Genomic DNA, 57184 nt, shown 5'->3' on the forward strand with positions numbered 1-57184 from the left:
GGCCGGAGCAGGCATGTTCCCCCCGCACCGCCCGCTTCGCCGCCGTGGAGACCCTCCCGGTGGGCCGGGCCGAGGGCCGCGTGGCCGCCGCCCAGGTGGCCCCCTATCCCCCCGGCGTGCCCGTCATCGCCCCGGGAGAGCGCGTGACGAAAAAAACTATCGCATATTTGAAACAAATAGGTTATAATATGGAGAAAGGCATGGAAGTTGTCTGCCTTTCAACGTGTGTTGTGTCATTCTCACATCGTGTATCACTCTGAGGAGGGATTTTACAATGAAACTGATTCTTGCGATCATCAACCACGACGACGCCAACGCGGTGACCCAATCCCTCACCAAGAACGGCTTCTCTTCCACCAAGCTGGCCACCACCGGCGGCTTCCTGATGGCCGGTAACGTGACCATCCTGGTGGGCGTGGACGAGGAGAAGGTCCAGACCGTCATCGACATCATCAAAGAGCAGTCCCACTCCCGCAAGCAGATGATCCCCACCACCACTGAGATGAGCTACGGCTACTATCCCTCCATGCCCGTGGAGGTCATCGTGGGCGGCGCCACCATCTTCGTGGTGGACATCGAGCGCTTCGAGCGCGTGTGATGGACCTGCGTGCCCTGGCGGGGAACGCCCCGCTGAAGCGGCAGCTGGACCAGGAGGTCCAGCGCCGCGGCCTGGGCCATGCCTACATCCTGGCCGGGCCTCCCGGCGTGGGCAAGCACACCCTAGCCCGGGTGCTGTCCGCCGCCCTGGTCTGCTCCGCCCGGGCGGGCGACCTGCCCTGCGGCCGCTGCTCCGGCTGCCGGAAGGTCTTTGGCGGCATCCACCCCGACGTGGTGCGGGTGTGGGACGGAGAGCGGGACATCAACGTGGCCCAGATCCGCGCCCTCCGCGCCGACGCGTACATCCGGCCCAACGAGGCCGGGCGCAAGGTCTACCTCCTGGAGGAGGCCCAGAACCTGAACGACAGCGCCCAGAACGCGCTGCTCAAGCTGCTGGAGGAGGGGCCGCCCTACGCCGCCTTCCTCTTCCTGACCGATAACGCCGCGGCGCTCCTGCCCACGGTGCGCTCCCGCTGCGAGGTGCTCACCCTCTCCCCCGTCACACCGGCGGAGGCGGAGGCGTACCTGCTGGAGCGCTACCCCGACCAGGACGGCGCCCGGGTGCGCCAGGCCGCTCGCCGCTGCGAGGGGCTGCTGGGCCGCGCCGTGGCCGAGCTGGAGGGCACCTCCGGTGGGGAGGACCCCCGCCGCAACACCGCCCTCTCCCTGCTGGACGCGGTGGCCCGGCGGGACGAGCTGGCCCTCTTTGAGGCCTGCGTGGCCCTGGAAAACGATAAAAAAACCTGGGATCGGGACGCGCTGGCCGCCCTGATGGACGAGTGCGCCCTGCTGTGCCGGGACGCGCTGGTGTGCGCCTCCGGCGTGGACGACGACTCCGACCCCCAGCGCCGGGAGGAGGCCCACCGTCTGGCCGCCGCCCTCTCCCCCGCCGCCCTTTTGCAGGCCATGGACCTCTTCCGCCGCCTGCGGGAGGCCTGCGGCTTCTATATCGGCGGCGGGCATCTGGCCGGTTGGCTCTGCGCCGCGCTGGCCGACCTCTCCGCCCCCGGGCCGGGAGGGAACCCCAAAACCCACAAGACAAGATGAGGTAATCCCCTATGACCGAGATCATCGGCGTTCGCTTCAAGAGCGGAGGCAAAGAATACTACTTCGACCCCCAGGGTACCGCCGTCCAGGTGGGCCAGGGGGTCATCATTGAGACCTCCCGGGGCGTGGAGTACGGCGAATGTGTCCAGGCCAATACCATGGTGGAGGACGACGCGGTGGTGCAGCCCCTGCGCCCCCTGGTGCGCATCGCCACCGAGAAGGACCTGGAGACTGTCCGCCGCAACCACGAGAAGGAGGCCCGGGCTTTCCGCATCTGCCAGGAGAAGATCCTGGAGCACGGCCTGGACATGAAGCTGGTGGAGGTGGAGTACAACTTCGACGGCAACAAGATCCTCTTCTTCTTCACCTCCGACGGCCGGGTGGACTTCCGCGCCCTGGTGAAGGATCTGGCCGGCGTGTTCCACACCCGTATCGAGCTGCGGCAGATCGGCGTCCGGGACGAGGCCAAGATGCTGGGCGGCCTGGGCATCTGCGGTATGCCCTTCTGCTGCTCCCGCTTCATGGACGAGTTCCAGCCCGTGTCCATCAAGATGGCCAAGACCCAGAACCTGTCCCTTAACCCCACCAAGATCTCCGGCACCTGCGGGCGGCTGATGTGCTGCCTCAAGTACGAGCAGGAGGCCTATGAGGACGCGGTGAAGCGCATGCCCAAGAACGACTCCTTCGTGGAGACCCCCGACGGCGTGGGCAACATCTCCCAGGTGAACCTCCTGCGGGAGATGGTCACCGTGCGCCTGGACGACCAGCCGGAGACCCCCAAGTGCTACCAGAACTGCGAGATCCGCGTGGTGCGCAACGGCAAGGGCAAGCGCCCCGAGGACTATACGCCCCCTCCCCCGGAGGAGCTGGCCAAGCTGCGCCGGGAGGTGGCCCCTGTGGAGACCGAGGAGGACCGGCTCTCCGCCGCCCTGGCCAACCTGACCCTGGCCGAGGAGGGCCACTCCGCCCCGAGCGAGGGTGAGGGGGAGCGCCGCTCCCGCCGCCGCCGCTCCCGGAGCCGGAAGAGCTCCGGTGAGGGAGGCGCACCTGCGGCCCCCGCCGGCGGCGACAATGCCGCCGAGGCCCAGCCCAAGGCTCCCGCCCCCCGCAAGAGCGAGAGGGCCAAGGACCGGCCGCCCCGGCCGCCCAAGCCCCGCCCGGAGAAGGCCCCCCAGGCCGCTCCGGCCAAGGAGGGCGCCCCCGCGCCTCAGCCCCAGGGCCAGCAAGCCCAGAGCGGCGAGGGGGAGGGCGAGAAGCGGCCCCGCCGCCGCTATCGCCGCTACCGCGGCAAGCCCAAGGGGGAGGGCGGAGCCCCCGCCGCCCCCAAATCGGAGTAAACGAAACGTCCCGCCGGAATTCCGGCGGGACGTTTTTTGAACAAGGAGGTATTTACATGTCTGAATGGGATAAGATGGTGTCCGGCCAGCTCTACAACGCCGAGCTGGAGGACCTGCCGGAGCGGCGGGCGCACTGTAAGCGGCTGTGCCACGCCCTCAACCAGCTCCCCCCCGACCAGAAAGAGGCACGCACCGCCCTCCTGCGCCAGATTTTAGGCAAGACCGGAGAGCGCTTCCATATCGAGCCCACCTTCTGGTGCGACTACGGGACCAACATCACCGTGGGCGAGGATTTCTATGCCAATCACAACCTGGTCATCCTGGACTGCGCCCCGGTGACCTTTGGCGACCACGTGTTCATCGCCCCCAACTGCGGCTTCTACGCCGCCGGACACCCTTTGGACGCCCCCACCCGCAATGCCGCCCTGGAGTACGCCAAGCCCATCACCGTGGGTAATGATGTGTGGTTCGGCGGCAACGTGGTGGTGCTGCCCGGCGTGACCATCGGCAATAATGTGGTCATCGGCGCGGGCAGCGTGGTGGTCCACGACATCCCCGACGGTGTGGTGGCGGTGGGCAACCCCTGCCGCCCCATCAAGAAGGTGGACGGCTGACCGCTACTCCCGCTCCCACTTCATCCGCTGGAGGTAGCGGCGCTTCTTCCGGGTGTACCACACGCAGTTAAAGACATTGCCCAGGATGATGATGTTGCCGCACAGGTAGAGCCACACCAGCAGAATGATGACCGAGGCCAGGGACCCGTACACTAGGGAGTACCGGGAGGACATGCCGATGAACCAGGAGAAGAGGGCCGAGGCCCCCACCAGAGCCGCCGAGGCCAGCAGGGCCCCGCTGAACACCGGCGGGCGGGGCTTGCCCCGGGGGGCGGCCATGCGGTAGACCAGCAGGATGAAGAGGAGCACCAGGCTGAACAGGGTAAAAAAGCGCATCCACTGCCAGTTCAGCAAAAGCTCCAGCACCGCCATCCAGCGGAACCGGGACGCCACGGTCATCAGCCACTCGCCGGTGAGGACCACCACCATGGAGAGGTAGATGGTCAGCAGCAGCAAAACGGAGAAAATGACGCTGGCCAGGATCTGCCGCACGCCCCGGTAGCTCTTCCGGTCATAGATGTCCTCCATGATGTTCATCAGCGCCCGGAAGGCCGCCGACGCGGAGTACACCGTCATGCCCAGGCCGCCGATGAGCAGGGCTCTGGACTGATTGTGGCCGATGTAGTTCAGGTAGTCGGTGAGGATGCCCAGGCTCTCCCGGGGGAACACCGGAGACACCGCGTCCACCAGGGTGTTGGGGTCCAGGTCCAGCTGACCGATGAAGTAGTTGACGCAGATGAGGAGGGGGAAGAAGCTGAGGATGAGGAAATAGGCCAGCTCGGCGGCGGAGCGGGACACCCGCTTTTCGAAGTAGATCTCCACCAGGTCGGCCACGAACCGCACCGGCGGCCAGAGTAGGAACCGCTTCATCTTCTCTCTCCCTTCTCCCTTTGATTGTTCTATTATCCCCCATTTTGGGGACGAAGGCAATCAAAAAAGAGGGACAGCTCCCGCTGTCTCTCCCGAATCATCCCGGCAAAGTTCCGCCGATACGTAAAAAACCGCCTGCAATGCAGGCGGTTCTTCTCTTTGACCATATCCTAAAAATCAGGCCAGCTTGTTCAGCTTCACGGTCATAGCGCTCTTCTTGCGAGCAGCATTGTTGCGATGCAGCAGACCATGACCCACAGCCTTATCGACAGCCTTGACGGCCACCTTGTAAGCGCGATCGGCCTCGCTGCGGTTGCCTTCGACCACCGCGGCCTCAAACTTCTTGATGTCGGTCTTCAGCGCGGACTTCGCAATCTTGTTCTGCATGGCCTTGTTCTTGTTGACCAGGACACGCTTCTTAGCAGACTTAATATTCGGCAAACCAAACACCTCCTCCGATGACGATTTGCACGGTCACCCATGCATTTTTATATTTTAGCAGTGAAGTGGGAAAAATGCAACTGTTATTTTTGATTTTGTGGAATTTTTTCTCCGCCCCTCCCTGCTGCGGCAGGTTTTCGGGCGCGGAGAGGATGGGAGGCCGTCTATGAAACTGATGCGCAGGACCGATCTGGCCGACGAGGCCCACGCCCTCTGGAAGGAATCCGCCGGTGCGGAGACCGCTCTGCCGGGGGTAAAAGCCCGGGAGGAGGAGAAAAACGGCTGTCCGGTGACCCGGGTGGACATTCTGGACGAGGCGGGGGCCCGTGCCCTCGGCAAGCCGGTGGGGCACTATGTCACGTTAGACCTCACCGACCTCAAAAACCGGGCGGATGGTGCCTTTTCCCGCTCGGTAGAGGCGGTGGCCGGGGAGCTCTCCGCCCTCTTGAAGGACCTCCCTCCTGACGCGCCGGTGCTGGTGGTGGGGCTGGGCAATCGGGCCATCACCCCCGACGCGGTGGGCCCAACAACCACCGACCACACCCTGGTCACCCGCCATCTGGTGGAGCAGGTGCCGGAGCACTTCGGGCACCTCCGCCCGGTGGCGGCGCTGGCGGCGGGGGTGCTGGGCACCACCGGCATGGAGAGCGGGGAGCTGGCCCAGGCGGTGGCCGGGCGGCTGAATCCCGCCGCCATCATCGCCGTGGATGCCCTGGCCTCCCGCAGTCTGAGCCGGGTGTGTACCACCGTCCAGCTCTCCGACACCGGCATCGTCCCCGGCTCCGGCGTGGGCAATCACCGAAAAGCCCTGGACCGGCATACTCTGGGGGTGCCGGTCATCGCCGTGGGGGTGCCCACCGTGGTGGACGGGGCCACCCTGGCCCTGGACCTGCTGGGCGGGGACGGCGAGACCCCCGACCCCGCCGTCCTCCGCGGCGCGGGAGCCGACGTGGTGGTCACCCCCCGGGACATCGACCAGCGAGTGGCGGACCTCTCCAAGGTGGTGGGCTACGCCATCGACCTGGCCCTCCAGCCCTCCCTCACCCTGGAGGACGCGGAGATGCTGTTAAGCTGAAACCCTTGTCGCATCCTGCCGCTTTTGGGAAAAATAGAAAGGGTTCGTCTTTTTGCCTTGACGGGCGGGGGAAAAGGTGATAGAATACGGTACAAATCAGCCAAAGGTATTGACCGGGAGGAGTACGCATGGTCCCGGCCTGAGAGAGAAGCCGTCTGGTGCGAGGCTTCCGAAGGGCCGTGCGGAAGGCGCCCGCGAGCCGTGGGGAGGCAATGCCCCACCGGTCCCCGCCGTTACCGGGTTTGAGAGCGGAGCGCCCCGGCGCTTCGAATTCAGGTGGAAACACGGACTTTGTTCGCCCTGAGCCATTGCGGCTCAGGGCGTTTTTTCATCTGTGGATTCCACCCCCCTGCCCCGTAAAAAATCAAGCGAAGGAGTTTGATCAGAATGAAAAACACCGACAAGACCATGGAACAGATCGTTGCCCTGTGCAAAGGCCGCGGCTTCATCTTCGCTGGCAGTGAGATCTACGGCGGCCTGGCCAACACCTGGGATTACGGCCCTCTGGGCGTGGAGCTGAAGAACAACGTCAAGAAGGCCTGGTGGAAGAAGTTCGTCCAGGAGAACAAGTACAATGTGGGCCTGGACGCCGCCATCCTGATGAATCCCCAGGTGTGGGTGGCCTCCGGCCACGTGGGCGGCTTCTCCGATCCTCTGATGGACTGTAAGGAGTGTAAGGAGCGCTTCCGCGCCGACAAGGTCATCGAGGACTGGTGCAAGGAGAACAACTTCGACCTGGGCCACAGCGTGGACGCCATGAGCCAGGCCGAGATGAAGGCCTTCGTGGAAGAGCACCAGATCGCCTGCCCCTCCTGCGGCGCCCACAACTGGACCGACATCCGTCAGTTCAACCTGATGTTCAAGACCTTCCAGGGCGTCACCGAGGACGCCAAAAACACCGTGTATCTGCGTCCCGAGACTGCCCAGGGCATTTTCGTCAACTTCCAGAACGTGCAGCGGACCACCCGTCGGAAGCTGCCCTTCGGCGTGTGCCAGGTGGGTAAGTCCTTCCGCAACGAGATCACCCCGGGCAACTTCACCTTCCGTACCCGCGAGTTCGAGCAGATGGAGCTGGAGTTCTTCTGCCAGCCCGGCACCGAGCTGGATTGGTTCGCCTACTGGAAGGACTTCTGCAAGCAGTGGCTGCTGGGCCTGGGCATGAAGGAGGAGAACCTCCGCCTGCGCGACCACGACCCCGAGGAGCTCTCCCACTACTCCAACGCCACCACCGACTTCGAGTTTGTGTTCCCCTTCGGCTGGGGCGAGCTGTGGGGCGTGGCTTCCCGGACCAATTTCGACCTGAATGCCCACCAGACCACCTCCGGCAAGGACATGACCTACTTTGACCAGGAGAAGAACGAGCACTATATCCCCTTCGTCATCGAGCCCTCCCTGGGCGCCGACCGCGTGACCCTGGCCTTCCTGGTGGACGCCTACGACGAGGAGGTCGTGGACGCCGAGAAGAACGATGTCCGCACCGTGCTGCGCCTGCACCCCGCTCTGGCTCCCTTCAAGTGCGCCGTGCTGCCCCTGTCCAAGAAGCTCTCCGAGCCCGCCCAGAAGCTGGTGGAGGAGCTCTCCAAGGACTTCATGGTGGACTACGACGAGGCCGGCTCCATCGGCAAGCGCTACCGCCGCCAGGACGAGATCGGCACCCCCTACTGCATCACCGTGGACTTCCAGACCGTGGGCAGCGACACCGAGGAGGCCGACCACTGCGTCACCATCCGCGACCGCGACACCATGGAGCAGGTCCGCATCCCCATCGACCAGGTCAAGGCCTATATTGCCGAGCATATCGCTTACTAAGACTTTTTGTGCTCGCCGCACAGGCCGCCTGCTCGGCGGGAGCACCGCTTTCTTTGCAAAGAAAGCGGTAGGAAAGAAAGCCCAGAGGGGGGATACCCCCCTCTGGACTCCCCCAAAACGCTCCCCGGCTTTCATTCTTCTGCGGCGGTATTTCCAAAGTGCGGCGTGGCCAATTCCGGGCTTTCCGCCTATCCGGAAAGCGTTGTACCCTGGCATAAGACAGGTGGCCGAAGGCCGCCCACTTGGAGGGGAGTGGAGAGGGGAACGAGAAGTTCCCCTCTCCGCCTTTTCTTTCCCCCATTTCTTTTCGCGAAAAGAAATGGGGCGCTGTCCGCGCAGGACGCCCGCCCGGCGAGGGCATACCCCTTCGGCAGCCTTCAGGCTGCCTTTTTTACTTTGTCACCCTTTTGTGGTGACCTTTTTGCCCCTTTCATGGTATCATCTAAACAGAACCAGAGGAAAGGTGGGATCTCTGTGAAGCGAGGCTGGATTACCGTTCTGCTGTTCGTTGTGCTGGTGGCGCTCATGCTGATTTACCAAGTGGTGACCCACACCTTTGACCCCTTTCAGACCGTGGTAGCCATACTCTGCCTGCTCATTCTGGCGGAGGAACAATACCGCGCCAGTAAGAAAAAAAAGAACAAAGTGGCCGATATTGTCTCACTGGTCGCGGCCTGCCTGCTCGTCCTGCTCTGGGTGGTCTCCCGGTTTTCCTGATTGTCCCGGCCTGCTTCGTCCGAGATTCCTCAACAAACCACCCCCACCGGGAAAGGAGGTACCCATGAAACGCGCTGTCTCTTGCCTGCTCACCCTGTCCGCCCTGCTGCCGGCTCTGCTCCAGCCGGCCAGCGCCAACTCCGCCCCCACCCGCTGGGACGGCTCCCCCGGCTCGGAGGTACTGGCGGTGGAGGAAAACTGCCCCATCTCCGTCACCCACGAGGACCTGTCCTTCCGCATCACCGAGAATATCCACTACTCCCTGCACGCCCGTGTGGAGGCCATTTACCAGATGGAGAACCCCACAGCGGAGGCTCAGCCGGTCCAGATGGCCTTCTCCCTGGAGGAATCCATCCACGACTTCGACCCCGACGCCGTGTCTGTCACCGCGGACGGCAAACAGATCCCCTTCCAGCTGGTGTGGGACGGCGTCTCCCCCGACTATGTCCCCGAAACCTTTGACCCCAACCAGACCGGTACCCTCTACACCTTCACTCTGGCCGAGCCGCCGGAGGATGCCGACAACGACCTGACGCTGCTCTCTCCCACCGGGTTCCTGTGGGTGACCTATGACGGCATCCGTTCCTATTCCGGCGAGGTGGACGGCACCTCCACCCTGGGCACCAGCACCGGGGCCACCGTGTGGGTGTATGCCCTGGACGGAAACCTGGACTACACCGTCACCGGTGAGTACACCGTGGAGACGGAAGAACTGCCCTTTGCCCAGCACTTCCGCGCCTATCTGGATAAGCGCTATGAGGGCCGCTATACCGACCATCTGGACGCTCTCACGGCCTACAAATACCACCAGCTGGAGAAGGAATGGGCCAATCTCCCGGTGGTCATGGCCGACTGGCCGGAGAACTATGACTACTCCGACATCCCCCTCCAGTTCCTCTACACGGTGGCCTTCCCCGCCCATGAGACGGTGGAGGTAGCGGTGGCCTACAACACCCGCAGTGACGGCGTCCGGGAGGGCACGGCCGACTGGCAGCACACCTTCACCTATCTCCTCTCCCCCGCCCAGCACTGGGCCTCCTTCGGCACCCTGGACCTCACCGTAGACGCCGCGGAGAGCGGCTATCCCTATGTGATTTCCTCCTCCCTTCCTCTGGAGGAACAACCCGACGGCTCCTACGCCGCCCACAGCGAGGGGCTCCCGGCGGAGGACCTGTCCTTCACCCTCTACTCCGCGCCGGAGCTCTCCCTCTCTGACCGCATTACCTCCGCTCTGGGCATCACCACCTACACCCTGGCCTTCTTCCAGTTCCTGGCCGTTCCGGTACTGGTGATCGCCGCCGTGGTGGTGGTGCTGGTGCTCCGGCACCGTCGAAAGAAGGCGAACCGATGAAGTTGGAACCGCCCCACATCCCGGCCCAGACCTGGGAACAGGAGCCTCAGGCACTGGAGCGGCTTCTGGACCGGGAAGAAGTCCTCAGCGGCTGCTGGGAGGGGTGCGACCTTTCGGGGCTGGACGCCCGGGGGGCCACCCTCTCCGGGCTGTGGCTCAAGGGCTGCACCCTGCTGGAGTGCGACTTCACCGGCGCGGACCTCACCGATGTGCGTTTCACCGGCTGTGATCTGTCAGGCTCCCGCTGGGAGGAGTGCGGCTGGTACCGCTGTGCCCTGGAGGATTGCCGGGCCCTGGGGGCCCAGTTCGCCCGTTCCTCCCTCCGCGCGGTGTCCTTCACCGGCTGCCGTCTGGCCGGGTCCGGCTTCGCCGCCCTGCGGGCCCGGCAAACCCTTTGGAAGGGGTGCGACCTGAGCCGCTGTACCCTCACCGCCGGGCAGCTCAAGGACGTGGCCTTTTCCGACTGCGATCTCACCGCCGCCCAGCTCTTCCGCACCCCGCTGAACGGGATCGACCTCACCTCCTGCCGTCTGGACGGGCTGGTCCTCTCGGACGGCGCCCCCGAGCTGCGGGGGGCCATCGTGGACCGCTGGCAGGCCGCGGAGCTCGCCCGCTTTTTAGGGCTGGTGCTCCGGGGTTGATGGAAAAAGAGCCCCCGCCGGGACGAGGTTCGTCCCGGCGGGGGCTTTTTGTGTTACGGGTTCACGGGGAGGGTGAGGTCCCCGATGGTGATGCTCGCCACCTCATCCAGCGAGAGGATGGCTTCGAAAATGTCGCTTCTCTGGCACACGATCACCTGGTCCTGGGGGCGTACCGAGCCGCCGGCGTTGGAGAGATCCACCGTGCTGCCGTCCTTCATGGTGAGGGAAATGGGCACAGTTTGGAAATGGTCGTTGCTCCAGACCTCGTCGCTGGCTCTGGTGTCGGGGACGGTATACTCCACCAGGAAGGACAGCGGGGAGAGCTCCACCCGGTCCAGCGTGGCCTCCACACCGTCCAAATTGACGGTCTGGCCCGCCGGGAGCTGGATGCTGGAATCTTCAAAGGCGAACTGGAACTTGAAGCTCCACTTGCCGGACACCAGGGTCTGCTTGTTGGAGTAGTCGCCGTCCGGGAACACACACAGACCCTGCAGCGTGACCTTGGCGGTGCCGGGCTGGAGGGGGCCGTCAGCGGTGCGCAGCTCCACATACTGCACGGCGTTGTCGGCGGGGTCGGCGTCGTAGAAGTAGGAGGTGCCGTGCATTCCGCCCATGTGGCCCACATCCGAGTCGGCCTCCTCAAAGGTCATGGGGAGATAGCCCAGCTCATTGGGGGCGATGCCCTCGGCCAGAGGCTCCCCGTCCGTGCGGGCGATGGTGTAGACGATGGCGTAGCTGTACGTGTCGCCCAGGATGGCATCAGCGGTGATGGTGATGCCGTCCACGGTGTCGGAGGCCCCCACGGGGTAGCCGATGCGGTCGATGATCTCAGTCTGGGCGGGGGCGCCGCCGAACACCCCGGCAAAGGCCTCGCCCGCGCTCTTCAGAACGCCGGTGGCCGCCGCGCCCACCCCCAGGGCCAGCACCAGCGCCGCCGCGGCCCCCACCGCCACCATACGGCGCAGGGGAAGGACCTTGTGCTTCGGCTTGGGGGATTCCATGGCCGCCATCAGGCCGTCCACCATGGAGTTCTTCTCTTCCCGGGTAAAACGCAGGTCATTCATGGACTCACGGTAGGATTTCAACATACAAATCCCTCACTTTCCAGCAGTGTACGCAGTTGGGCACGGCCCCGGCTCAGCCGGGTGGACACGGTGGCGGGACGCTCGCCCAGTAGTTCGGCGATCTCCCGGGCGTTGTAGCCCTCGTAGTAGTAGAGATAGAGGACGGTGCGGTACTTGGGCGGCAGCAGCTCCATCGCCGCCAGTAGGCTCCCCTCCTCGGCCTGGGGGGCGGGCACCTGTCCCGCCGCGTCCAGGTCCACGGTGGTCCTGTGCCAGTGACTTTTCAGCACGTCCTTGCAGGTGTTGATGGCCGAGCGGATGAGAAAGGCCCGCTCGTGCTCCGGGGAGTCAAACTGCCGGGGCTTCTCCAGCAGCTTCAGAAAGACCGTCTGGCAGATGTCCTTGGCGTCCTCGGTGCTTTTCAGATAGGTATAACTCAGGCGGAGGATGAGGTCGGAATAGGTGTTGACCAGCCGCTCAGCCTCCGCGCGGCTCCATGTGGCTCCCGTGTTGCTCACTTCCTTTGCTCTGGTTTCAAAGCGCTTTCACCTGCAATACGATTGGGGCGGGGGATTTTTCTTCACGTTCAGAAAAAAAGAGCAGACCAGGTCGGTCTGCTCTTTTTTTACAGGGAGCGGAAGGCCAGGCCCTCCTGCTCCGCGAAGGTCTGTGCGTAAGACCCCGCCGGGGCGCGGAGGGTGACCTGCTCACACTTCAGGAAGGCCGACGGGGCGATGCGCTCCACGCTCCCGGGGAGGGTCACCTCCCGCAGGCCGGTACAGCCGGAAAAGGCAAAACTCCGCAGCTCGGTGAGCCCCTCCGGGAGCTCCACCGAGCGCAGGTCGGTGCAGCCCTCCAAGGCGTACTCCCGGATGACCTTCAGTCCCGCCGGGAAGCGCACCTCCATCAGGCCGGTGCAGCCGTGAAAGACCTCCTCGCCCAGCTCGGTGAGCCCATCCGGCAGGCGCAGGGCGCTCAACCCGGTACAGCCGAAAAAGGCCCAGTCCCCCAGCTCGGTGAGCCCCGCCGGCAGGGAGGCCGCCAGCAGGCCGGTACAGCCCCGAAAGGCGTGGGCCCCCACCCGCTCCAGCCCCGCGGGAAAATCCGCCACCGTCAGGGCCGCGCAGTTTTCAAAAGCCCGCTTGCCGATGTCCCGCAGGAGCGCCGGAAGGTGGAACCGCCGGAGGGACACGCAGCCCGAAAAGGTCTCCTCCCGGATCTCCCGCAGCCCTTCCGGCAGGGTAACTTCCCGCAGGGCGGCGCAGCCCAGGAAGGCAAAGGCGCCCAGCTGCTCCAGTCCCTCCGGCAGGGCGATGCGGGTAAGGCTGGTGCAGTTGGCCAAGGCCCCGCTGCCCAGCTCCCGCAGGCTCTCCGGCAGGGTCACGCCGGTCAGCCCGGTACAGGCGGCAAAGGCGGAGTCCCCCACCTGGGTCACGCCCTGGGGCAGGGATACCTGGGTCAGGCCCATGCAGCCATAGAACGCTCCACGGCCGATCTTCCGCAGGCTGTTGGGAAAGACCACGCCGGTCAGGTCGGTGCGCTCGGCAAAGGCCATCTCCTCCACCTCCAGCACCCCTTCCGGGATGACCAGCACGTGGTCCTCCTCCGGCTCCGGTGTGGTGAGACAGGGCCGGTTCTCCTTCTCTTCTTCCGCTTCAAAGGGGATCCCATGTTTTTCCGCCCACCGCTGGGCACAGGAGCCCGCCGGGGCGTGGATGGTCAGAGCCGTGTCGCCCTCAACCGCCTCTTCTGTGGCCTCTGATTCCTCCGGATGTTGCACCCGAATCAATCTGCCGCAGCTTCCAAAGGCATCCCGTCCGATTTTCTCCACGCTTGCCGGGATGTGGACCTCGGTCAGGCGAAAGCAGCACTGGAAGGCATCCGGACCGATCTCCCTCAGGCCGTGCGGAAACTCCAAATGAGTCAGCTCTGTACAGCAGACAAAGGCTTTTTCTCCAATTTTCCGCAGGCTTTGCGGAAAATCGACCTGAGTCAGAAAGCCTTGCAGGGCAAAGGCCATCGGTTCCAGCTCCGTCACCCCCTCCGGGATGACCACCCGTCCGTCGGGGTCGGGGCGGAGTTCGCCCAGCTTCAAGTTTTTTTTCTCTTTCCCATCCATCTTATCACGCTCCCATTCCCGAGATCTCACCGTAAAGAAACAGGCGGCCCGCTGGGGGCCGCCCTATTTTCTGCCGTGGTACGTTTTTGGAGGGTCCAGAGGGGTATCCCCCCTCTGGACTTTCGCTCCTGATGTTGCCGGACTTACCGGAACTTCTTACTCTCCGCCACGGCCAGCTCGTCGCAGCGGTTGTTATACGGGTTGTCGGCGTGGCCCTTGACCCAGTGGAGGTGGACCGTGTGATACTCGCACAGGTCCAGCAGCACCTCCCACAGATCCGGGTTGAGGGCGGGCTTTTTGTCGGACTTGATCCAGCCCCGGGCCCGCCAGCCCTTGGCCCAGCCCTTCTGGAGGGCGTCAATGACATACTTGGAGTCGGAGTACAGCTCCACCACACAGGGCTCCTTGAGCGCCTTCAGCGCGGTGATGACCCCGGTGAGCTCCATGCGGTTGTTGGTGGTGTGGGCCTCGCCGCCGGAGAGCTCCTTTTTGTGGGGCCCGTACTGGAGGATGGCCCCCCAGCCGCCGGGGCCGGGGTTGCCCGAGCAGGCCCCGTCGGTGTAGATGGTGACCTCTTTCATCGGCCCTTACTCACCCTGCTCCGGGGCGGCCTCGTTGGCCTCAGCGGCGCTCTCGCCCTCCACAGCGGGAGTCTCGGCGGCGTTCTCCACGGCCTCCTCTTCCTCCTCGTGGTCGGTGCGGGCGATGGAGATGACCTTCACGCCCTCGCTCAGGTTCATGACCTTCACGCCCTGGGCGGTGCGGGAGTAGATGTTGATGCCGGCGGCGTGGGTGCGGATGATGATACCGTCGTCGGAGATGATGAGGATGTCGTCGTCGTCGTTGACCACCTTCACGCCGGCCACGGGGCCGGTCTTGTCGGTGACCTGGTAGCCCTTCAGGCCATAGCCGCCCCGGTTCTGGGGGCCGTCGGCGCGGATATACTCGTCCATGTCGGTGCGCTTGCCGTAGCCGTTCTCGGTGATCATGAGCACCTGGTGCTCCCGCTTGGCCCGGGCGGCGCCCACCACGTAGTCGCCGTCCCGCAGCTTGATGCCCCGCACGCCGTAGGCGTCGCGGCCCATGCAGCGCACGTCGGTCTCCTTGAAGCAGATGGCCATGCCCTCGTGGGTGACGATGAGGATGGCCTGCTCGCCGTCGGTCTCCCGGACGGCGATGAGCTCGTCGCCCTCGTCCAGGGTGATGCAGCGGATACCGGCCTTGCGGGCGGTGTTGATGGAGGAGAGCTGGATACGCTTCACGGTACCGTTGCGGGTGACCATGACCAGGTAGCGGTCCTCAGGGAACTCCCGCAGGTGGATCATGGCGGTGACCTTCTCGTCGCTCTCCACGGGCAGGACGTTGACGATATTGGTGCCCTTGGCGGTACGCCCGGCCTCGGGGATCTGATAGCCCTTCTTCCGGTGGACCCGGCCCTTGTTGGTGAAGAAGAGGATGAAGTCATGGGTGGACGCGGTGAACACCGTCTCCACGTAGTCCTCCTCCTTGGTGGCCATGGCGGTGATGCCCTTGCCGCCCCGGCGCTGGGCCCGGTAGGTGGAGGCGGGCAGGCGCTTGATATAGCCGCCGGCGGTGAGGGTAAAGACGCACTCCTCCTCCTCGATGAGGTCCTCGATGTCCAGGTCGTCCTCCACAAAGCCGATCTCGGTCTTGCGGTCGTCGCCGTACTTGTCCCGGATCTCGGTGAGCTCGTCCTTGAGGACGCCCCGGAGCATGGCCTCGTTGGAGAGGAGCTCGTTGTAGTACTCGATCTTCTTCATGAGCTCGGCGTACTCGTTTTCCAGCTTCTCCTTCTCCAGGCCCTGGAGGCGCTTGAGCTGCATGTCCAGGATGGCCTGGGACTGGACCTCGTCCAGACCGAAGCGCTCCATCAGCTTCTCCTTGGCGTCGTCGTACCGGGAGCGGATGATGCGGATGACCTCGTCGATGTTATCCTGGGCGATCAGCAGGCCCTTCAGCAGATGGGCGCGCTCCTCGGCCTTCTTGCGGTCGAAGATGGTCCGGCGGGTCAGGACCTCCTCCTGGAAGGCGATATACTCGTCCAGGATCTGCCGCAGGGAGAGGATCTTGGGCTGCTTCTGGTTGTTGACCAGCGCCAGCATGACGATGCCGAAGGTGGTCTGCATCTGGGTCTGGGCAAAGAGCCGGTTCAGCACCACCTGGGGGTTGGCGTCCTTCTTCAGCTCGATGACGATGCGCATGCCCTTCTTACCGTCGGACTCGTCCCGCAGGCCGGAGATGCCCTCCAGGCGCTTGTCGTGGACCTGCTCGGCGATGTTCTCCACCAGGCGGGACTTGTTGACCTGGTAGGGCAGCTCCGTCACGATGATGCGGGTGCGGTTGTTGCCGAACTCCTCAAACTCGGTGCGGGCGCGGACCCGGATGTGGCCCTTGCCGGTGGCGTAGGCGGCCCGGATGCCGGAGCGGCCCATGATGATGCCCTTGGTGGGGAAATCGGGGCCCTTGATGTGCTCCATCAGGTCGTCCAGGTCGGCCTCGGGGTTGTCCAGCACGCAGATGGTGGCGTCAATGACCTCCCGCAGGTTGTGGGGCGGGATGTTGGTGGTCATGCCCACGGCGATGCCGGAGGAGCCGTTGACCAGGAGGTTGGGGAACCGGGAGGGGAGCACCCGGGGCTCCTGCATGGACTCGTCGAAGTTGGGGTCCCAGTCCACGGTGTTCTTCTCGATGTCCCGCAGCATCTCGTTGGCGATCTTGGCCATGCGGGCCTCGGTGTAACGGTAGGCGGCCGGGGGATCGCCGTCCACCGAGCCGAAGTTGCCGTGGCCGTCCACCAGCGGGTAGCGCATGGAGAAGTCCTGGGCCAGGCGGACCAGGGCGTCGTAGACGGACTGGTCGCCGTGGGGGTGGTACTTACCCAGCACGTCGCCCACGCAGGTGGCCGACTTCTTGAAGGGCTTGTCGCTGGTGAGGCCGCTCTCGTACATGGAGTAGAGGATGCGGCGGTGGACCGGCTTTAAACCGTCCCGCACGTCGGGCAGGGCGCGGCCCACGATGACCGACATGGCGTACTCGATGTACGCGTCCTGCATCTCATGCTCCAGATTGATCTCCACGATCTTCTGATCGGGAAAGGAAATGTCCTGCACTTCCTTCTCATTCTTTGCCATTTCCATTCCCTCCTTAGTAGTCCAGATTCATGGCCCGGCCGGCGTTCTGCTCGATATACTCCCGACGGGGCTCCACCTTCTCGCCCATGAGGAGGGTGAAGATCTCGTCGGCCTTCACCGCGTCGGCCATGGTGATGCGCTTGAGGGTGCGGGTACGGGGGTCCATGGTGGTCTCCCACAGCTCGTGGGGGTCCATCTCGCCCAGGCCCTTGAAGCGGGAGATGTCCACCTTGGCGTTGGGGTTGTCGCCCCGCAGCTCGGCGGAGATGGCGTCGCGCTCCTTCTCGTCAAAGGCCAGGCGCACCTGCTTGCCCCGGGTAAGCTTAAAGAGAGGCGGCACGGCGGCGTAGACATACCCCTTCTCGATGAGGGGCCGCATGAAGCGGAAGAAGAAGGTCAGCAGCAGGGTGCGGATATGGGCGCCGTCCACATCGGCATCGGCCATGATAATCACTTTATGGTAGCGCAGCTTCTCCAGGTCGAAGTCGTCCCCGATGCCGGCGCCCAGGGCGGTGATGACAGGGGTGAGCTTGTCGTTGCCGTAGACCTTGTCGGCCCGGGCCTTCTCCACGTTGAGCATCTTGCCCCACAGGGGGAGGATGGCCTGGAAGCGGGAGTCACGGCCCTGCTTGGCAGAGCCGCCGGCGGAATCGCCCTCGACGATGTAAATTTCGGTGAGGGCGGCGTCCCGCTCGTAGCAGTCGGCCAGCTTTCCGGGGAGGGTGGCGCCATCCAGGGCGTTTTTCCGGCGGATGTTCTCGCGGGCGCGGCGGGCGGCCTCCCGGGCGCGGGAGGCGGTCATGGCCTTCTCCACGATGGCGCGGCCCACGGCGGGGTTTTCCTCCAGGAACTCCTCCAGCTTGTCGGAGACCATGGCGTTGACCATGGTGCGGATCTCGGCGTTGCCCAGCTTGGCCTTGGTCTGGCCCTCGAACTGGGCCTCGGTCAGCTTCACCGAAATGACGCAGGTCAGGCCCTCCCGGCAGTCCTCGCCGGAGACCTTGTCGTCGTTCTTCAGAAGGCCGATCTTCTTGCCGTAGGCGTTGAGGGTATTCGTGAGGGCCCGGCGGAAGCCCTCCTCGTGCATGCCGCCCTCGGGGGTGTGCACGTTGTTGGCGAAGGAGACCATGACCTCCTGGTAGCCGTCGTTGTACTGCATGGCCACCTCGGCCATGGAGTCCTCCCGGCTGCCGGACATGTAGATGACCCCGTCGTGGAGGGGGGTCTTGTTCTTGTTGATAAACTCCACGAACTCCCGGATGCCGCCCTCGTAGCACATGTCGTGCTCCTGCTCCTGGCCGGGGCGCAGGTCCACAGTGCGGATGCGAAGGCCGGCGTTCAGGAAGGCCTCCTCCCGCATGCGGGTGTGGAGGGTGTCGTAGTTGAACTCCAGGGTGTCGAACATCTCGGGGTCGGGTTTGAAGGTGACGGTGGTGCCGGTGCAGGGGGTCTCGCCGATGATGGTCATTTCCTGGGTGATGTGGCCCCGGGCGAACTTCATCTCATAGATCTTGCCGTTCTTGTGGACCTGGACCTCCAGCCACTCGGAGAGGGCGTTCACGACGCTGGCGCCCACGCCGTGGAGGCCGCCGGAGACCTTGTAGCCGCCGCCGCCGAACTTACCGCCGGCGTGCAGGATGGTATACACCACCTCCAGGGCGGGCCGTCCGGTCTGGGGCTGGATGTCCACGGGGATACCACGGCCGTTGTCGGTGACGGTGATGGTGTTGCCCGGGTTGATGGTGACGGTGATGTCGGTACAATAGCCCGCCAGCGCCTCGTCGATGGCGTTGTCCACGATCTCATAGACCAGGTGGTGCAGGCCCGATTCGCTGGTGGAGCCGATATACATGCCGGGGCGCTTGCGCACCGCCTCCAGGCCCTCCAGGACCTGGATCTCCGAGCCGGTGTACTCGTGTTCCACCTGCGTGGATCTCAGTTCATTCTCTTCATGCAAGTCAGACATAACTACCTCCGCATGTTCCGATTCGCGCTGCGTCTGGCGCCTGGGTGCGGGTCCTTGTCCGTTCCCACGCGCCACACGCAGCCGCGTGTGTTCCTCTATTCAAACTGGTTGTTCTCCGCCCGGCGCAGCAGGGTGGCCGGGGAGAGCTGGGACAGATACACCATGGTCCCCAGCTCCGACTGGCAGAGCACGAAGGACTTGGGCACGTCCATGGACACGTCCACCAGCTCCCCCTCCCGCTCGGCCCGCTCCAGAAAGGCCCGGGTGCGGTGGGAGGAGGTGGTGTTGTCCAGATCAAAGATGCCGATGACGTCCCGGAAGGGCACCACCACCGACTGGCCTAAGTGCAGATACATGGCATTCCTCCTACTTCTCCCGAAAGACCCGGGGCGCCCAGCGCCGCCGGAAGAGCCAGCCCCCCAGGGCAAGGCCCAGCAGCACGCACGCCCCCGGCACGCCGGGAATGAAGAGCAGCTGCGTCAGGGGGGACACCGTCTCGCTCTGCCAGAGCCGCAGGCGGTTCCAGACCACGCCCGCGCAGAGGGCGAGGGTCAGCACGGCGGGCAGGGCCCGCAGCAGCCGCAGGAGCTTCCAGTGGGGCCCGGTCCGGCGCATGGTGAGGCGGCAGACCAGATATTGCAGCGCCGCCCCCAGCCCCACGGGGATGAGCGCCAGAAACAACAGGATCATCGTGATTCCACCAGCTTTCCGGCCCGGATATGGAAGGTGCTCCCCTCCCCCAGACCGTCCAGCCCGTCCTCCTGGCAGCAGGTGATGAACACCTGGCCGCCGTTGATGCGCCGCAGCACAAAGTCCCGCCGGCGCTTGTCCAGCTCGGAGAGCACGTCGTCCAGCAGCAGCACCGGCCACTCCCCCAGATCGTCATAGTGGAGCTCCCGCTCGGCCAGTTTCAGAGACAGGGCCGCCGTGCGGGTCTGGCCCTGGGAGGCGAACTGCTTGGCCCCCCGACCGTCGATGGTGACGATGAGGTCGTCCTTGTGGGGCCCCGAGAGGCACTGGCGGCTCTCCAGCTCGGCCCGGCGGTGGGCCTCCTGGTGCTCCAGCAGGAGGGGATAGAGCTCCTGGCTGGGCTTCCGGGGGTCTGAGATGTTGCTCACGGTCTGGTAAGAAAGCCCCATCTCCTCCCGCCCGCCGGAGAAGTCGGCGTGGATGGCCGCGGCCCGCCGGGCCAGCTTCTCAATATAGAAGGCCCGGTAGTGGATGAGGATGGCCCCGCAGCGGGCCATCCGGTCGTTGAAGTCGGGCAGCAGCTCCAGCAGGGAGGGCTTGTCCTCCCAGTCCCGTAAAATGCGCCGCTTGTGCTCGTAGAGCCGGTGGTACTCCTGGAGGGCGGCTGCGTACCGGGGTTTTAATTGGCACAGGGAGTCGTCCAGAAAGCGCCGCCGCTCCCCGCTCCCCGCCCGGATGAGCATCAGATCTTCCGGGCAGAAGAGGACGGTGCGCAGGATCTGGTTCAGCTCCCCGGCGGTTTTCAGGCGCACCCCGTTGGAGGTGAGCCGCCGCCGCTGGCCCCGGAAAAGCTGGGCCTCCACCTGGAACTCCCGCCCCCGGCTCTCCAGCCCGGCCCGGACGGTGGCCCGGTCCCGGTCAAAGGCGATGAGCTCCCGGTCCATCCGGGCCCGGTGGCTCCGGGCGCCGGCCAGGTAGCCCACCGCCTCCAGCAGATTGGTCTTGCCCTGGGCGTTCTCCCCGTACAGCACGTTCACCCCGGGGGCGAAGGCGGCCCGGAGGGTCTCGTAATTGCGAAACCCCTCCAGCTCCAGCCAGTCGACCCTCATACCACCGTCAGACCCTGGCCGCCCAGCTCCACGGTGTCGCCAGGGCGGAGCTTCTTGCCCCGCATGGTGCAGACCTCGCCGTTGACCTTCACCAGGCTGTCCTGGATGAGGTTCTTGGCCTCGCCGCCGGTGGACACCGCCCCGGCGAACTTCAGAAATGCCTCCAGCTTGATGAACTCGGTGCTGATCTTGATCTCCTTGTTTTGCATGTGCAAGCTCCTTTTCCGCCGCGGGCGATGCATACTTATGCATGCCCGCGGCCTTCCACTCACTCGCCGGCCTTCAGGCGGACCGGGAGGACCATATACAGAAAGTTTTCATCCCCCTCGGCGGGCAGGATGACGCAGGGGGACACGCTGGTGGTCAGCTCCAGCCGCACCCGCTCGGCGGGGGCGGCCTTCAGCGCCTCCATCAGATAGCGGTTGTTGAAGCCGATCTCCAGGCCGTTGCCGCTGCCCTCCACCGGGCACTGGTCATAAGCGTCGCCAATGGCGGTTTTCGTGCTGATTTTCAGCAAATTATCCTCAAAAACGCAGTGAAGCGGGCTTTTCAGTTTGTCGCTGATGATGAGGGACACACGCTCGATGGAGGACAGGAGCGCGTGGGTATCTCCCAGAACCTGTATGGAATTGTTGCGGGGAATGGCCTGGCGGTAGGCGAGGAACTCGCCCTCCAGCCGCCGGGAGATGAGGATGGTGTCGCCCACCTTGAACATGACATGCCGGGCGCCCTGGGTCACCGAAGCAGTGTCCTCCGTGGGCGCACAGATCTTCTCCACTTCCGAGAGGGCGGCGCCGGGGACCACGAAGGAGAAGGTCTCGCTGCCCTCCTGCTGCTCGATGGCCTCCCGCCGCAGGGCCAGGCGGTAGCCGTCCACCGCTACCATAGTGAGGTCCTGACTGGTGACTTCAAAGAGGGAGCCGGTGTGGATGGGACGGCTCTCATTGTCGCTGACGGCGAAAATGGTCTGAGAAATCATGGATTTCAGCTTATTTTGCTGAATCGTGAAGGAATTCTGGTATTCCACGGTGGGAAGTTCTGGAAATTCCTCGGGGTCGGTGCCCAGGATGTTGAACTCGCTCATGCCGCACTTGATGTTGACCATGTAGTGTTCGGCGGTGAAGATGACGATGTCGTCGGGCAGCTTGCGGATGATTTCGCCGAACAGCCGCGCGCCCAACACTAAGGTACCGGTGGACTGGATGTCGGCGGGGATGGTGGTGCGGATGCCGGTTTCCAGATTGTAGCCGGTGAGCCGCAGCTGGTCGCCGGCTTCCAGCAGGATGCCTTCCAGAGCTGGAATGGAGCTCTTTACAGACACTGCGCGAGAGGTGGTGGAAATGGCGGCTTGCAGTAGGGCTTTTTCGCAGGAGAATTTGATCATAGTATAGCCTCCGTGATGATGCTCCAGGCCTCCGACGGGAGAAGAGGAGAGGATAAAAGTTCGTAGCAGTAGCCGTAGGGGAAAAAAATGTGGAAAAGTGGACAAACCCGTTGGTGCGACTGGATTTGCCCGTCCACAGCCCTTGTGGACTTTTTTCGTGGTTTTCCACGGGGGTTCCGGCGGCTGCGGCAAAAAGGGCAGTTTTCCACCGCCGCTTTTCCACTTTCCCACAAAATCCCGTGGAAATGTGGAAGTGCGCGCCGCGGGGCCAAAATTTGCTTCCACCGCCGGGGCGGTTTTGGTGGAAGGAGGGGCTTAGTTGTCGTAGCGGGCGTTGATGTTGGCGTTCAGGTCCTTGATGATCTCCGAGATTTCGGGGTTGGTCTTCATCAGTTTTTCCACACGGTCGATGGAGTGCATGACGGTGGTATGGTCCCGGTTGTCGAATTCCTTGCCGATCTCCTTCAGGGACAGATTGGTCATGCGGCGGATCTGGTACATGGCGATCTGCCGGGCCAGGGCGGTGTCCTTGGTGCGGCCCTGCCCTCGGAGGGCGTCGTTGTCGATGTTATAGAATTTGCACACCTCTTCGATGATGACGTCCGGGGAGGGCAAAAATTCCGCCTTGTCCTTGCACATGTCCTGGACGGCGCGGATGACGGTGTCCACATCCACGCTCTCCCCCATCAGCTCCTGGAAGGCCAGGATCTTATTGACCGTGCCCTCGATCTGGCGCACGTTGGAGGTGATGTTGTCCGCGATGTACTGGAGCACCGGCTCCGGCAGGTTCATGCCCCGGCGGATGGCCTTGTTTTTGATGATGGCCACCCGGGTCTCGTAGTCGGGGGGCTGGATGTCCACGGGGAGGCCCCACTCGAACCGGGTGCGCAGCCGGTCGTCCAGCCGCAGCATCTCCTTCGGCGGGCGGTCGGCGGTGAACACGATCTGGCGGCCCGCCTCGTAGAGGGTGTTGAAGGTGTGGAACATTTCCTCCTGGGTGGACTCCCGCCCGGCGATGAACTGCACGTCGTCCATGAGGAACACGTCGGCGGAGCGATATTTTTCCCGGAATTCCTCGTTCCGGCCCTCCCGGATGGCCTGAATGAGCTCATTGGTAAAGGTGTCGCCCTTCAGGTAGATGACCCGGTAGTCCGGATGGTTGAAGTGGATGCGGTGGGCGATGGCGTAGAGGAGGTGGGTCTTGCCCAGGCCCGACTCGCCGTAGATGAACAGGGGGTTATAGGAGTGGGCGGGGTTTTCGGCCACGGCCAGGGCGGCGGCGTGGGCAAATTTATTGGAGGAGCCCACCACGAAGCGCTCGAAGGTGTACTCCTCGGTGCCCGGCAGGAAGGAGCCGTCCACCACGGGGCGGGCGGGGGCGGAGAACTGCTGCAGCTCCCCTTCTCCCAGCACCAGCACGTCGAACTCGGCGGAAAACAGCTCATAAAGTGCCTTCTGGATGGCGGGCACATAGCGGGAGACGATGATGTCCCGCTTGAAATTGGAGGGGGTGTGGAGGACGAAGCGGTTGGCGTCCAGCGAGACGGCCTCGGCGTCGTCGAACCAGGTATTGATGGTGGTGGCGGTCATGTCCGCCTCCATGAGGGAGAGTACTTTGGCCCAGACGTCGGCTGGTAGGTTCATGTGTGAGACCACCCCTTGAGAACGGGAGCGCGAGGCCCAGCGGGCATACGCTCCCAGAATAGATGTTGACATAGTATTATACCAAAGAAACGCGGCCGAAGCAACGAGTTTTCCACCGGACACATTATAAAAAAGAATTGCTTTGTGTGCCGGTGGCGGATATCCACAAGATATGGGGCCGGATGTGGAAAACTTCCCGTCGGGATGGCGAAAAAAAGAGCAAAAATGTGGTTGACAGAGCTTTTCACCATAGGATATAATACAGATTGCACCATGCTCAGTTGGGTGTAAAGCGATTTTCCTTTTTTGACGACCGCGGCCGGTCCACCGGCCGTTGTGGCGGGCAGGTGAAAACCTGTCAGAATCTGTACAGGAGGTGTACCGGAAATGGTTCGTACCTATCAGCCCAAGAAGCGCCAGCGCTCCAAAGTGCATGGCTTCCGCAAGCGTATGGCGACCGCCAATGGCCGCAAGGTGCTGGCTCGCCGCCGTGCCAAGGGCCGCGCCCGTCTCTCTCACTAAGAGCGGACGGCCCCCCATTCCGGGAGACAAGGGCATAGCGTCATAAAGAAGGGGCGGGGGAGTTCATCCCACCGCCCCTGCGAAGCATACGGCAAACTGGAAGGGCACAGCGAGGAAGTGGCACCGTGAAGCATACCGTCTCCATCAAACAAAACCACGTGTTCCGCCGGCTTTACAGCAAGGGAAAGTCGGCGGTTTCGCCCTGTGTGGCGGTCTATTGCCGGAAAAACGGCCTGGACCACAACCGCCTGGGCCTGACGGTGGGAACCAAGCTGGGCAAGGCGGTGATCCGCAACCGGACCCGCCGGCGCATCCGGGAGGCCTACCGCCTCCACGAAGGGGCGCTGCGTTTGGGCTATGACATCGTTGTGGTGGCCCGGGTGCGGGCCTCTTTTGTGCGCTACGGCGAGCTGGAGCGCAATCTTCTGAAATGCCTGTCCAAGCTGGGTCTGCTGGAGGAACAGGGATGAAGGGGCTGCTGCTGTGGCTCATCCGCTTTTACCGGCGGTATATCTCCCCCGCGTTCCCTCCCTGCTGCCGTTTCATCCCCACCTGCTCGGCCTATGCGCTGGAGGCGGTGGAGAAGTACGGAGCCCTGAAAGGCGGCTGGCTGGCCCTGCGCCGCATCCTGAAATGTCACCCCTTCCACCGCCAGAAGAGCATTGAATATGACCCTGTGCCCTGAAGTGTTTCCCGTGAAACGTGCGTAAGTTCACACGAAACACTTTGGAGGCAAGTCAATGGATTTTTACAAACTCATACTGACCCCTTTTATCTGGATCCTCAACGCCTTTTATAACCTGACGGGCAGCTACGGCCTGGCCCTCATCCTGTTCGCCATCGTGGTCAAGGCCATCCTCTTCCCCTTCCAGCTCAAGGGCAAGAAGGGCATGATCCAGATGAACATGGTCTCGGGCAAGATGCAGCAGCTCCAGAAGCAGTACGGCAAGGACAAGGAGCGCTACAACCAGGAAGTGCAGAAGCTCTACGAGCGGGAGAAGATCAACCCCATGAGCGGCTGCCTCTGGTCCTTCCTGCCCCTGCTCATCCTGATCCCCCTGTACTCCATCATCCGCGAGCCCCTCTACTATCTGATGAACGTGAGCCGGGACGCCCTCCCCGCCATCGCCGACGCGGTGAACTGGGGACAGGCCGCCTTTGACGCCGGCTTCATCAAGGAGGCGGGCGCCGCCTTCGTGGATAACGGCTACAATCAGCTGTACCTGGCCTCCTTTATCAACAACGACAACCTGGCCGCCGTCCAGGCCGTGGCCGGCGAAGGGGCCAAGATGTTCGCCATCAACTTCGATTTCCTGGGCATCTTCGACCTCTCCCGCATCCCCCAGGCGGCCTTCTGGACCGTCGAGGGCGGCTTCGCCCTGTTCCTGCTGCCGGTGATCTCCGCCGGTTCCAGCGTGATCTTCTCCCTGATCTCTCAGAAGACCAACGCGGTGAACCAGAAGGCCTCTGAGAACACCAACGCCACCATGCGCAGCATGCTCATCATCACCCCCCTGATCTCCCTGTGGATCGGCTTCACCATGCCTGCCGCTCTGTGTCTCTACTGGATCATCCAGAACGTCCTTTCCATGGGCACCGAGTTCATCAGCGGCAAGATGCTGAAGAAGGACTATGAGGAGGCCGCCGCCCGGGCTGCCGAGCGGGAGCTGCAGGAGAAGGAAGAGGAAAAGGAGCGCAAGCGCCAGCTGGCCGAGGAGCGCGCCCGCAAGGCCGAAGAGCTGAAGAACGCCAAGGGCAAGAAGAAGAAGGAGCTGCTCAGCGCCATGGAGAAGGACTCCAAGGGCGACTCCGCGGTGATCGCGGTCAGCGGTGTGGGCATGCGGTCCTACGCCCGCGGCCGCGCCTATGACCCCAACCGCTTCAGCCCCGACGGCCCCACCCCCTACCACGATCCCGACCGGGATTGGGACAACGCCAAGAAGGCCGAGGAGCAGCCCAAGGAGAAGGAGGGCCTCTTCGGCAAGAAGAAAGAATCCACCGCGGACAGTGCCCCGGTGGAAAACCAGGATACTGTGAAGCCGGAGGGCAAGGTCCAGCCGGTTTCCACCGAGACGGAGCCCACTGTGGAAACTTCCGCGCCTGAGGCTGCCGCTCCGGAAGAGAGCGAGAAGGAGTGATCAGTCATGCTGAAATGGATCGAGACCACCGGAAAGAATGAGGAGGCCGCCATCGAGGCCGCGCTGATCCAGCTGGGCCTGGACCGGGACGACGTGTCGGTGGAGATCCTGGAGCGGGCCAAGTCCGGCTTCCTGGGCATCGGCAGCTGCCCCGCCAAGGTGAAGGTGACCTACGAGGTCCCCGACGAGCCCGAGGCGGAGGTTGTTCCCGCCGCCGCCCCCGCCGCCGATGACGCGGTGGTCGGCCGGATCAACGAATTCCTCACCGGCCTGCTGGAGCACATGGGCGCCGCCGCTACCCCCCGCATCACCGTGGACGAGCGGGGCAGCTACCAGGTGGAGCTGGTGGGCGAGCACCTGGGCGCCCTCATCGGCCGCCGGGGCGAGACTCTGGACGCCATCCAGCAGCTCACCGTGTACGCGGTGAACCGGGGCCTGACCAAGCGGGTGCGCATCCACGTGGACGCCGAGCACTACCGCGCCAAGCGGGAGGAGTCCCTGGTGCGCCTGGCCAACAAGGTGGCCGGCAAGGTGGTCAAGTACCGCCGCAACGTCACCCTGGAGCCCATGAACGCCTACGAGCGCCATGTGATCCACACCGCGCTGCAGGAGTACCCCGATGTGACCACCTACTCCATCGGCACCGAGCCCAACCGCCGCACCGTGGTGGCTTACAGCCGCGGCGAGCACCGCTAAACACAGGTTTGTGTACCAAGAGCGGGACCCATACGGGTCCCGCTCTTTTTTTCCACCTTCCGGGCCGGTTTCGGTGGAAAAAGGGCTTGCAATACTCGAACATCTGTTGTATACTAATACTCGAACAAAAGTTCTTTTTCAAATCCGGGAACAAAAAGGCCCTCCGGAGCGTCCTTTCTAGTAGAAGCAACTGCACCGCGCGCCGGGAGAGCAGGGAGGGAGCCGTATGGAGACAAGGTATGTGACGCTGAAAGCACGGTATCGCTGTGTGCCCCGGGCCGAGGAGCAGGCCAGCGGCGGCGGTGTGCTCTATGAGACGCGGTTGGAGCACCGGGCCGAAGTCCCCAAGACCCCGGCCGGCGGTGGAAAAGTGCTGGACCTGGAGGAGTACCGCCGCCGGCTGGAAAAGCAGCAGGCGGTGGAGGAAGAGCCCGAGGAGGAGCTCTCCCCTGCCCCCGCACCGGTCACCCGGCGGGAGCGCCTGATGCTGCTGCTGGACGGGGTGGCCACGGCGGCCCTCATCGCGGTGGCGGGCGGTCTGCTGCTGGCGGTGTGGAGCTGGATGTAAAAGGAACGAGAGCGCGGGCCTCCCGGATGCTGCCGGGAGGCCCGTTTTTGACGTCCGGGGCGCTTACGCGCCCCGGTATTTTTTGCGGGTGGCCAGACCGCCCCGGATATGCCGCTCCGCCTTGTTTTCATCCAGCACCGCCTTGACCTGTAAGTAGAGGGGCCGGTTGAACCCGGGCAGCCGCTCGCTGAGGTCCTTGTGTACGGTAGATTTGGAGATCCCGAAGATCTGGGCGGCGGCGCGGACGGTGGTCCGCTCTTCGATGAGGTACAGGGCCACCTGAGTGGCCCGCTCTTCGATGTTTCCCTTCACATGGCAACAACTCCCCTGACCTTTGCAGATACACAAGCATGTATATGAGGAAAGGCGCCGGGGTATGAGAGACGAAAACGCCGCCGCGGCATAGCCGCGGCGGCGTTTGGATCGGTATCTTACATGGACAGGATCTCGTTGGCGAAGTCGGACTGGGGCTTCAGCTCGCTCTCGATGTAGCTCTCCAGGAAAGCCTTCATGCTGTTGCGGCTGTACCGGTTGCCGTGGATGATCTGATCCAGGCGGCGGACGGTCTTGTTGACCTCGTCGTTGATGAGGATATAGTCGTACTGGCCGGCGCAGAGGATGTCCTCCTGGGCGCACTCCAGATAGTCCTTGATCTGCTCATCGGTCAGCTTGGTGGAGGCGCGGACGCGCTTCTCCAGCTCCTCCCAGGAGGGGGGCACGATGAAGATGAGGGTGGCGTCGGGGCAGAGGGCGCGGACCTTCATGGCGCCCATGACGTCCACGTTCAGGATGACGTTGTGGCCCTCCTTGCGGTTGTTCTCCACCGCCTGCTTGGGGGTGCCGTGACCGATGTTCTTGGAGTAGACGAACTCCAACAGGGCGTTGGAGCGGACCAGCTGATCGAACTCCTTCAGGGAGATGAAGAAGTAGTCCTTCCCCTCCTCCTCGCCGGGGCGGGGCTCACGGGTGGTGACGGAGATGGACTCGCGGGCGTTGGGGTGCTCCTGGAGATACTGGCGAATAACGGTATTCTTACCCACACCATTGGGACCAGAGATCACGATAAGCTGTCCATATTCGGCGATTCGGTCAAAATAGCTCTTTTCCATACTCATAGATCCGGCCTCCTTGTTTCTTCGCGCCCACATCGGGGGACTGGTTTTGAAAGTGGTCGGGGCCATCCGCGGGGGATCGCCCCGGGTATCTTGCGCAGGTGCCCGGAGGGGTCCCCCAACGCCGTCAGACAGGGCTTGGACGGCCTTCGGACGGGGATTCCAGGCGGGGCAGTCCAGAGGTGGACCACCGTTTAAGTTATTGTACCGTGCTCAAAGTCAGATGTCAAGTAGCTAGAGACAGATTATTAAACTGACAGGTTTTCGGTGAAATAATCCGGTTTTGACAGGTTCGGCGTCATGCCCTTCCAGCTTCTGGATGAGGTGTGGTGGAAAAGAAGCCCTTGCGCCGCAGGCTTTTCCACATTGTCCACCGAGTTATCCACATCGAATGTGGACAAGTCCGGTGGAAAAACCACCTAGCTTAGTTAACATAAAATTTTTATGAGCCAAAAGAAACGGCAGAATGTCCAAAAAGCGCCCCCCTTCCCCATTTGGTGCGGCCTTGTCCCGGGAAAGCGGGCATGATACAATAGACACATTCACAGGGGCCGCCCGGGCGCGGCGGAAAGATGAGGTGTGTGCCATGCGAGATACCATAGCGGCGGTGGCCACCGGCGGCGTGCGCTGCGCGGTGGGAATCCTGCGTCTGTCGGGGCCGGAGGCCATCCGTGCGGCGGGGGCGGTGTTCCGGCCCATGGGCGGAACGCCCCTGGCCGAGTGTGAGGACCGCCGCCTGGTGCTGGGCTGGCTGCTGGACCGGGAGGGCCGGCCGGTGGACCAGGTGCTGGCCACCGTGTCCCGCGCCCCCCACAGCTACACCGGCGAGGACACGGCGGAACTGCAGTGCCACGGCTCCCCGGCGGTGCTGGCCCTGGGGCTGGAGTCCCTCTTTGCCCAGGGCGTGCGGCAGGCCGGACCGGGAGAATTCACCCGCCGGGCCTTCCTCAAGGGCAAGCTGGACCTGATGCAGGCCGAGGCCGTGGCCGACCTCATCGACGCCGAAACCCAGGCGGCCGCCCGCTGTGCTGGAGGCCAGCTGGCCGGCGCCCTGAGCCGGAAGGTGGGGGCGGTGTACGACGCGCTGGTGGATGTGAGCGCCCACTTTCATGCGGTGCTGGACTACCCCGATGAGGACATCGACCCCTTCAGCGCCCGCACCCTGGACGAGGCCCTCTCCGGCGCGGAGCGGGACCTCTGCTCCCTGCTGGAGAGCTACCAGCGGGGCAAGCTCCTGGTGGAGGGCATCCCCTGCGCCATCGTGGGGCGGCCCAACGCGGGCAAGTCCTCTCTTCTGAACGCCCTCCTGGGCTATGAGCGGGCCATCGTCACCGACATCCCCGGCACCACCCGGGACACCGTGGAGGAGAAATGCACCCTGGGCGGGCGGCTCCTCCGGCTCATCGACACGGCGGGCATCCGGGAGACCGGCGACGCGGTGGAGCGCCTGGGTGTGGAGCGCAGCCGCCGCGCCCTGGAGGGGGCGGAGCTGGCCCTGGTTCTGCTGGACTCCACCGCGCCGCTGGGCCCGGAGGACGCCGATATTCTGGATCTGGCGTCGGCGGTGCCCCACGTCATCCGGGTGTACACCAAGGCTGACCTGCCCGGCAGCGTCCCCCCTCCCCCGGAGGAGGAGCACGCCGTCCTCCTCAGCAGCCGCACCGGCGCGGGGCTTTCCGAGCTGGAGGCGGCCATCGCCGCCTGCTTCCCTGCCGGGGCCGACCAGGAGCGGGGCGAGCTGCTCACCAACGCCCGGCAGGCCGAGGCCGCCGGCAGAGCCCTCTCCGCGGTGCGCTCCGCCCGGGAGAGCCTGGATATGGGCATGACCCCGGACGCCGTCCTGGTGGACGTGGAGGGGGCCATGGGGGCTCTGGGAGAGCTCACCGGTCGCAATCTGCGGGAGGACGTGACCGGGCGCATTTTTGCACGTTTCTGCGTGGGCAAGTAGGGCCCGCGCATGCCATAGAAGGGAGAGAACCTATGCCATTAGAGACCTATCACCAGGCCCTGCGCCTGGGACAGAAGGATGCCAAGCTTTACCAATCCCAGGGGAAGGACCCCTATCTTCAGGTCATGCCGGAGGAGTGCGAGCGCTGCACCCGGCGGGAGTTTCTGGGGGTGGTGGACATCCCGGCCCACGCCATCGTGGGCACCCAGTCGGATAACCGCCGGCTGTCCTTTTCCCCCTCGTTTTACCCCCTGATCGAGACCCGCAGCGAGTTTTCCACCAAGTGGGTGGATCTGTGCGACGCCCACCTGAGCGAGGGCATCCGGGACCCCATCAAGGCGATCGAGTATCTCCACCGCTACTACGTGGTGGAGGGCCATAAGCGGGTGAGCGTGCTGAAATTCTTCGGCGCGGTGAGCATCCCCGGCGTGGTGACCCGCCTGATCCCCGACCCCTCCGACGACCCGGAGGTGGTGGCCTATTATGAATTCCTCCAGTTCTACCGCCTGACCGGCATCAACTACCTGCCCTTCCGCCGCCCCGGGGAGTACGCGGAGCTGTGCAAGCTTCTGGACTACCCGGACAACGCCTCCTGGAGCGCCGAGCAGATCTACACCTTCCGCTCCTTCTTCTACACCTTCCAGGACGCCTTCCTGGGCAAGGGGGGCAACCCCGACGCGGTGCCCGAGGGCCTGCTGGTCTTTCTCCACATCTTCGGCTACCAGGACTCCATCCACAAGCTGCCCGCCGATATCAGCCGGGAGCTGGAGTCCATCCGCGCCGAGATCGAGAACCGTCTGGACCAGGCGGGGGTGATCCTCCTGCTGGACACCGAGGCCAAGCGCCCCCTCATCCACATGAGCAGCCCCGGCCCGGTGTGCGCGGCCTTCCTCCACGGGGGAGACGCCCGGGTGTCCGGCTGGGTCCACGCCCACGAGATGGGCCGCCGGGCCATGGAGCTGTCCATGGACGGCCAGGTGCGCACCCTGGTGTATGAGGACCTGGTGGGCGACGCCGCTGTCACCCAGGCCATGGAGGACGCCATCGCCCAGGGGGCGGACGTGATCTTCACCACCACCCCGGCCATGATCGCCGCCAGCGTGAAGGCGGCGGTGGCCCATCCGGAGGTCAAGATCCTCAACTGCTCGCTGAACATCGCCCACCCCTCCATCCGCACCTACTACCCCCGCATGTACGAGGCGGAGTTTTTGAAGGGCGCCCTGGCGGGCACCCTGGCCCCGGGGGGCAAGGTGGGCTATGTGGCCGACTACCCCACCTACGGCACCATCGCCTCCATCAACGCCTTCGCCCGGGGGGTACAGATGGTGAACACCCGGGCCACCGTCTATCTGGAGTGGTCCCAGCTGGCCCAGGGCGGCCATATGGAGCGCCTGACGGCGGCGGGGGTGTCCTATATCGACAACCTGAGCATGCTCACCAATGACGAGTACGGCATCCTGGCCAGCGACCGCCTGGTGGCCCCGGACTACGCCCCCCACAACCGGGCCATTACCCTGTGCCGCTGGGGCGAGGTGTATAAAAAGCTCATGTCCCGCATCCTGGACGGCCGCTGGAAGAGCGATGTCCACGGCAGCAGAGCCACCAACTACTGGTGGGGCATGAATCAGGGCGTGGTGGACGTGATCTGCTCCCGCACCCTGCCGGACAGCACCCTCCAGCTCATGGAGCTGCTGCGGGAGGCCCTGGGCTCCTACCGCCTTCTCCCCTTCTCGGGGACGCTGCGGCGGCAGGACGGCCAGGTGGTGCACCGTGGGCGGGACTCCCTGTCCGCGGAGGAGATCCTCACCATGAACTGGCTGGCCTCCAATGTGGAGGGCCGCCTGCCGGAGATGGACGAACTGACCCCCAAGGCCCAGATGCTGGTGCGCCTCCAGGGTGTGAACCGGGAGGAGACGCCGTGAAGATCCTGGCCATTTCCGACTACGAGTCCCCCTATCTGTGGGACTACTTCACCCCCGACAAGGTGGAGGGGGTGGACCTGATCCTCTCCTGCGGGGACCTGAATCCGGACTACCTGTCCTTCCTGGTGACCCTGTCCCACGCCCCGGTGCTCTACGTCCACGGCAACCACGACGGCCGCTATGAAAAAAGGCCGCCCCAGGGCTGCGTGTGCATCGAGGACCAGGTGTACAACTTCCAGGGGGTGCGCATCCTGGGGCTGGGCGGCTCCATGCGCTACCACAACGGCCCCCACCAGTACACTCAGGCCCAGATGAACCTGCGGGTGCTCAAGCTGTACACCTCCCTGCGCCTCATGCGGGGCTTTGACATTCTGGTGACCCACGCCCCGCCCCACGGGATTTGCGACACCAAGGACCTGGCCCACGAGGGGTTCCTGGTCTTTAACCGCCTGGTGGACCGCTTCCACCCGGCGGTGGCCCTCCACGGCCATGTTCACCTGAACTACGGCCACCGCCTCCACCGGGAGAGCATGCTGGGCGAGACCCGGGTCATCAACGCCTATGACCACTACCTATTTGAAATCTGAGTTAAAAAACCGGCCGGGAGCTCTGCTCCCGGCCGGTTTGCCGTCTCTTAGAGGTATTTCACCCGGCTGGGGTCGTAAAAACCCCGGGGCGCGGGCTGTTCGTCGGGGACGCCCACGGCCACGATGGCCAGGGGAACGCTGGTGACGTCCAGGATCTTCTGGAGGGCCTCCACCCGCTCCATGGCGGGGTAGCAGCCGCACCAGCAGGTGCCGTAGCCCAGCTCCACCGCCTGGAGGAGCAGGTTTTCAATGGCTGCGCCGCAGTCCTGGGGCCAGAAGGGGCCGCACTTCCCCTCCTGCAGGTCGGGGCGGCCGCAGACCACGATGGCCAGGGACGCGGTTTTCAGCATGCCGGTGTAGGGGTGGGCGGCCATGAGCTGCTCCTTGACGGCGGAGCTCTCCACCACCACGAACTCCCAGGGGCGGCTGTTCACCGCGCTGGGGGCCAGCATGGCGGCCTCCAGCAGCTGCTGCACATGCTTGGCGGGGATGGGGGCGCCGGGCTGGTACTTGCGGATGGAGCGGCGGGCGCGGATGGCTTCCGAGGTATTCATATCCACAAAACAACTCCTTTCGGTGGAAAAAATGCACCCCGTGCCGTGGGGGCACGGGGTGCATGGTGGTATGGCTTACTTGTAGAGCTCGACGAGCTTGGTCAGATGCTCGTAGCGCTCCTTGGCAGCCTCCTCGTTCTGAGCGAAGAGCTCCTTGGCGACCTCGGGGAAGGACCGGGTCAGGGAGGAGTAGCGGGCCTCGTTCATCAGGAACTCCTGATAGCCGCCAGCGGGGGCCTTGGAGTCCAGGGTGAAGGGGTTCTTGCCCTCGGCCTTCAGAGCGGGGTTGAACCGGAACAGGTTCCAGTAGCCGCACTCGACAGCCTTCTTCATCTCGGCCTGGCAGTTGGTCATGCCGCCCTTGATGGAGTGCATCTCACAGGGAGCATAGCCGATGACCAGGGAGGGACCGTGATAGTTGACAGCCTCGTTGATGGCCTTCAGGGTCTGAGCGGGGTTGGCGCCCATGGCCACCTGAGCCACGTAGACGTAGCCGTACTGCATGGCGATCTCGGACAGGGACTTCTTGGCCACGCGCTTACCGGCAGCGGCAAACTGAGCCACCTGGCCGATGTTGGAGGCCTTGGAGGCCTGACCGCCGGTGTTGGAGTACACCTCGGTGTCGAACACGAAGATGTTCACATCCTCGCCGGAGGCGATGACGTGATCCAGGCCGCCGTAACCGATGTCGTAGGCCCAGCCGTCGCCGCCGAAGATCCACACGGCCTTCTTGGAGAGGTACTCCTTCTCAGCCAGGACCTCCTTGCAGTCCGCGCAGCCGGCCTCGGCGCCCTTCTCCAGGACAGCGATGAGGGCCTTGGTGGCCTCGCCGTTGGCGGTGCCGTCCTCCTTGGTGTCCAGGAAGGCCTGGATGGCGGCCTTGGCGTCGGCGGGAGTGTTCTCCGCGGCGTTCATGGCCTCCAGCTTGGTGATCAGGCGGTCACGGATGGCCTTCTGGCCCAGATACAGGCCCAGGCCGTGCTCGGCGTTATCCTCGAACAGGGAGTTGGCCCAAGCGGGACCCTGGCCGCACTTGTTGACGGTGTAGGGAGAGGTAGCAGCGGGGCCGCCCCAGATGGAGGAACAGCCGGTGGCGTTGGAGACGTACATGCGCTCGCCGCAGACCTGGGTGATCAGGCGGGCATAGGCGGTCTCAGCACAGCCGGCGCAGGAGCCGGAGAACTCCAGCAGGGGCTGCTTGAACTGGGACTCCTTCAGGTTGGCAGTGCCCTCCATGTCGGCCTTGGGGGCGACCTTCTCGACCATGTAGTCGAAGACCTTCTGCTGCTCGGACTCCTGCTCCTGAGGCACCATGGTGAGGGCCTTCACGGGGCAGACCTTGGCGCAGACGCCGCAGCCCATACAATCCAGAGGAGACACAGCGATGGCGAACTTGTAAGTGCCCTTGCCCTTGCCGGCCTTGATGTCCACGATCTTGGAGCACTCGGGAGCCTCAGCGGCCTCGGCCTCGGTCAGAGCGTAGGGACGGATGGTGGCGTGGGGGCAGACATAGGAGCACTGGTTACACTGGATACACTTGGCGGAATCCCAGGTGGGGACCATAACGGCCACGCCGCGCTTCTCGTAAGCGGAAGCGCCCTGCTCGAAGGTGCCGTCCACGTGATCCTCGAAGGCGGAGACAGGCAGGGAGTCGCCGTCCATCTTGTTGATGGGCACCAGCAGCTCCTTGACCATCTTGACAGTGGCGGGACGACCGGCCAGCTCGGGAGCGGCGGTGTTGTCCTCGGCGGTGGCCCAGGAGGCGGGAACCTCGAACTTCTTGAAGGCGGTGGCGCCGGCCTCGATGGCCTTGTGGTTCATGTCGACCACGTCCTGGCCCTTCTTCAGGTAGGAGTGGGTGGCGGCGTCCTTCATGTACTGGATGGCCTCAGCCTCGGGCATCACCTTGGCCAGGGCGAAGAAGGCGGACTGGAGGATGGTGTTGGTACGCTTGCCCATGCCGATCTTGGCGGCCAGGTCGATGGCGTCGATGGTGTAGACCTGGACATTGTGCTCGGCGATGTAGCGCTTGGCCACGGCGGGCATGTGCTTGTCCAGCTCCTCATCGCTCCACTGGCAGTTGATGAGGAAGGTACCGCCGTCCTTCACGTCGCGGACCATGGGGAAGCCCTTGATGATGTAGGAGGGGTTGTGGCAGGCGACGAAGTCGGCCTTGTTGATGTAGTAGGGGCTCTTGATGGGCTTGTCGCCGAAGCGCAGGTGGGAGACAGTCACGCCGCCGGTCTTCTTGGAGTCATACTGGAAGTAGGCCTGGACGTACTTGTCGGTGTGGTCGCCGATGATCTTGATGGAGTTCTTGTTGGCGCCGACGGTACCGTCGCCGCCCAGACCCCAGAACTTGCACTCGATGGTGCCCTCGGCAGCGGTGTTGGGGCACTCGTGCTCAGCCAGGGACAGGTTGGTCACGTCGTCCACGATGCCGATGGTGAACTGACGCTTGGCCTCGGCCTTCTCCAGCTCCTCATAGACAGCGAACACGCTGCTGGGGGGAGTGTCCTTGGAGCCCAGGCCGTAGCGGCCGCCGATGACGGTGATGTCGTCCATGCCGGCGTTGGCCAGAGCGGTCACCACGTCCATGTACAGAGGCTCGCCCTGAGCGCCGGGCTCCTTGGTCCGGTCCAGAACGGCGATCTTCTTCACGGAGGCGGGGATGGCGGAGATCAGCTTGTCGGCGCGGAAGGGGCGGTACAGGCGGACCTTCACCAGGCCCACCTTCTGGCCGTGGGCGTTCAGGTAGTCGATGACTTCCTCAGCCACGTCGCAGATGGAGCCCATGGCGATGATGATGCGGTCGGCATCCTCGGCGCCATAGTAGTTGAAGAGCTGATAGTTGGTGCCCAGCTTCTCGTTGACCTTGCCCATGTACTCCTCGACGATGCCGGGGACAGCGTCATAGTACTTGTTGCAGGCCTCGCGGTGCTGGAAGAACACGTCGCCGTTCTCGTGAGAGCCGCGCATGACGGGGCGCTCAGGATTCAGGGCGCGCTTGCGGAAGGCCTCGACGGCGTCCATGTCGACCATGTCGGCCAGGTCCTCGTTGTCCCAGATGGCGATCTTCTGGATCTCGTGGGAGGTCCGGAAGCCGTCGAAGAAGTTGATGAAGGGCACGCGGGACTTGATGGTGGCCAGGTGGGCCACGGCGCCCAGGTCCATGACCTCCTGCACGTTACCCTCAGCCAGCATGGCAAAGCCGGTCTGGCGGCAGGCCATGACGTCGGAGTGGTCGCCGAAGATGTTCAGCGCGTGGCTGGCGACGGTACGGGCGGAGACGTGGAACACGCAGGGCAGCAGCTCGCCGGCGATCTTGTACATGTTGGGGATCATCAGCAGCAGGCCCTGAGAGGCGGTGTAGGTGGTGGTCAGAGCACCGGCGGCCAGAGAGCCGTGGACGGTACCGGAAGCACCGGCCTCAGACTGCATCTCGATGACCTTGACGGTGGTGCCGAAGATGTTCTTGCGGCCAGCGGCAGCCCACTGGTCCACGTTGTCGGCCATGGGGCTGGAGGGGGTGATGGGGTAGATGCCCGCCACCTCGGTGAACGCGTAGGATACATGGGCGGCCGCTGTATTGCCGTCCATCGTTTTCAGCTTACGAGCCATGAAACGATTCCTCCTTGTGTGGTTTTCCTTTCAGCAGCGTTTTTATTCTAACACCAACCTTTCTTTTTGTAAATCGTCTGTGCAAATTTCCGATAAAAAAATCTTGATTAAAATTTGGGAGAAGCATTTAAAATATCTGAACTGACGGTTCTGATTGCAATAGAGGTGAAGATGCAGTATGATAGAGAATCAAGACCGGCCAGTCTGGCGCTGGGAAAAGGAGGATGGGCGATGTTCTGTCAGGTGCGCAGTCTGGGGCTCCACGGGGTCACCGGATACGAGGTGCGGGCCGAGTGTGACCTCTCCAACGGCCTGCCGGCCTTCGACGTGGTGGGCCTGCCCGACGCGGCGGTGAAGGAGGCACGGAACCGGGTGCGCTCGGCGGTGAAGAACGGGGGCTTTACCTTCCCGGTGTCCCGGATCACGGTGAACCTGGCCCCCGCTGACCGGCGGAAGGAGGGGACGGTGTACGACCTGCCCATGCTGGTGGGCATCCTGGCCGCCGGGGGGCAGCTGCCGCCCCCGGAGCCGGACGCCGCCTTTGTGGGGGAGCTCTCCCTGGCCGGGGGGCTGCGTCCGGTGCGGGGCATGCTGCCCATGGCCCTGGCGGCCCGCCGGGCGGGCATCACTACCTTATATGTACCGGCCGACTCCGCCGCCGAGGCCACCCTGGCCGGGGGCCTGACGGTATACGGGGTACACGACCTGGAGGAGCTGGCCGCCCACCTGCGGGGGGAGAAGCCCCTCGCCCCCGCCACGGCCTGGACGCCGCCGGAGGGAAGTATGTCTCTCCCCGACTTTGCCGACGTGAAGGGCCAGGACCAGGCCAAGCGGGCCCTGGAGATCGCCGCGGCGGGAGGCCACAATCTGGCCATGATCGGCCCGCCGGGGTCGGGCAAGTCCATGCTGGCCAAGCGTCTCCCCTCCATCCTCCCCGCCCTTAGCGAGCGGGAGGCCCTGGAGAGCACCGAGATCCACTCGGTGATGGGCCTCACCAGCCGGGAGCACCCCATGGTGGAGGCCCGGCCCTTCCGTGCCCCTCACCACAGCATCTCGTCCACCGGCCTGTCCGGCGGCGGGAGCCCCATCCCGAAGCCCGGGGAGATCTCCCTGGCCCACAACGGGGTGCTGTTCCTGGATGAGCTGCCGGAATTCCACAAGGACGTTCTGGAATCTCTCCGCCAGCCCCTGGAGGAGGGCAAGGTCCAGATCGCCCGGGCGGCGGCCAGCGAGGAGTTCCCCGCCCGCTTCATGCTGGTGTGCGCCATGAACCCCTGCAAATGCGGCTGGTACGGCCACCCGTCGGGGCGGTGCCGCTGCTCCGAGGGGGAGATCAAGCGCTATCTGGGCAAGCTCTCCGGCCCTCTGCTGGACCGCATTGACCTCTATGTGGAGGTCCCGGCCCTGGAGTTTGAGGAACTTGCCCGCAAAAGCGCCGGGGAGTCCTCCGCCGACATCCGCAAGCGGGTGGAGGGGGCCCGGGCCATCCAGACCAAGCGCTTCGGCCCCGACGGCCCGGAGTGCAATGCCCACATGGGGCCCAAAGAGCTCCAGGCCTACTGCGCCCTGGACCAGAATTGCCGCGCCGTGATGGAGGGGGCCTTCCAGCGCCTGGGCCTCACCGCCCGGAGCTACGACCGCATTTTGCGGGTGGCCCGCACCATCGCTGATTTGGACGGGGCGGAGCACATCGAGGTGCCCCACTTGGCCGAGGCCATCCAGTACCGGGAGAGTCCCTATTTCCGCCGATGAACCGAGAGAAAGGAAGAAACTATGAATTGGAAACACGATAACCGGGGTTATCTGCGCATTTTTGCCTCCTACTATAAGCCCCACTGGAAGCTCTTCGCCCTGGATATGGTGTGCGCGCTGCTCATCTGCATTGTGGACCTCCTCTTCCCGGTGCTGTCCCGCTACTCCATGCAGACCCTGCTGCCCGGGCAGGCCTTTACGGCCTTCTTCGCCCTCATGGCGGCCCTGGGCGCGGCCTATGTGCTGAAAAGCGTCTTTTACTACATCGTCACCTACTGGGGTCACCTGCTGGGCGTGCGGATGGAGGCCGATATCCGCCGGGACCTTTTCTCCCACATGCAGGACCTGTCCTTCTCCTTTTATGACAAGAACCGCACCGGCCAGCTCATGAGCCGGGTCACCGGCGACCTCTTCGAGATCACGGAGCTGGCCCACCACGGCCCGGAGGACCTCTTCATCTCGGCGGTGACCCTGCTGGGCGCCTTCTGCATCCTCCTCACCATCCAGTGGCAGCTGGCCCTGGTGGTGTTCGCCGTGATCCCCCTCTTCATTCTCTACACCGCCCTCACCCGCAAGAAGATGATGAAGGCCTCCACTGAGGTCAAGGCCAAGCTGGCCGGCATCAACGGCGAGGTGGAGTCCTCCCTCTCCGGCATGCGCACCGCCAAGGCCTTCGCCAACGAGGCGGCGGAGAGTGCCAAATTTGACGCCGCCAACGACCAGTTCCGGGGCGCCAAGCGGGGCTACTACCGCATCATGGCCTTCTACCAGGCGGGGATGGAGTTCTTTATGGGCATCCTCTCGGTGCTGGTCATCGCCTTCGGCGGCTTCCTCATCATGCAGGGGAAGATGGACTTCATCGACCTCACCACCTTCGCCCTCTATATCACCACTTTCATTACCCCCATCCGCAAGCTCTCCGCCTTCGTGGAGCAGTTCATGCAGGGTATGGCGGGCTTCAAACGCTTCGTGGAGCTCATGCGCCTGGAGCCGGAGATCCAGGACGCCCCCGACGCCCGGCCCCTCACCCATGTGGAGGGAGATATTTCCCTGGAAAACGTGACCTTCCGGTATGAGCGCTCCGCCGAGCCGGTGCTGGAGCACCTGTCCCTCCACATCCGCCCCGGCGAGACGGTGGCGGTGGTGGGCCCCTCCGGCGGCGGCAAGTCCACCCTCTGCCAGCTCATCCCCCGGTTCTACGACGTCACCGAGGGCCGGGTGCTGGTAGACGGTCAGGACGTGCGGGAGCTCAAGCAGCACGATCTGCGCGCCCACATCGGCATGGTCCAGCAGGACGTGTTCCTCTTCGCCGGCACCATCTACGATAACATCCGCTATGGCCGGCCCGACGCCACCGAGGCCGAGATCATTGACGCCGCCCGCAAGGCGGAGATTTATGACGACATCGCCGCCATGCCCCAGGGCTTCCAGACCCAGGTGGGCGAGCGGGGCGTCATGCTCTCCGGCGGACAGAAGCAGCGTATCTCCATCGCCCGCATCTTTTTGAAAAATCCCCCCATCCTCATTCTGGATGAGGCCACTTCCGCCCTGGACAGCGTCACCGAGGCCCACATCCAGTCGGCCCTGGACGCCCTGGCCGTGGGCCGCACCACTCTCATCATCGCCCACCGGCTCTCCACCATCCGCTCCGCCAGCCGCATCGTGGTCATCGACGGCAGCGGCATCGCCGAGGAGGGCACCCATGAGGAGCTGCTGGCCAAGAACGGGGCGTATGCCAAGCTGTCCCGGGCCCAGGCGTAGCCTGGGGGTGTTTGTCCTCGCCGGACGGGCGTCCTGCGCGGACAGCGCCCGATTTCTTTTCGCGGAAAAGAAACCGGGGAAAGAAAAGGCGGAGAGGGGAACTTCTCGTTCCCCTCTCCACTCCCCTCCAAAAGGGCGGCCTTTTCGGGGTCCGCCCATATTGCCAGGGTACAACGCTTTCCGGATAGGCGGAAAGCCTGGAATTGGCCGCGCCATGCTAAGGAAATACCACCGCAGCAGAATGAAAGCCGGGATGCGCTTTGGGGGAGCCCAGAGGGGGGTATCCCCCCTCTGGGCTTTCTTTCCCACCGCTTTCTTTGCAAAGAAAGCGGTGCTCCCGCCGAGCAGGCGGCCCGCCCGGCGAGGGCAACGCCACCGGCCTTTGCCGGAGCCAGAAGAAGAGGAACCCTACCGGGCTCCTCTCTTTTCATTTGTCCTCGGTTTTGCTATAATAGTGCGAAACAGACCCATCCTAAGAGCGAGGAATGACCATGGACTACAACGCGGGACAATACGACATCGCCGTCATCGGCGCGGGCCACGCGGGAATCGAGGCCGCCTTGGCCGCGGCGCGGCTGGGGCTGCGGACCCTCTGCTTCACGGTGAACCTGGACGCGGTGGGCAACATGCCCTGTAACCCGGCCATTGGCGGCACCGGCAAGGGCCACCTGGTCCGGGAGCTGGACGCCCTGGGCGGCGAGATGGCCCGGGCGGCGGACAAGGCCTGCATCCAGTACCGGGTGCTCAACAAGGGCAAGGGCCCGGCGGTCTGGTCCCTGCGGGCCCAGGCGGACCGGCGGGAGTACCAGAAGATCATGAAGCACACCCTGGAGAAGCAGGAGAACCTGTGGGTGAAGCAGGGCGAAGTCACCGACGTACTCACCAAGGACGGCGCGGTGTCCGCCGTGCGCACCGCCACCGGCGCCATCTATGAGGTAAAGGCGGCGGTCATCGCCACCGGCACCCACCTGGGGGGCCGCATCATCGTGGGCGAGGTCACCCGGGACTCAGGGCCCGACGGGCTCATGGCGGCCCTCCCTCTCACCGAGAGTTTAAAGAAGCTGGGCCTCCCCATCCGCCGCTTCAAGACCGGCACGCCCCCCCGGGTCAACGCCCGCAGCGTGGACTTTTCCAAAATGGAGCTTCAGGAGGGGGATGAGACCCCGGTGCCCTTCTCCTTTGAGACGGCGGAGCCCCCGAAAAATCAGGCGGTGTGCCATCTCACTTATACCAACCAGCGCACCCACGACATCATCCGGGCCAATCTGGACCGCTCTCCCCTCTTTTCCGGGGTCATTGAGGGAGTGGGCCCCCGCTACTGCCCCTCCATCGAGGACAAGGTGGTCCGCTTTGCCGACAAAGAGCGCCATCAGCTCTTCATCGAGCCCATGGGCCTGGACACCGAGGAGCTCTACATCCAGGGCTTCTCCTCCTCCCTCCCGGAGGACGTGCAGGTGGCTATGCTCCACACCATCCCCGGCCTGGAGCACGCTGAGATGACCCGTGCGGCCTACGCCATCGAGTACGACTGTATCGACCCCACCGCCCTCCTCCCCACTCTGGAGTGCAAGAGCGTGCCCGGCCTCTACGGCGCGGGGCAGTTCAACGGCTCCTCCGGGTACGAGGAGGCGGCGGTGCAGGGCTTCGTGGCCGGGGTGAACGCGGCGCTGAAAATTTTGGGCCGCCCGCCCATGGTCATCGGCCGGGACCAGGGGTATATCGGCGTCCTCATCGACGACCTTGTCACTAAGGGCACCAACGAGCCCTACCGCATGATGACCTCCCGCACCGAGTACCGCCTCCTCCACCGGCAGGACAACGCTGACCAGCGCCTGTGCCCGGTGGGGCACATGGTAGGCCTGGTCAGCGACGAGCGGTACCGCAAGGTGCTGGACAAGTACGCCGCAGTGGAGAAGGAGCGCAAGCGCCTGGAGCACACCGGCGCAGCTCCCTCCCCGGAGCTGAATGCCCTCCTGGAGCAGCGGGGGGAGCCGCCGGTGCCCAACGGGGCCCGGCTGGCGGACCTTCTCCGGCGGCCCCGGGTGAGTTACGCGGATCTGGCCCCCTTTGACCCCCAGCGCCCGGCGCTTTCCCAAGCGGAGGCCGAGGCGGTGGAGATCGCCGTGAAATACCAGGGCTATATCGAAAAGCAGCTCCGGCAGGTGGAGGAGATGCGCCGGCTGGAGGGCCGGCCTCTGCCGCCGGACCTGGACTACGCCAACATGACCGGCCTGCGTCTGGAGGCCCGTCAGAAACTGCAAACCATCCGACCGTTGAATTTGGGCCAGGCCAGCCGCATCTCCGGCGTCAGCCCCGCCGACGTGGCGGTGCTGATGGTGGCTCTGGGCGACTGATTAGAAAGGAAACGCATATGCGACCCATGAATCTGGGCACCCTGATGGTGAACAACTACCTCTTCCCCACCCTGGCCGGGTATCTCCTGGTGGACACCGGATACGAGGGGGGCGGCGAGGCATTCTTCCGGCAGCTGAGCCGGAAGAAGATCGACCCCAACGAATTGCAGTGGGTGTTCCTCACCCACGCCCACGACGACCATGCGGGCTTTTTGAATGAAGTCCTCCGGGGCACCCGGGCCCGGGTGCTCCTCCACCCCCTGGCGCTGGAGCGGCTGCGGGGCGGCAAGAACCCGGACATCGGCGGCTGCCCCAACTACCACTCGGTGCTGGCCCGCCGGGCGCTTTCTCTGGCCGGACGGGGCAAACAGACCTTCCCGCCCCTCCCCCGGGAGCTGGAAAACCGCTGCATCCCCCTGGAGGGGGCCCGCCGCCGGGACCTGGAGTCCAGCCTGGGGGTCACCTTCCTGGACACCCCCGGCCACACCGCCGACTCCATGTCCCTCCTCACCGAGGACGGCTCCCTCTTCTGCGGCGACGCGGCCATGGCCGGACCGCTGTCCAGCAACTACGCCGCCAACTGGATGGAGGATGCGGAGGAGTACCGCGCCTCCTGGGAGACCATGCTGGACAGCGGCGCGCGGATGGTCTATCCCGGCCACGGCGGGGCCTTCCCGCTGGGCCTGCTGGGCCGGGCCTACCCGAAACTGAAGCGGGTCCACCTCCGCAAGCCCTGAGACGGTGGAAAACCGGTGGAAGTTGTGGATAACTTACCTGACAGGAGGGAATGAATGAGAGACAAGCTGGTATTGGGCCTCTCCGGCGGGGTGGACTCCGCGGTGGCGGCCCGGCGGCTGCGGGAGGAGTACGACGTGACCTGCCTGTGGCTGGACATCGGCCTGGGGGGCGGCGAGGACGCCGCCGCGGTGGCGGCGGAGCTGGGCCTCCCCTTTGAGACGGCGGACATCCGGGACGCCCTGGAGCAGCAGGTCTGCGGCCCCTTCGCCGCCGACTATCTGGCCGGGCGTACCCCCCTGCCCTGTGCCCGGTGCAATCCCACCGTGAAATTCCCTGCCCTGCTGGCGCTGGCCGACCGCATCGGCGCGCCCTATGTGGCCACCGGGCACTATGCCCGCCGGGGCGTGGGCCCCGACGGCCGGGCTCTGCTGCTGAAAGGCCGCCCGGCCAACGACCAGTCCTATATGCTGGCCCGTCTGCCCCAGGAGATTTTGCGCCGCACCGTGTTCCCCCTGGGGGACCTGGAGAAATCCGAGGTGCGGGCCCTGGCCAAGAGCTGGGGCATCCCGGTGGCGGAGAAGCCGGACTCCATGGAGATCTGCTTCATCCCCGACGGGGACTACGCCGCCTGGCTGGACAAGCGGGGCGGCACGCCGCCTCCCGGTGACTTTGTGGACCGGGAGGGGAACGTGATGGGCCGCCACAAGGGCATCCACCACTATACCCTGGGCCAGCGGCGGGGCCTGGGGGTGTCGGGGCCCCATCGGTACTTCGTCTCGGCCATCCGGCCGGAGACCAATCAGGTGGTCCTCTCCGACGGCACCGACCTCCACGCCGACCGGGCTTGCTGCACCGACCTCAACTGGATCGCCCTGCCCGGGCTCACCGCCCCCCGGCGGTGCACCGTGCGCCTGCGGCACTCCAAGAACGAGACGGAGGCGGTCCTCCACCCCACGGAACAGGGAGTGGAGATCCAGATGCTCACCCCCGCCCGGGCCCCTACGCCGGGCCAGCTGGCGGTGTTCTACGACGGGGATTCCGTCCTGGGCAGCGGCTGGATCTGCTAAAACAAAAAACGTCCTGTATTCTCTTGCACTGAGAATACGAGACGTTTTGTTTTATCCGGACAATCCGGAGGATTTGCCCTCGCCGGGCGGGCCGCCTACTCGGCGGGAGTACCGCTTTCTTTGCAAAGAAAGCGGTGGGAAAGAAAGCCCAGAGGGGGGATACCCCCCTCTGGACTCCCCCAAAGCGCATCCCGGCCTCCATCCGGCTGCGGAGGGATTTCCTTACTCTGGCGTGGCCAATTCCAGGCTTTCCGCCTATCCGGAAAGCGTTGTACCCTGCCAATATGGGGCGGCTCCCTGAAAAGGCCGCCCTTTTGGAGGGGAGTGGAGAGGGGAACGAGAAGTTCCCCTCTCTGCCTTTTCTTTCCCCGGTTTCTTTTCGCGAAAAGAAATCGGGCGCTGTCCGCGTAGGACGCCCGCGCGGCGAGCGCACATCCCTCCGGTCTGACCGGGGATGTTACAGCTCCAGCCCGGCGCAGTACCGCCGTACCAGGTCAAAGGCGTTGTGGGCGGCGGCAGTGCGTACCCGCTCCCGGCCGTTCCCGGCGTGGAGCTCCCGGACGTGGGTGCCCTCGGGGGTGGCAATGCCTACATACACCAGTCCCACCGGGTTGCCCCGGTCGTCGGGGTCAGGCCCGGCCACGCCGGTGACCGACACGGCCAGATCGCTGCCCAGCACCCGCCGGGCCCCCTCGGCCATGGCCCGGGCCACCGGCTCGGACACCGCGCCGTACTGCTCCAGCAGGTCCTCCGGCACGCCCAGCACGGTGTGCTTCACCTCGGTGGCGTAACTCACCACGCCGCCACGGAACACGGCGGAAGCCCCGGACAGGTCGGTCATCCGCTTGGCGATCAGTCCGCCGGTGCAGCTCTCGGCGGAGCCCAGGGTGAGGCCTTTTTCCTTCAGCAGCGCCAGCACCGCCGCCTCCAGAGAGGGGATGTCGGCGCCGTAAATTTTGTCCCCAAACAGCTCCCGCAGCTCCTTCTCCACCGGGGCGATGAGAGCCCGGGCGGCGTCCTCATTCTCCGCCTTGGCGGTGATGCGCAGCTCGCACTCCCCCTCCTTGGCGTAGGGGGCCAGGGTGGGATTGGTCATGGCATTCATTTTTTCCCGCAGGAGGGATTCCATCCCCGACTCCCCGATACCAAAGAGTTTCAGCGTCCGGGACACGATGGTCCCCTCGGACAGGGACTGGAGATAGGGCACAGCCCGGTAGGTGAACATGGCCTTGCACTCCCGGGGCGGGCCGGGGAGCATGATGATATGGACGCCGTCGGCCTCAAAGCCGCAGCCCGGGGCAGTGCCCCAGTCGTTTTGGAACACAGTGGCCCCCTCGGGCATATAGAACTGCTGGCGGTTGTTGGTGGTCATTTCCCGCCCGATTTTCTGGAAAAAGGCCCGGCAGCGCTCCTCGGCCTCCTGGTTGTAGACCAACTCCTTGCCGAAGCAGGCAGCCAGCACGTTTTTGGTCAGGTCGTCGCAGGTGGGCCCCAGCCCGCCGGTGGTGAGGATGAGGTCGGCCCGGGACTTGGCCAGCTCCACGGCGGCGCGGAGCCGCTCCGGGTTATCCCCCACCACGGTGTGGTAATAGACGTTGATACCCAGGGCGGAGAGCCCCTGGGAGAGCATCTGCGCATCGGTGTTGGCGATGTTGCCCAGCAGCAGCTCGGTGCCGACGGCGATGAGTTCAGCGGTGTGTGACATGGCAAAAGACCTCCTCACAGCTTGGATGGGGGCAAAAAGGGCCCCCGGTATGGAGTGTAATACCGGGGGCCCTGTGCGTCAAGGCAAATTACTTGGTGATGGTAAAGGAGCGGGTGATGGGCGCGGCCATGTAGTTGCCGCCCAGGATGCAGACGGTGACCACATAGCTGCCGGGCTCAGTGGGAGGCGTGGTGGTGGAGGAGTAGACGCGCCACTTGCTGGTGAAGCCGGAGTACAGGTAGTGGACACTGCTCTGGTCCACGGTCACATCGCCGTTATAGCTGAGGGTGGCCTTGAAGTCGAAGGTCTTGGCCTGCTCGGCAGTAAGCTTGCCGTTCGGAATCTCTTTGTTCCAGGTGAGCTGGGAGCCGGAGAGATGCATCTTCACCAGCAGGAAGCCGATGCCCACGCCGGTCTCATAGTTCTGGTTGTCGGTGACGGCGGCCACGGTGTAGAGGCCCGCGCGGTTGGTGGGCTCGCCGAAGGCCACGCGAACGCTGTCGGCGATGCCGGGCAGGTTGTTGATGGTCTCCAGGATCTTGCCGAAGGTGCCGGTGTCGATGTTCAGCGTGTCCAGCAGGTCCAGCAGAGCCTGGGTGCTGAAGAGCTCCCGCAGCTCGCCCACGGTGACGCCTTCCTGCATCATCTGGGTCAGAGTCTTCTGGCCCGCCAGCTCCAGCGCACCGTCGATGAGATCCAGGAAGGCACTGTCAGCGTAGCGCTCGGGCAGGTCCAGATACAGCGCGGTGGTCACGTTGCTGGTGACACCGGCGTAGATGGTGTAGATGTCAAACTCGTCAGCGGGATCGGTGGTGATGAAGTCGGCGGGCAGGTCCTCATCAGTGTAGACGTTGGTGGAGTTGACCTTCACGGAAACCTTGGCCTTGTTGACGGTGACGGTGCCCTCCACCTCGCCGCAGGGCTTGTAATCGGCGCTGCCCTTGAAGGAGATGCGGATCTGCTGGTTCTCGCCCGCGCCCATCTGGGGGTAGGTGGCCCAGTTGATGTTGCCGGTGTCGTAGCTCTTGCCCTCGATGGGAACCCATTCGTTGATACCGGAATCGATGCCGCCGTCAAAGAGGACGGCTTCGGCGTAGTACTCGATGACGAAGTTGTCGGCGGTCAGGGTGCCCTTGTCGGGCAGGGTGGAGGCGTCCCAGTCGATGACATTGTCCAGGATGGCCTGCTCCATGACGTCGGCGTCCATGTTGTAGGTGAAGGACGCGCCCTCTTTGAGGACCACATTACTCTGGATGCGATTGTCAATGACGTTGACAGTGGTCTCCTTAGAGACACCATAGTAACTATTGTTTTCCGCATAAGAAATGCGGATCTTCTGGTTTTCACCCACGGTCATACCGGGGTAAGTCAGCCCGGCGTTTTTTCCGCCCTCCAGAGGCATCCACGCTTTTCCAAGGCTACCCAGGGAGCCGGACTTGGCTTCGGCGTAGTACTCAATGTTCACGTCGTCCACGGTCAGCTCGGGGGTGGTGGAGGCCACCGCAGCAGCGAAGATGTTCTCACGCAGGGCATCATAGTTGACGGAGGTATCCTTGTTGTAGGGCAGAGCCACAGAGCAGCCCTGGTTCAGGGTGATGCTGGAGGACAGCTTGGCGGCCTTGGTCAGGGTGACGACAGTTTCAGGATCATTGGCCAGGCGGACCTGATAGTCGCCATTAGCTGCCTCTGTCAAAGCCGGATAGGTATAGGTATAATTAAAAACTTCTTTATAGTCCTCGGTAAAGCTGTGAAGGGGGCCAAACATTTCATTGCCCCAGACCGTAACTCCGACTTTCTTCGTCCAGCCTTCACGCTCATACTCCCATTCCAGGCTCTGGGGGTCAATGCCCTCAGGGTTGACGACCAGAGCGTCAAACAGGGCCTGCTTCACGGTGGCCTCGTTCGCACCGGCGGGGATCACGACATTTTCAGCGCTCTGGAGCTGGATGTCAGACGGCGCGACGGCCTGCTCGGTCACCTGGGTGGTTTCCACCTCGGCGGCCAGCGCGGTGAGGGCACAGCCCTGCACCAGGGTGAGGGCGGCCAGAAGCCCGGCCAGTCCTCTGCGGAAATTGGTGTGTTTCATGGATATCCCTCTCTCTCATTCAAATCCTCTCAGAAGAGATGAAAACGCCGCGGAGAGGTCTCCGCGGCGCTCCAGGGGACATTATAAAAGGGACATACGGCAAAAGCAATACAAATAGGATAAGTTCTTAAGAAAAATAGGAAGAAATCCAGCCAAAGTAACACGAAAAGTAACAAAAACGGTTACAAATTCGAGCGGGTGACTTAAGGCTCGATCTTGATGCGCTCGATGCCGTCCACGGCGGCCTTCACCATGGCGTCGATGTTCAGCACGGCCTCGGCGGCCTCCACCTCGCCGGGCAGGGGGCGCAGGCGGGGGTGGCGGGGGGTAAAGACGGTGCAGCAGTCCTCATAGGGCAGGATGGAGGTCTCGAAGGTGTTGATCTTCCGGGCGATGGTGACGATCTCCTCCTTGTCCATGCCCACCACCGGGCGCAGCACCGGCAGCGAGCAGGCCCCGCCGGTGAGCTTCATGGCCTCCATGGTCTGGCTGGCCACCTGGCCCAGGCTCTCGCCGGTGACGATGGCCCCGGCCTTGATGCGCAGGGCCACCTTCTCGGCAATGCGCATCATGAAGCGGCGCATGAGGATGGTAAAGAGCTCCTCGGGACACTTGCGGCGCAGCTCTTCCTGGATGGCGGTGAAGGGCACCACATGGACGATGAGCCGCCCGCACCAGGGGGTGAGGAGCTTGGCCAGGTCCAGCACCTTCTGCTTGGCCTCCTCGGAGGTGTAGGGGTAGGAGAAGAAGTGGACCATGTCCAGGGCCAGGCCCCGCTTGGCCATCATCCAGGAGGCCACCGGGGAGTCGATGCCGCCGGACAGCAGGCTCACGGCCCGGCCGTTGACCCCCACGGGCAGACCGCCGGCGCCGGGCTCCGGGTCGGCGTGGACGTAGGCGGCGTTCTCCCGCACCTCCAGATAGACGGTGAGCTCCGGGTGGTGCACGTCCACCTTCAGGTCGGGGTAGCGCTCGTCCAGCTCGCCGCCCACATACTGGGACAGCTGGATGGAGGTCATGGGGAAGGTCTTGTCGGCCCGCTTGGACTCCACCTTGAAGGTTTTGGCGGCGGAAAGCTTATCGCCCAGGTAGGAGCAGGCGGCCTCCACCATGGCGTCCTTGTCCTTGGGGCAGGCCAGGGCGCGGGACAGGCCCACCACGCCGAACAGGCGCTTCATGGCCTCCCACGCGCCGTCCAGGTCGCAGCTCTGGTCCATGGGTTCCACATAGAGGATGGACTGCTTGGAGTACACCCGGAAGCGGCCGCAGGGGCGCAGGAGGCGCTGGGCGTTGGCGATGAGCTTATCCTCAAAGGTATGGCGGTTCAGGCCCTTCAGGACCAGCTCCCCCAGCTTGAGCAGAATGATCTCTTCCATCAATAAAACCTCTCTCTTTTATTTTCTATATACGATATCCAGAGCCCGGGGCAGATTCTCGATCTCCGCCACCTTGTGGGCCCCGCCGAACTCCCCGTCCAGGGTCCAGGGCATCTCCTCCGCGCAGGTGACGGTGAGATGGCTGGTGTGGAAGGAGGTAACCGTCCCGCCCGCGGAGGCGGCATTGGCGGGCTGGACCAGGGTGGTCAGAAGGCTCTGGAGCTGGGCGGCGTTCTGGGGCTGGCGGATGAGCACCACCTCAAAGAGCCCGTCGTCCAGCTTGACTTCCCGCTCCGGCATACCCCGGAAGCCGCCCACCGACACGGTGTTGCTCACCATGCCGTAGAGGAACTCCCCCTCTTCCACGCCGTTGTCGTGCTCCACCCGCAGCCGGTAGTGGGGCAGGGAGGCCAGCCGGGCCGCCCCCTCCAGCACATAGGCCAGGTGGCCGAACATGTTTTTAAAGGACTGCGGGGTGTCGTAGGCCACGTCGGTGAAGGCGCCGAAGGCGGCCACATAGACGAAGTAGTCCTGGTTGAATCGGCCGATGTCCACCGCCCGGGGCACGCCTCCGGCGGCCGTCTCGGTTTTCCCGGCCACACTGCGGGGCAGGTGGAGGTTGCGGGAAAAGTCGTTGGTGGTGCCGGTGGGGAGATAACCCACAGCAGGCCGCTCCGGCAGGGCCATCAGGCCGGTGATCACCTCATGGAGGGTGCCGTCTCCGCCGCAGCACACCACCCGGTCAAAGCGCCCGCCCAGCTCCTCCGCGGCCCGGGTGGCGTCGGCCCGGCCCTGGGTGGGGTAGGCCGTCACCAGCCAGCCCGCCTTGGTGAAGGCGTCCAGGGCCTGGGACAGCCAGTGGAGGGCTTTGCCCTTTCCGGCGTGGGGGTTGTAGATATACAGCAGGGATCTCATGGTGTTTCCGGCCTCCTGAGTGGGTGGTAGATCCTCGCCGGGGGATGGATGCCCCTGGCAGACAGTATTATACATTATACAAGAACGGGAGAAAAAAACAACGTCATTTTGTAAACAAAAGGGCGGGATACGCCCCCGGGAGCTCTTGCAATCCGGACGAAAATTTATTACAATGGATCCAATGCGCAAGGGGAAGAAATGGGAAAAAACCGCTGCAATCGGGGGAGCATCTCCGCAAGAAACGGCTGTTTATTCATTCTCTTGAAAATCCTTGCAAATCATTCCGCCGGGCCGGTACCCGGCGGGCCATCCTATTTCGTGTGAGAAGGGATACGATCATGGACCGAAAAGCTCTGTCCGCGGCCTTTCCGGTGACCGTCCCGGTGCTGATGGGGTATCTGGCCATCGGCATGGCCTTCGGCTTTATGCTCCAGGCCGTGGGGTACAATTTCATCTGGGCGTTTTTTATGAGCCTGTCCATCTACGCCGGGTCGGGCCAGTACCTGGGCGTGAGCCTGCTGAGCACCGGCGCCACCCTGGGTACGGTGGCGCTGATGACCCTCATCATCAATTTCCGCCATCTGGTCTACGGCCTGTCCATGCTGGAGAAGTTCCGGGGTATGGGCATCCGGAAGCTCTACATGATCTTCTCCCTCACCGACGAGACCTATGCCCTGCTCAGCTCGGCCCAGGCCCCGGTAGGGGTGAATCCCCGGAATTTCTACTTTGCCATCGCCCTGCTGGACCAGTCCTACTGGATCCTGGGCTCGGTGATCGGCGCGGTGGCGGGGGCGGTGATCCCCATCGACACCACCGGCATTGATTTTGCCATGACGGCCCTCTTCGTGGTCATCGCCGTGGAGCAGTGGGAGACCTACCGCTCCCATCTGCCGGCGGTGCTGGGGGCCGTGGCCACGCTGATGAGCCTGCTGCTGGTGGGGGCGGAGAACATGCTCCTCCCCGCCCTGGCCATCATCGTGGTGGCGCTGCTCCTGCTGCGGGAGCGGCTGGATGACAAGGGGACCCAGGCGCCCCAGACGGACGGAGAGGAGGATGCGGTATGTTGACCCCCATGCAGGCGGTGGTCTCCATCGCGGTGATGGCGGTGGTGACCTTTCTGACCCGCGCGCTCCCCTTCCTACTCTTCGACCGGGGAAGCCATCCCCCCAAGCTGGTGCTCTACCTGGGCCGGGTGCTGCCTCCGGCCATCATCGCCATGCTCATCGTCTACTGCCTGCGGGGGGTGTCCTTCGCCGGGCTGGAGAGCTGGCTGCCGCCCCTGCTGGCGGTGGTGCTGGTGGTGGTCCTCCACCTGTGGAGACACAACAATCTCCTGTCCATTTTCGGCGGGACCGTCTTTTATATGGTCCTGATCCAGGCGGTGGACTGGCAGGCGGTGGAGAACACCGTTCTGGTCTTTTTCAACTGAAACAGAGCCCCGCTCCAAGGGCGCGCCGCATGCCGCGGCGCGCCCTTTTTCCATGCCGCCGCCCCGGCGGGTCCGGGGAGAAAAAGGGGCGTTTTTCGGCGAACCTTTAGGGCTTCAATACAAGAAATAGGTCGCAACCGAAATTAAGAGTGGTCAAAATAGACAAAACTAAAAAACTATTTTAGTGACAATAAAAAATTTTTAGATTTCGTCTTGACTTCTCATTTCAGTATGGTATGATGGTCTCAGCGAGCGGGCGGACAGGCCCGCAAAAAGGATCTCTTAAATTTTTACGGAGGCGAGAAGTAAAATGGAGATGGAACAGATCAAATGGGTACGCAATGAGCTGCCCAAGAGCGACGACAAGTGGCTCGACGTGATGTCTCTGGAGAACGTGGCCAAGGCCCGCGCTTTCCACCGCAGCTTCCCCCAGTATTCCATCACTCCCCTGGACAACCTGAAGGGTATGGCCAATTACATGGGCGTGGCCGGCGTGTATGTGAAGAATGAGTCCTACCGCTTCGGTCTGAACGCGTTCAAGGTGCTGGGCGGCTCCTTCGCCATGGCCCGCTACATCGCCCAGAAGACCGGCAAGGACGTCAGCGAGATGACCTATGACTACCTGACCAGCCAGCAGCTGAAGGACGAGTTTGGTCAGGCCACCTTCTTCACCGCCACCGACGGCAACCACGGCCGCGGCGTGGCCTGGGCTGCCAAGAAGCTGGGCCAGAAGGCCGTTGTCCACATGCCCAAGGGCAGCGTCAAGAGCCGCTTCGACAACATCGCCAAGGAGGGCGCCACCGTCACCATCGAGGAGGTCAACTACGACGATTGCGTGCGTATGGCCGCCGCCGAGGCGGACGCCTGCGAGAACGGCGTCATCGTCCAGGACACCGCCTGGGAGGGCTACGAGGACATCCCCTCCTGGATCATGCAGGGCTACGGCACCATGGCCAGCGAGGCCGCCGAGCAGCTGCGCCAGATCGGCGTGAACCGCCCCACCCACATCTTCGTCCAGGCCGGCGTGGGCTCCCTGGCCGGCGCGGTGCAGGGCTACTTCGCCAACCTCTTCCCCAACGATCCTCCCAAGGTCGTCATCATGGAGACCGCCGCTGCCGACTGCCTGTATAAGGGTGCTGTGGCCAAGGACGGCGATCCCCGCATCGTCACCGGCGACCTGACCACCATCATGGCTGGCCTGGCCTGCGGCGAGCCCAACATCATCGGCTGGGACATCCTGCGCAACCACTCCGCCGCCTTCACCTCCTGCCCCGACTGGGTCTCCGCCAAGGGTATGCGCATGCTGGCCAACCCCGTGCACGGCGACCCCGTGGTCATCTCCGGCGAGTCCGGCGCTGTGGGCATGGGCTGCCTGGACGCCATCATGCACGACGAACAGTACAAGGAGCTGCGTGACTACCTGGGCCTGGACCGCTTCAGCCAGGTGCTCATGATCTCCACCGAGGGCGACACCGACCCCGAGAAGTACCGCCGCATCGTGTGGGACGGCGAGGTGTGCACCGACACCACCCCCATGGGCCACGTCGAGTCCAAGAGCTAAAACACTGCGGAAGGCATCCGCAAAAAAATAACAGATAAAATGGAGGAATCAGCAATGGATTTCGAAAAGATCAAAGCTGCTGCCGAAGGTTATAAGGCTGACATGACCCGCTTCCTGCGCGACATGATCTCCCATCCCAGCGAGAGCTGCGAGGAGAAGGAAGTCGTCGCCTGCATCAAGGCTGAGATGGAGAAGCTGGGCTATGACGAGGTTGAGGTCGACGGCCTGGGCAACATCATCGGCTGGATGGGCAAGGGCGACAAGATCATCGCTTTCGACTCCCACATCGACACCGTCGGCATCGGCAACATCAACAACTGGGAGCACGACCCCTACAAGGGCTACGAGGATGACGAGGTCATCTACGGCCGCGGCGGTTCCGACCAGGAGGGCGGCATGGCTTCCGCCACCTACGGCGCCAAGATCATGAAGGACCTGGGCCTGATCCCCGAGGGCTACAAGATCATGGTCGTCGGCTCCGTGCAGGAAGAGGACTGCGACGGCATGTGCTGGCAGTACATCGTCAACAAGTTCTTCCCCGCCAAGGGCATCAAGAAGGAGCAGGTCGAGTTCGTGGTCTCCACCGAGCCCACCGACGGCGGCATCTATCGCGGCCACCGCGGCCGTATGGAGATCCGCGTGGACGTGAAGGGCGTGTCCTGCCACGGCTCCGCCCCCGAGCGCGGCGATAACGCCATCTACAAGATGGCCGACATTCTCCAGGATGTCCGCGCCCTGAACGAGAACGACGACGCCGACTCCACCGAGATCAAGGGCCTCGTGAAGATGCTCAACCCCAAGTACAACCCCGAGCACTACGAGGATGCCCGCTTCCTGGGCCGCGGCACCTGCACCACCTCCCAGATCTTCTACACCTCCCCCAGCCGCTGCGCTGTGGCTGACTCCTGCTCCATCTCCATCGACCGCCGCATGACCGCCGGCGAGACCTGGGATTCCTGCCTGGAGGAGATCCGTCAGCTGCCCCACGTCAAGCAGTACGGCGACGACGTGAAGGTCTCCATGTACATGTACGACCGTCCCTCCTGGACCGGCGAGGTCTATGAGACCGAGGCCTACTTCCCCACCTGGATCAACAAGGAAAACGCCGCTCACGTTCAGGCTCTGGCCGACGCCCACCACGCCCTGTTCGGCGAGGAGCGCATCGGGCCCGACGGCGCCATGCACCTGCGTCACCGTCCTCTGATCGACAAGTGGACCTTCTCCACCAACGGCGTTGCCATCCAGGGCCGTTACGGCATCCCCTGCGTGGGCTTCGGCCCCGGCGCTGAGTCTCAGGCTCACGCCCCCAACGAGATCACCTGGAAGAAGGACCTGGTGTCCTGCGCCGCCCTGTACGCCGCCGTGCCCGGCCTGTACAAGGAGGAGAACAAGACCGCTGACGTGACCCAGTTCCGCGCCGGCAAGACCAACAACGACATTAAGTAAGTAACCCCCTTTCCATCGCGCTCTCTCCGCTCTGCGGAGCGGAGAGGGCGCACCCCCAAACCGAATGGAATTCAAATCTGATATAAAGGAGATCATGACTATGGACGCCAAACTGCAGGCCTATATCGACAAGCTCAACAAGCTGAACTTCAAGGAGATGTACGAGGGCGACTTCTTCCTGACCTGGGAGAAGACCGACGACGAGATCGAGGCCGTCTTCACCGTGGCCGACGCTCTGCGCTACATGCGTGAGAACAACATCTCCACCAAGATCTTCGAGTCCGGCCTGGGCATCTCCCTGTTCCGCGACAACTCCACCCGTACCCGCTTCTCCTTCGCCTCCGCCTGTAACCTGCTGGGCCTGGAGGTCCAGGACCTGGACGAGGGCAAGAGCCAGATCGCTCACGGCGAGACCGTCCGCGAGACCGCGAACATGGTTTCCTTCATGGCCGACGTCATCGGCATCCGCGACGACATGTACATCGGCAAGGGCAACACCTACATGCACGAGTTCATGGACGCCGTGACCCAGGGCAACAAGGACGGCGTTCTGGAGCAGAAGCCCACCCTGGTCAACCTGCAGTGCGACATCGACCACCCCACTCAGGCCATGGCCGACATGCTGCACATCATCCATGAGTTCGGCGGCGTGGAGAACCTGAAGGGCAAGAAGATCGCCATGACCTGGGCTTACAGCCCCTCCTACGGCAAGCCTCTGTCCGTGCCCCAGGGCATCATCGGCCTGATGAGCCGCTTCGGCATGGACGTCGTCCTGGCTCACCCCGAGGGATACGAGGTCATGCCCGAGGTCGAGGAGGTCGCCAAGAAGAACGCCGAGAAGTCCGGCGGTACCTTCACCAAGACTCACAACATGGCCGAGGCCTTCAAGGATGCCGACATCGTGTATCCCAAGAGCTGGGCTCCCTTCGCCGCCATGGAGAAGCGCACCAACCTGTACGCTGAGGGCGACACCGACGGCATCAAGGCTCTGGAGAAGGAGCTGCTGGCTCAGAACGCCAACCACAAGGATTGGTGCTGCACCGAGGAGCTGATGAAGACCACCCGCGACGGCAAGGCTCTGTACATGCACTGCCTGCCCGCCGACATCAACGATGTCTCCTGCGTGGACGGCGAGGTCGAGGCTTCCGTGTTCGACCGCTATCGTGACCCCCTGTACAAGGAGGCCTCCTTCAAGCCCTACATCATCGCCGCCATGATCTTCCTGGCCAAGGTGAAGGATCCCCAGGCCACTCTGAAGGCCCTGGAGGAGCGCGGCATCGCCCGTTGGTTCCAGAAGTAAGCTGGAGACCGGCTGAACACCCGCTAGATTGGCCGGCGTGAACGGTTTCGCCTCCGTCCATCACGCCTGCTGATAGTTCCTTTGGAAGTGGAACGGCCCGGGCGGCGGCAGCACCCCTGCCGCCGCCCGGGTTCCATCTTTTTCTGAAGAACTTTTCGATAAACGATATTATATTTTTGAATAGAGAGGTGCGAAACGTATGGGTAAGAAAATCGTCATCGCCCTGGGCGGCAACGCGCTGGGCAACAACCTGCCGGAGCAGATGGTGGCCGTGAAGCAGACCTCCAAGGCCATCGCCGATCTGATCGAGGAGGGCCACGAGGTCATCGTTGCCCACGGCAACGGTCCCCAGGTGGGCATGATCCAGGCCGCCATGACCGAGCTGACCCGCTCCAACCC

At 64.0% G+C, this 57184-nt stretch carries 53 protein-coding genes (1 of these 53 cut by a window edge); 30 read left to right on the forward strand and 23 right to left on the reverse strand.

The window, feature by feature from the left end:
• Positions 1-44: 44 nt before the first annotated feature.
• From B5G43_RS17825 to B5G43_RS11535, 5 genes are read left to right on the forward strand one after another with little or no spacing between them, the layout of a single operon-like run.
• On the forward strand, positions 45-260 hold the full coding sequence (locus tag B5G43_RS17825; protein ID WP_087261606.1) for a hypothetical protein: 216 nt from the start codon (positions 45-47) through the stop codon (positions 258-260).
• A gap of 14 nt (positions 261-274) precedes the next feature.
• Positions 275-598 carry a cyclic-di-AMP receptor gene (locus B5G43_RS11520; protein WP_087261514.1) on the forward strand — a complete coding sequence of 108 codons (324 nt, stop codon included), beginning with the start codon at positions 275-277 and terminating at the stop codon, positions 596-598.
• On the forward strand, positions 598-1644 hold the full coding sequence (locus B5G43_RS11525) for a DNA polymerase III subunit (protein WP_087261516.1): 1047 nt from the start codon (positions 598-600) through the stop codon (positions 1642-1644). The genes B5G43_RS11520 and B5G43_RS11525 overlap by 1 nt, the downstream gene beginning before the upstream one ends.
• 11 nt (positions 1645-1655) lie before the next feature.
• Positions 1656-2981 carry a stage 0 sporulation family protein gene (locus B5G43_RS18140; protein WP_087261518.1) on the forward strand — a complete coding sequence of 442 codons (1326 nt, stop codon included), beginning with the start codon at positions 1656-1658 and terminating at the stop codon, positions 2979-2981.
• 56 nt (positions 2982-3037) lie between these two features.
• Positions 3038-3595, forward strand: a complete 558-nt coding sequence (locus B5G43_RS11535; protein ID WP_087261520.1) for a sugar O-acetyltransferase — start codon at positions 3038-3040, stop codon at positions 3593-3595.
• Between the two features lie 3 nt (positions 3596-3598).
• On the opposite strand, the gene B5G43_RS11540 is transcribed toward B5G43_RS11535, so the two are convergent.
• Both B5G43_RS11540 and rpsT read right to left on the reverse strand, forming a co-directional pair.
• On the reverse strand, positions 3599-4465 hold the full coding sequence (locus B5G43_RS11540) for a YihY/virulence factor BrkB family protein (RefSeq protein WP_087261522.1): 867 nt from the start codon (positions 4463-4465) through the stop codon (positions 3599-3601).
• Positions 4466-4642: 177 nt separating this feature from the next.
• The gene (gene rpsT, locus B5G43_RS11545) at positions 4643-4906 is read right to left on the reverse strand and encodes a 30S ribosomal protein S20 (protein ID WP_164488740.1); all 264 of its coding nucleotides are present in this window, start codon (positions 4904-4906) and stop codon (positions 4643-4645) included.
• Between the two features lie 166 nt (positions 4907-5072).
• On the opposite strand from rpsT, the gene gpr reads away from it, so the two are divergent.
• From gpr to B5G43_RS11570, 5 genes are all read left to right on the forward strand, one after another.
• Positions 5073-5981: a GPR endopeptidase gene (gene gpr, locus B5G43_RS11550; RefSeq protein WP_087261525.1), complete on the forward strand. Its 909-nt coding sequence runs from the start codon at positions 5073-5075 to the stop codon at positions 5979-5981.
• Positions 5982-6368: 387 nt separating this feature from the next.
• Complete coding sequence (locus B5G43_RS11555) at positions 6369-7790, forward strand: glycine--tRNA ligase (RefSeq protein WP_087261527.1); 1422 nt, start codon at positions 6369-6371, stop codon at positions 7788-7790.
• A gap of 474 nt (positions 7791-8264) precedes the next feature.
• Entirely contained in the window at positions 8265-8507 is a 243-nt protein-coding gene (locus B5G43_RS11560; RefSeq protein ID WP_087261528.1) for a hypothetical protein, read from the forward strand.
• Between the two features lie 64 nt (positions 8508-8571).
• Positions 8572-9858, forward strand: a complete 1287-nt coding sequence (locus tag B5G43_RS11565) for a hypothetical protein (RefSeq protein ID WP_087261530.1) — start codon at positions 8572-8574, stop codon at positions 9856-9858.
• Entirely contained in the window at positions 9855-10499 is a 645-nt protein-coding gene (locus B5G43_RS11570) for a pentapeptide repeat-containing protein (protein WP_087261532.1), read from the forward strand. Before B5G43_RS11565 ends, B5G43_RS11570 begins: the two co-directional genes overlap by 4 nt.
• A gap of 53 nt (positions 10500-10552) precedes the next feature.
• Here the strand turns inward: B5G43_RS11570 and B5G43_RS11575 are convergent, their stop codons facing one another.
• From B5G43_RS11575 to dnaA, 12 genes are all read right to left on the reverse strand, one after another.
• The gene (locus B5G43_RS11575; RefSeq protein ID WP_087261534.1) at positions 10553-11587 is read right to left on the reverse strand and encodes a DUF4179 domain-containing protein; all 1035 of its coding nucleotides are present in this window, start codon (positions 11585-11587) and stop codon (positions 10553-10555) included.
• Positions 11581-12081 (reverse strand): sigma-70 family RNA polymerase sigma factor, encoded by a 501-nt coding sequence (locus tag B5G43_RS11580; protein WP_087261536.1) that lies wholly within the window; start codon positions 12079-12081, stop codon positions 11581-11583. Before B5G43_RS11580 ends, B5G43_RS11575 begins: the two co-directional genes overlap by 7 nt.
• A 107-nt stretch (positions 12082-12188) precedes the next feature.
• Positions 12189-13658, reverse strand: a complete 1470-nt coding sequence (locus B5G43_RS11585) for a leucine-rich repeat domain-containing protein (RefSeq protein ID WP_158097421.1) — start codon at positions 13656-13658, stop codon at positions 12189-12191.
• Between the two features lie 167 nt (positions 13659-13825).
• On the reverse strand, positions 13826-14263 hold the full coding sequence (gene rnhA, locus B5G43_RS11590) for a ribonuclease HI (protein WP_087261540.1): 438 nt from the start codon (positions 14261-14263) through the stop codon (positions 13826-13828).
• Between the two features lie 6 nt (positions 14264-14269).
• Positions 14270-16834 carry a DNA gyrase subunit A gene (gene gyrA / locus B5G43_RS11595; protein ID WP_087261542.1) on the reverse strand — a complete coding sequence of 855 codons (2565 nt, stop codon included), beginning with the start codon at positions 16832-16834 and terminating at the stop codon, positions 14270-14272.
• Between the two features lie 13 nt (positions 16835-16847).
• Positions 16848-18800: a DNA topoisomerase (ATP-hydrolyzing) subunit B gene (gene gyrB / locus B5G43_RS11600; RefSeq protein WP_206405026.1), complete on the reverse strand. Its 1953-nt coding sequence runs from the start codon at positions 18798-18800 to the stop codon at positions 16848-16850.
• A 95-nt stretch (positions 18801-18895) separates the two neighbouring features.
• Positions 18896-19156 (reverse strand): extracellular matrix/biofilm biosynthesis regulator RemA family protein, encoded by a 261-nt coding sequence (locus tag B5G43_RS11605; protein WP_087261544.1) that lies wholly within the window; start codon positions 19154-19156, stop codon positions 18896-18898.
• 10 nt (positions 19157-19166) lie between these two features.
• Positions 19167-19490, reverse strand: coding sequence for a hypothetical protein (locus B5G43_RS11610; protein ID WP_087261546.1), 324 nt, complete (start codon positions 19488-19490; stop codon positions 19167-19169).
• On the reverse strand, positions 19487-20599 hold the full coding sequence (gene recF / locus B5G43_RS11615; protein ID WP_087261548.1) for a DNA replication/repair protein RecF: 1113 nt from the start codon (positions 20597-20599) through the stop codon (positions 19487-19489). Before recF ends, B5G43_RS11610 begins: the two co-directional genes overlap by 4 nt.
• Positions 20596-20808 carry an RNA-binding S4 domain-containing protein gene (locus tag B5G43_RS11620; protein ID WP_087261550.1) on the reverse strand — a complete coding sequence of 71 codons (213 nt, stop codon included), beginning with the start codon at positions 20806-20808 and terminating at the stop codon, positions 20596-20598. The genes recF and B5G43_RS11620 overlap by 4 nt, the downstream gene beginning before the upstream one ends.
• A gap of 59 nt (positions 20809-20867) precedes the next feature.
• A complete protein-coding gene (dnaN, locus tag B5G43_RS11625; RefSeq protein WP_087261610.1) occupies positions 20868-21980 on the reverse strand; it encodes a DNA polymerase III subunit beta in 1113 nt (370 codons plus the stop codon).
• A gap of 318 nt (positions 21981-22298) precedes the next feature.
• Positions 22299-23627: a chromosomal replication initiator protein DnaA gene (gene dnaA / locus B5G43_RS11630; protein ID WP_087261552.1), complete on the reverse strand. Its 1329-nt coding sequence runs from the start codon at positions 23625-23627 to the stop codon at positions 22299-22301.
• A gap of 387 nt (positions 23628-24014) precedes the next feature.
• Here dnaA and rpmH point away from each other — a divergent pair, with 387 nt between their 5' ends.
• From rpmH to B5G43_RS11660, 6 genes are all read left to right on the forward strand, one after another.
• Entirely contained in the window at positions 24015-24149 is a 135-nt protein-coding gene (gene rpmH / locus B5G43_RS11635; RefSeq protein WP_087261554.1) for a 50S ribosomal protein L34, read from the forward strand.
• 125 nt (positions 24150-24274) lie between these two features.
• A complete protein-coding gene (gene rnpA, locus B5G43_RS11640) occupies positions 24275-24619 on the forward strand; it encodes a ribonuclease P protein component (protein ID WP_087261556.1) in 345 nt (114 codons plus the stop codon).
• Entirely contained in the window at positions 24616-24834 is a 219-nt protein-coding gene (yidD, locus tag B5G43_RS11645) for a membrane protein insertion efficiency factor YidD (RefSeq protein WP_087261558.1), read from the forward strand. Before rnpA ends, yidD begins: the two co-directional genes overlap by 4 nt.
• 55 nt (positions 24835-24889) lie before the next feature.
• On the forward strand, positions 24890-26287 hold the full coding sequence (locus B5G43_RS11650) for a YidC/Oxa1 family membrane protein insertase (RefSeq protein ID WP_087261560.1): 1398 nt from the start codon (positions 24890-24892) through the stop codon (positions 26285-26287).
• A gap of 6 nt (positions 26288-26293) precedes the next feature.
• Positions 26294-26983: an RNA-binding cell elongation regulator Jag/EloR gene (gene jag / locus B5G43_RS11655; RefSeq protein ID WP_087261562.1), complete on the forward strand. Its 690-nt coding sequence runs from the start codon at positions 26294-26296 to the stop codon at positions 26981-26983.
• 226 nt (positions 26984-27209) lie between these two features.
• A complete protein-coding gene (locus B5G43_RS11660) occupies positions 27210-27551 on the forward strand; it encodes a hypothetical protein (RefSeq protein ID WP_087261564.1) in 342 nt (113 codons plus the stop codon).
• Positions 27552-27614: 63 nt separating this feature from the next.
• On the opposite strand, the gene spoIIID is transcribed toward B5G43_RS11660, so the two are convergent.
• The 3 genes from spoIIID to B5G43_RS17370 form a co-directional block, all read right to left on the reverse strand.
• Positions 27615-27863 carry a sporulation transcriptional regulator SpoIIID gene (spoIIID, locus tag B5G43_RS11665; RefSeq protein ID WP_087261566.1) on the reverse strand — a complete coding sequence of 83 codons (249 nt, stop codon included), beginning with the start codon at positions 27861-27863 and terminating at the stop codon, positions 27615-27617.
• 119 nt (positions 27864-27982) lie between these two features.
• Positions 27983-28666 carry a guanylate kinase gene (gene gmk, locus B5G43_RS11670; RefSeq protein ID WP_158097422.1) on the reverse strand — a complete coding sequence of 228 codons (684 nt, stop codon included), beginning with the start codon at positions 28664-28666 and terminating at the stop codon, positions 27983-27985.
• A gap of 245 nt (positions 28667-28911) precedes the next feature.
• A complete protein-coding gene (locus B5G43_RS17370; protein ID WP_158097423.1) occupies positions 28912-29064 on the reverse strand; it encodes a hypothetical protein in 153 nt (50 codons plus the stop codon).
• A 185-nt stretch (positions 29065-29249) separates the two neighbouring features.
• Here B5G43_RS17370 and mnmE point away from each other — a divergent pair, with 185 nt between their 5' ends.
• The 3 genes from mnmE to B5G43_RS11685 are packed head-to-tail and all read left to right on the forward strand — an operon-like array spanning position 29250 to position 33120.
• Complete coding sequence (gene mnmE / locus B5G43_RS11675; RefSeq protein WP_087261570.1) at positions 29250-30611, forward strand: tRNA uridine-5-carboxymethylaminomethyl(34) synthesis GTPase MnmE; 1362 nt, start codon at positions 29250-29252, stop codon at positions 30609-30611.
• 32 nt (positions 30612-30643) lie between these two features.
• The gene (locus B5G43_RS11680) at positions 30644-32533 is read left to right on the forward strand and encodes a BMP family ABC transporter substrate-binding protein (protein ID WP_087261572.1); all 1890 of its coding nucleotides are present in this window, start codon (positions 30644-30646) and stop codon (positions 32531-32533) included.
• On the forward strand, positions 32530-33120 hold the full coding sequence (locus B5G43_RS11685) for a metallophosphoesterase (protein WP_087261574.1): 591 nt from the start codon (positions 32530-32532) through the stop codon (positions 33118-33120). Before B5G43_RS11680 ends, B5G43_RS11685 begins: the two co-directional genes overlap by 4 nt.
• A 47-nt stretch (positions 33121-33167) precedes the next feature.
• Here the strand turns inward: B5G43_RS11685 and B5G43_RS11690 are convergent, their stop codons facing one another.
• On the reverse strand, positions 33168-33674 hold the full coding sequence (locus tag B5G43_RS11690; RefSeq protein WP_087261576.1) for a nitroreductase family protein: 507 nt from the start codon (positions 33672-33674) through the stop codon (positions 33168-33170).
• A gap of 75 nt (positions 33675-33749) precedes the next feature.
• The gene (nifJ, locus tag B5G43_RS11695) at positions 33750-37295 is read right to left on the reverse strand and encodes a pyruvate:ferredoxin (flavodoxin) oxidoreductase (protein WP_087261578.1); all 3546 of its coding nucleotides are present in this window, start codon (positions 37293-37295) and stop codon (positions 33750-33752) included.
• Positions 37296-37526: 231 nt separating this feature from the next.
• Between nifJ and B5G43_RS11700 the strand changes: the two genes are divergently transcribed.
• The 5 genes from B5G43_RS11700 to mnmA all read left to right on the forward strand — a co-directional run bounded on the left by B5G43_RS11700 (position 37527) and on the right by mnmA (position 44967).
• Complete coding sequence (locus B5G43_RS11700; RefSeq protein WP_087261579.1) at positions 37527-39047, forward strand: YifB family Mg chelatase-like AAA ATPase; 1521 nt, start codon at positions 37527-37529, stop codon at positions 39045-39047.
• Positions 39048-39068: 21 nt separating this feature from the next.
• The gene (locus tag B5G43_RS11705; protein WP_087261581.1) at positions 39069-40808 is read left to right on the forward strand and encodes an ABC transporter ATP-binding protein; all 1740 of its coding nucleotides are present in this window, start codon (positions 39069-39071) and stop codon (positions 40806-40808) included.
• Between the two features lie 491 nt (positions 40809-41299).
• Positions 41300-43162, forward strand: coding sequence for a tRNA uridine-5-carboxymethylaminomethyl(34) synthesis enzyme MnmG (gene mnmG, locus B5G43_RS11710; protein ID WP_087261612.1), 1863 nt, complete (start codon positions 41300-41302; stop codon positions 43160-43162).
• Between the two features lie 17 nt (positions 43163-43179).
• Positions 43180-43899 carry an MBL fold metallo-hydrolase gene (locus tag B5G43_RS11715; protein WP_087261583.1) on the forward strand — a complete coding sequence of 240 codons (720 nt, stop codon included), beginning with the start codon at positions 43180-43182 and terminating at the stop codon, positions 43897-43899.
• Between the two features lie 54 nt (positions 43900-43953).
• Positions 43954-44967, forward strand: a complete 1014-nt coding sequence (mnmA, locus tag B5G43_RS11720) for a tRNA 2-thiouridine(34) synthase MnmA (protein WP_087261585.1) — start codon at positions 43954-43956, stop codon at positions 44965-44967.
• Positions 44968-45424: 457 nt separating this feature from the next.
• On the opposite strand, the gene B5G43_RS11725 is transcribed toward mnmA, so the two are convergent.
• From B5G43_RS11725 to B5G43_RS11740, 4 genes are all read right to left on the reverse strand, one after another.
• Positions 45425-46672: a competence/damage-inducible protein A gene (locus B5G43_RS11725; protein WP_087261587.1), complete on the reverse strand. Its 1248-nt coding sequence runs from the start codon at positions 46670-46672 to the stop codon at positions 45425-45427.
• Between the two features lie 88 nt (positions 46673-46760).
• On the reverse strand, positions 46761-48758 hold the full coding sequence (locus tag B5G43_RS11730) for a hypothetical protein (protein ID WP_087261589.1): 1998 nt from the start codon (positions 48756-48758) through the stop codon (positions 46761-46763).
• A gap of 203 nt (positions 48759-48961) precedes the next feature.
• Positions 48962-50134 (reverse strand): tRNA uracil 4-sulfurtransferase ThiI, encoded by a 1173-nt coding sequence (thiI, locus tag B5G43_RS11735; RefSeq protein WP_087261591.1) that lies wholly within the window; start codon positions 50132-50134, stop codon positions 48962-48964.
• 18 nt (positions 50135-50152) lie between these two features.
• Positions 50153-51049 carry a diacylglycerol kinase family protein gene (locus tag B5G43_RS11740; protein WP_087261593.1) on the reverse strand — a complete coding sequence of 299 codons (897 nt, stop codon included), beginning with the start codon at positions 51047-51049 and terminating at the stop codon, positions 50153-50155.
• A 338-nt stretch (positions 51050-51387) separates the two neighbouring features.
• Between B5G43_RS11740 and B5G43_RS11745 the strand changes: the two genes are divergently transcribed.
• The 6 genes from B5G43_RS11745 to arcC form a co-directional block, all read left to right on the forward strand.
• On the forward strand, positions 51388-52116 hold the full coding sequence (locus B5G43_RS11745; protein WP_087261595.1) for an AzlC family ABC transporter permease: 729 nt from the start codon (positions 51388-51390) through the stop codon (positions 52114-52116).
• A complete protein-coding gene (locus tag B5G43_RS11750) occupies positions 52110-52478 on the forward strand; it encodes an AzlD domain-containing protein (protein WP_087261597.1) in 369 nt (122 codons plus the stop codon). Before B5G43_RS11745 ends, B5G43_RS11750 begins: the two co-directional genes overlap by 7 nt.
• A 316-nt stretch (positions 52479-52794) precedes the next feature.
• Positions 52795-54039: a diaminopropionate ammonia-lyase gene (gene dpaL / locus B5G43_RS11755; RefSeq protein ID WP_087261614.1), complete on the forward strand. Its 1245-nt coding sequence runs from the start codon at positions 52795-52797 to the stop codon at positions 54037-54039.
• Between the two features lie 54 nt (positions 54040-54093).
• The gene (locus B5G43_RS11760; protein WP_087261599.1) at positions 54094-55485 is read left to right on the forward strand and encodes a YgeY family selenium metabolism-linked hydrolase; all 1392 of its coding nucleotides are present in this window, start codon (positions 54094-54096) and stop codon (positions 55483-55485) included.
• Between the two features lie 100 nt (positions 55486-55585).
• Complete coding sequence (gene ygeW / locus B5G43_RS11765; protein WP_087261600.1) at positions 55586-56785, forward strand: knotted carbamoyltransferase YgeW; 1200 nt, start codon at positions 55586-55588, stop codon at positions 56783-56785.
• A gap of 199 nt (positions 56786-56984) precedes the next feature.
• Positions 56985-57184, forward strand: the beginning of a protein-coding gene (arcC, locus tag B5G43_RS11770) for a carbamate kinase (protein ID WP_087261602.1). It continues 742 nt past the right edge of the window; only the first 200 of its 942 coding nucleotides appear in the window; its start codon is at positions 56985-56987; its stop codon lies beyond the right edge, outside the window.

The organism is Flavonifractor sp. An92 (assembly GCF_002159175.1).
Classification (GTDB): domain Bacteria; phylum Bacillota; class Clostridia; order Oscillospirales; family Oscillospiraceae; genus Pseudoflavonifractor_A.

Coding starts and splice junctions, on each gene's coding strand:
- B5G43_RS11535 (WP_087261520.1), top strand. CDS start 3,038: ATGTCTGAATGGGATAAGATGGTGTCCGGCCAGCTCTACAACGCCGAG.
- gyrB (WP_206405026.1), bottom strand. CDS start 18,800: ATGTCTGACTTGCATGAAGAGAATGAACTGAGATCCACGCAGGTGGAA.
- B5G43_RS11760 (WP_087261599.1), top strand. CDS start 54,094: ATGGATTTCGAAAAGATCAAAGCTGCTGCCGAAGGTTATAAGGCTGAC.
- yidD (WP_087261558.1), top strand. CDS start 24,616: ATGAAGGGGCTGCTGCTGTGGCTCATCCGCTTTTACCGGCGGTATATC.
- B5G43_RS11690 (WP_087261576.1), bottom strand. CDS start 33,674: ATGAATACCTCGGAAGCCATCCGCGCCCGCCGCTCCATCCGCAAGTAC.
- rpmH (WP_087261554.1), top strand. CDS start 24,015: ATGGTTCGTACCTATCAGCCCAAGAAGCGCCAGCGCTCCAAAGTGCAT.
- B5G43_RS11610 (WP_087261546.1), bottom strand. CDS start 19,490: ATGATCCTGTTGTTTCTGGCGCTCATCCCCGTGGGGCTGGGGGCGGCG.
- mnmG (WP_087261612.1), top strand. CDS start 41,300: ATGGACTACAACGCGGGACAATACGACATCGCCGTCATCGGCGCGGGC.
- B5G43_RS11605 (WP_087261544.1), bottom strand. CDS start 19,156: ATGTATCTGCACTTAGGCCAGTCGGTGGTGGTGCCCTTCCGGGACGTC.
- thiI (WP_087261591.1), bottom strand. CDS start 50,134: ATGGAAGAGATCATTCTGCTCAAGCTGGGGGAGCTGGTCCTGAAGGGC.
- B5G43_RS11725 (WP_087261587.1), bottom strand. CDS start 46,672: ATGTCACACACCGCTGAACTCATCGCCGTCGGCACCGAGCTGCTGCTG.
- dnaA (WP_087261552.1), bottom strand. CDS start 23,627: ATGAACCTACCAGCCGACGTCTGGGCCAAAGTACTCTCCCTCATGGAG.
- B5G43_RS11730 (WP_087261589.1), bottom strand. CDS start 48,758: ATGAAACACACCAATTTCCGCAGAGGACTGGCCGGGCTTCTGGCCGCC.
- dpaL (WP_087261614.1), top strand. CDS start 52,795: ATGGAACAGATCAAATGGGTACGCAATGAGCTGCCCAAGAGCGACGAC.
- mnmE (WP_087261570.1), top strand. CDS start 29,250: ATGCGAGATACCATAGCGGCGGTGGCCACCGGCGGCGTGCGCTGCGCG.
- B5G43_RS11660 (WP_087261564.1), top strand. CDS start 27,210: ATGGAGACAAGGTATGTGACGCTGAAAGCACGGTATCGCTGTGTGCCC.
- B5G43_RS11700 (WP_087261579.1), top strand. CDS start 37,527: ATGTTCTGTCAGGTGCGCAGTCTGGGGCTCCACGGGGTCACCGGATAC.
- B5G43_RS11540 (WP_087261522.1), bottom strand. CDS start 4,465: ATGAAGCGGTTCCTACTCTGGCCGCCGGTGCGGTTCGTGGCCGACCTG.
- B5G43_RS11565 (WP_087261530.1), top strand. CDS start 8,572: ATGAAACGCGCTGTCTCTTGCCTGCTCACCCTGTCCGCCCTGCTGCCG.
- ygeW (WP_087261600.1), top strand. CDS start 55,586: ATGGACGCCAAACTGCAGGCCTATATCGACAAGCTCAACAAGCTGAAC.
- jag (WP_087261562.1), top strand. CDS start 26,294: ATGCTGAAATGGATCGAGACCACCGGAAAGAATGAGGAGGCCGCCATC.
- B5G43_RS11620 (WP_087261550.1), bottom strand. CDS start 20,808: ATGCAAAACAAGGAGATCAAGATCAGCACCGAGTTCATCAAGCTGGAG.
- B5G43_RS11520 (WP_087261514.1), top strand. CDS start 275: ATGAAACTGATTCTTGCGATCATCAACCACGACGACGCCAACGCGGTG.
- B5G43_RS11745 (WP_087261595.1), top strand. CDS start 51,388: ATGGACCGAAAAGCTCTGTCCGCGGCCTTTCCGGTGACCGTCCCGGTG.
- gpr (WP_087261525.1), top strand. CDS start 5,073: ATGAAACTGATGCGCAGGACCGATCTGGCCGACGAGGCCCACGCCCTC.
- B5G43_RS11715 (WP_087261583.1), top strand. CDS start 43,180: ATGCGACCCATGAATCTGGGCACCCTGATGGTGAACAACTACCTCTTC.
- gyrA (WP_087261542.1), bottom strand. CDS start 16,834: ATGGCAAAGAATGAGAAGGAAGTGCAGGACATTTCCTTTCCCGATCAG.
- B5G43_RS11740 (WP_087261593.1), bottom strand. CDS start 51,049: ATGAGATCCCTGCTGTATATCTACAACCCCCACGCCGGAAAGGGCAAA.
- B5G43_RS11570 (WP_087261532.1), top strand. CDS start 9,855: ATGAAGTTGGAACCGCCCCACATCCCGGCCCAGACCTGGGAACAGGAG.
- recF (WP_087261548.1), bottom strand. CDS start 20,599: ATGAGGGTCGACTGGCTGGAGCTGGAGGGGTTTCGCAATTACGAGACC.
- B5G43_RS11750 (WP_087261597.1), top strand. CDS start 52,110: ATGTTGACCCCCATGCAGGCGGTGGTCTCCATCGCGGTGATGGCGGTG.
- B5G43_RS11575 (WP_087261534.1), bottom strand. CDS start 11,587: ATGTTGAAATCCTACCGTGAGTCCATGAATGACCTGCGTTTTACCCGG.
- mnmA (WP_087261585.1), top strand. CDS start 43,954: ATGAGAGACAAGCTGGTATTGGGCCTCTCCGGCGGGGTGGACTCCGCG.
- B5G43_RS11555 (WP_087261527.1), top strand. CDS start 6,369: ATGAAAAACACCGACAAGACCATGGAACAGATCGTTGCCCTGTGCAAA.
- B5G43_RS11705 (WP_087261581.1), top strand. CDS start 39,069: ATGAATTGGAAACACGATAACCGGGGTTATCTGCGCATTTTTGCCTCC.
- rnhA (WP_087261540.1), bottom strand. CDS start 14,263: ATGAAAGAGGTCACCATCTACACCGACGGGGCCTGCTCGGGCAACCCC.
- gmk (WP_158097422.1), bottom strand. CDS start 28,666: ATGAGTATGGAAAAGAGCTATTTTGACCGAATCGCCGAATATGGACAG.
- B5G43_RS18140 (WP_087261518.1), top strand. CDS start 1,656: ATGACCGAGATCATCGGCGTTCGCTTCAAGAGCGGAGGCAAAGAATAC.
- B5G43_RS11680 (WP_087261572.1), top strand. CDS start 30,644: ATGCCATTAGAGACCTATCACCAGGCCCTGCGCCTGGGACAGAAGGAT.
- B5G43_RS11650 (WP_087261560.1), top strand. CDS start 24,890: ATGGATTTTTACAAACTCATACTGACCCCTTTTATCTGGATCCTCAAC.
- nifJ (WP_087261578.1), bottom strand. CDS start 37,295: ATGGCTCGTAAGCTGAAAACGATGGACGGCAATACAGCGGCCGCCCAT.
- B5G43_RS11525 (WP_087261516.1), top strand. CDS start 598: ATGGACCTGCGTGCCCTGGCGGGGAACGCCCCGCTGAAGCGGCAGCTG.